This is a genomic window from Paracoccus litorisediminis, assembly GCF_009711205.1.
In the GTDB taxonomy this organism is placed as follows: Bacteria; Pseudomonadota; Alphaproteobacteria; order Rhodobacterales; family Rhodobacteraceae; genus Paracoccus; species Paracoccus litorisediminis.
Map to the genome: position 1 here is coordinate 115,344 of NZ_WMIG01000008.1, position 52,209 is coordinate 167,552.

Below are 52,209 nucleotides of genomic sequence, written 5' to 3' on the forward strand. Positions count from 1 at the left end.
GCAAGCCCGATCCCCAATGCGGCCAGCAGGAAGGTCGGATAGCTGTCAGCCCAGGTCAGGACCCAGGTCGCAAGCCCGGTCAGGATCATTTGCAGCGAAAAAACCAACCGACCGCCGAAGCGTTCTGTCCAGACGCCCAGGATCAACCGGGTCAGCGATCCACTAAGGATCGGGGTCGCGATCAGCAGACCATACTGGAATTCGGACAGGCCCAGCTGATCCTTGATCGCAAGGCCAATGATGGAAAAAATCGTCCATACGGCGAAACAAAGCGTGAAGGCGAAGGTGCTAAGCCACAGCGCCTTTTTCTGTTCAGTCGCGGACGCCACTATGTTTGGTGACACGTTGGCTGCTCCAATTGCCCTGCATTGGCAAGGCTTCGAGGGGATACCAACATGACGGGGAGTTGCCCGGTTTGATCTGCGTCAAGAAATCGACCGGTTTTACGGACCAACGCCAATCTCTGGGAAAGCCTTGTTTTTTCTGGGGTCAGCGTAGAATAGATGTGGTGCATCGACTTGACCTGATGATATGCGTGTCTTGACAAATATCAATTTTAGTCAGTGCTGGCGTGACACCATCAGACAGCATTTATTTAAAATGTCCAGATTCGGTGAATCACAATGCGCGACCAAGACTTGAACGATATCCAGCGCCTGCCGCTATTCAGTGGAATGGCCACCGAACATTTCAGTCAGATGTTGCGGGCGGCCTATGCGCAGGATTTTCCGGCCCAGTTGCAGCTGTTTCGGCAGGACGATCGCGCCGATTTTCTGCATGTCCTGATGGAAGGCACCGTCGCGCTTTTCGCGCAGTCCGGGGGGCGCGAGGCGACGATGGCGATCATTCGGCCGGTCAGCAGCTTCATTCTGGCCGCCTGCATGCTGGATCAGCCGTTGCTGATGTCGGCGCGCACGATGTCTCGCAGCCGAATCGTCCTGATTCCGGCGACAGATGTGCGCAAGGCCTTCCGCGCCGATCCGGAATTCGCGGTGGCCGCGAACCGCCAGCTCGCCATGGGTTTTCGCGATATGGTCGGACAGGCCAAAAGCCTCAAGCTGCGCAAATCGAATGAACGGTTGGTGGACTACCTGCTGACCGAACTTGAGGTGCAGGGGACGGCGGGTCGCGTTCTGATCAGCGCCGAGAAGCGCGTCCTTGCGTCCTTTCTGGGCATGACCCCCGAAAGCCTGTCGCGCGCCTTCAAGTCGCTGGAAGCGGCGGGGGTCCGGGTCTCCGGCTCTCAGGTTGCCATTCCAGATCCACAGCGGCTGCGTGCGCTGCTGGATGACGCCTAGCCTCTTGGCGGCCACATCCCGGGCCAGACCGAATCCTTGCGGATCAGCGCATGATGCAGGGTCGCCGCGACATGCAAGGTCAGCAGGGCGATCAGACACATTGCGCCCGCGTAATGCAGCCCCTGCGCCATCTTGGCCAGCGTTTCGGACTTGCCGATCCATGGGCCAAAGCCCAGCCAGTCCAGCAGCTCGATCGGGAAGCCTCCGGCGCGGACACGGGTAAAGCCGCTAAGCGGCATCAGGATCAGCAGGGTATAAAGCAGCACATGCGAAAGGCGCGCGATCCGCTTTTGCCAGTCGGGCATGCTGTCGGGCAAGGGTGGCGGCGGATGGGTCAGCCGGTAAGCCAGCCGGGCAAGGATGAACGGGAACAGCAGCACACCCAGATTCTTGTGAAAGATGAACAGCGTGTCCTGAAGCGGGCGGCTTAGCCCTTCGCGCGTCATGGTCAACCCGGCCGGGATCATCAGCAGCACCGCAAGCGCGATGCCCCAGTGAAACATCCGGGCGGGAACTCGGTAACCCTGTGGCCGGTCGGGCATGATGTCACCCTCCTGCCGGTCAGATTATGCCTGTTCAGGACTTCTGCCTAGCATCTGTCGCAGCGGGGCTTGACGTAGGGCCGGGGCGGCATAGCCTAAAGCCGATGCGCGACACCGAGTCCGCCCCTTTGCCCCCATCCCATGCCCGCTTCGGCGAGGGCATCCCGTTGCGATTTGCCTTGGCGGTCCTGTCGGGCTTGGTCCTGATCCATGCGTTAAGGCTTGGCCTGCTTGCGGGACCAGAGCGGGCATGGCTTGCGGTCTCGGGGCTGTTCCTGCTGACCAGTCTGGCGGTGGCGAGGCTGATGCGACGGGCCTATCCCCATGCCCGGCTGGGCGGCTGCAATGTGGTCACGCTGATGCGGGTCGCGATGACCTGCGCGCTGGTGGCGCCGCTGCTGATCGGCAAGGCCGGCGGAGCCTATGTCGCCCTGATTGCCGGGGTGGCGCTGGCGCTTGACGGGGTCGATGGTTGGCTGGCGCGGCGCAGCGGGCTGGTCTCAAACTTTGGCGCGCGCTTCGATATCGAGACCGACGCCGCCTTGGCGCTGGTCCTGTCGCTGCACGTCCTTGTCGCTGAGACAGTAGGGCCGATGGTCCTGCTGCTGGGGCTGATGCGTTATGCATTCGTCGTCGCCGGTCTGTTCTGGGGTTGGCTGACTGCCCCGCTGCCGCCCAGCCTGCGACGCAAGGCGGTCTGTGTCCTGCAGATCGCGGCGCTGATCCTGCTGCAATTGCCGTTCCTGCCCGGCACGATGCCCCAGTTGCTGGCATGGGGCGCGGTGCTGGCGCTGTTCTGGTCCTTTGCGACCGACATCCTGTGGCTGTCGAGGGCGCGAAAATGACCCGCTGGTATGGCCTGCCACTGGCCGCCCTGCTGATCCTGCTGGTGCTGATCCTGCCAGCGGACCTCAGCCAAACGCGACTTTTCCTGCTGGCCGCACCGCTTGAGCTTGCGTTGGTGTTGGCGTTGCTTTGCCTTGGCGGAAGGGTGGCAAGATGGGTGCTGGCGGCGGTCCTGTCGCTGCTGGGAATGCTGAAGCTGGCCGATCTGGCGATGATTTCGGCGCTAGGCAGGCCGTTCAACCCTTTGGCCGATCTGACGCTGATCGATGCGGCGTTCCGCCTGCTTTCGGGCAGTTTCGGAACTGGCACGGCCTTCGGTGCGGGGCTGGCAGCGGTGCTTCTGGCCGTGGGGATTGTAGTGGCGATGGTCTGGGCGACAGGGGTCTGGGCAAGGGGGCCGTGGCAGCACCGACCTGCCGCCGTCGCGGTCGTGCTGCTGGCGGTTCTGCCTGCGGCCTTTGCGGACGATACCACGGGCGGTAGCGGGCGCTATCTGATGGCGCGGTTTGAACTGGTCTGGCGCACCGGGGTCGAGTTGCGGGATTTGCGCGCGGCAGCGACCCGTGACCCGTTTCTGGGCCAAGCCGGGATGCTGGCGGCCATCGATCGCGACGTGCTGGTGATTTTTGTCGAAAGCTATGGCCGCAGCAGTTTCGTCAGCCCCTATTACGCCGAACGCCATCTGGCCACCTTGCGTCGTGCGCAGGTGGATCTGGCCGCCAAGGGTCTGGCGATGCGATCGGGCTTCCTGAACTCTCCGACACAGGGCGGGCAAAGCTGGCTTGCCCATGCCAGTGTCGCGAATGGGCTGCGGATCGGCGATCAGGCAGCCTATCAGGCCGTTCTGGCCAGCGGGCGTCAAAGCCTATTCCACCATGCGCGGCGCATGGGCTTTGCAACGGCGGCGGTCATGCCCGGCATCACCCGCCCCTGGCCCGAGGCCACGCATATGGGCTTTGACCGGGTGCTGGGGGCGGCGGATCTGGGTTATCACGGTCAGCCATTCGATTGGGTCACCATGCCCGACCAGTTCACCCTTGCTGCCATGGACCGGCTTTTGCTGGCGCGGTCGCCCCGGCCCCGGATGATGGTGCAGGTCGCGCTGCTGTCGTCCCATGCGCCATGGACCCCGCTGGCCCGGATGCTGCCATGGGACCAGATCGGCGACGGCACCGAGTTCGACGTTATGGCCCGATCCGGAGAGCGCCCCGAGGTCATCTGGCGCGACCCGGAACGCGTCCGCGCCAGCTACCGCGAGGCTCTGGATTATTCGCTGCAGGCCGTGACCTCCTATGCGGCCCGCCATTCCGGGGATGCGCCGCTGATCCTGATTCTGGGCGACCATCAGGCCGCACCCGGCATCGCCCTGGACGGCGGAACCGATGTGCCGCTGCATGTCATCGGTCCACCAGAACTGATCGAGCGCACGGCGGCCTGGGGGTTGCAGCCGGGCCTGATCCCGTCCTCCGATCTCAAAGCCCTGCCGATGGAGGGTTTGCGTGACCTGATCCTTGGCGGTTTCGATGCCGGGGCGGTGCCTTGCCGTGCCGCGGACCCGACTTCTCAGGAAAGATGTTGATTTCATGGCCTCGGTTGCCCGAGGCTGCGCGCAGGAGGATCGGTGATGACAGCAGGCATGACGCGACGCGGCTTAGTGGCGGGGGGCATGGCGGGTCTGGCGATGGGTGGGTTGGGCCTGCCGCGCCGTGCTGTGGCCAATACGCCAGTCGGTTTCCAACTGTCATGGCTGCATTCGGTGCAATTCGCCGGCAGCTATATTGCACTGGACAAGGGTTGGTGGCGCGAGGCGGGGCTGGACGTCACCCTGATGCAGGGCGGGCCGAATGCGCCGGTCGAACCGCCGGTGGTGGCGGGAACGGCGCTGGTCGGGATCTCGGCTGCCGATTACACCGCCAGCGCCGTGGCTCAGGGGGCGAAGTTCAAGATCATTGGCGTCGCGATGCAGAAGAACCCCTTCGTCATCGCCTCGCTGCCCGATAACCCGGTCAAGACGCCCGCCGATCTGCCCGGCAAGCGCATCGGCATGGCCATTGCCAATACGCCGGTGCTGCGGGCGCTGTGCAGCCTGAACAATGTCGATTTCGACGCGATCACCATCGTGCCGACGCAATATTCCGCCCAACCCCTGATCGCGCATGAGGTCGATTGCCTGCTGTGCTGGGAAACCGACCTGCCGGTGGCGATGGCGGTGAACGGGATCGAATCCGTGACCATGCTGATGGCAGATCACGGCTATTCGGTGCATTCCCAGACCTATATCGCGACCGAGGACAGTCTTGCCTCGCGTCGCAAGGAACTGGTTGGACTGATGTCGGGCGAGGTTCGCGGCTGGCAGGACTATCGCGCCGATACTGCCGCCGCGACCGATCTGACCCTGCGCATGTTCCCCGATGCAGGGCTGGACCGAAAGACCCAGCTTTTGCAGGCCGAACGGCAGGTGCCCTTGATGTTCTCGACCCTGACCGATGCGCATGGCTTCGGCTGGTGGGATGAGGAAAGCGTCTCTGCCAATATCGAAACGCTGGCGCTGTTGGGCTACAAGGTCACGCCCGACCTGTGGGACCGCTCGATCCTAGACGAGATCCATGCCGGATAGCATCGGGTCCGAGGCGATCATCTGCACCGGCCTTGCCAAGACCCATCCCGGCGGGATCGAGGCGGTCGCCCCGATTGACCTGCGACTGATGGCCGGGCAGACGACGGCGCTGATCGGCCCCTCGGGATGCGGAAAATCGACGCTGCTGCGGCTGATCGCGGGGTTGGATCAGCCGGATGCGGGGCAGGTCATCATCCTTGGAATGACGCCTGAAAAGGCACGGCGGCGGGCTGCAATCTCGGTCGCATTTCAGGACCCGTCGCTGCTGCCTTGGCTGACGGTGCGTGGCAATTTGGGATTGGCCCGCCGGTTGGCGCGGCAACGCCCCGACCCGGTCCGGACCCTGCGGTTGATCGAGCTGGTCGGGCTGGCAGGCTTTGCGGACACCCGTCCGGCTGCGCTGTCGGGCGGCATGCGCCAACGTGCCGCCATCGCGCGGGCCTTGGTGACCCAGCCACAGGTGCTGCTGCTGGACGAGCCGTTCGGCGCGGTGGACGAACTGACACGCAGGCAGCTTGCCCGCGACCTGCCGCCCTTGTGGCAGGAGGCGGGGACGACAACCCTGCTGGTCACCCATTCCATCGCCGAGGCGGTGACGCTGTCTGACCGCATTATCGTCCTGTCCTCGCGCCCGGCCCGGATTGTTGCGGATATCGACGTGCCCTTGCCCCGGCCCCGGCCCGCCGATCTGGCCGAGGATGCGGGTTTCCGCGCCATTGCCGCCAAGGCCCTTGCGGCGCTCAGCGCGCTGACATGAGGCAGGGTGCGCGGGTGGCCGGGGGGATGCTGGGCGTCGCCATCCTGCTGATCGGCTGGCAGATGCTGGCGCAGGCGCTGTATCAAGGGCGGCTGATCGCTGGCCCGGTCGGGATTGTCGAATGGCTGGGTCGCGATCCGGGGCTTGCCTTGCGGGCACTGGCGCGGACCTTGGGCAATGCGGCTGCGGGTTTTGCGCTAGGCAATCTGGCCGCAATCCTGCTGGCCGGGATCGCCTTTCTTTGGCCGCGTCTGCAGGATCTGGTTACGGGCCTTGCGCTGGTGGCCTTCTGTCTGCCGCTGATCGCCACAGGCCCGATCCTGCGCGTGCTGATGGGTCCGGGTGAGGGGCCGCAGATCGTCCTTGCCGCGTTGGCGGTCCAATATACCACGCTGATCCCGCTGCTGACCGGGCTGCGCGCCGTCCCGGCGGCGTGGTTGGACCTGATCCACAGCTATGGCCGTGGCCGCTGGGTCGAGTTGGCCCATATCCGGGCACGCGCCGCGCTGCCCTATCTGTTCGCGGGGCTGCAGATCGGGGCTCCGGCAGCGGTTCTGGGCGCGATGGTGGGTGAGTTCACCGGGGCCGAGCGTGGTCTGGGCGTACTGACCATCCGCTACATGCGCGATCTGGACGTGCCGGCGCTGTGGGGTGTGGCGCTTCTTGCGGCTGGCGCCTCGCTGGCGGCCTATTGGGCCATCGGAGGGCTGGCGCGGCTGGTTCTGGATACGCGTCCGCCGGTCCTGCTGGCCCCGCCAATGCGGCAGCTCAGGACGGGCAGGGTGGTCGGAGGCCTGACGCTGGCCCTTGCGGTATTGCTGCTCTGGTGGGGTGGTCTCTGGCTGACGGGGTTGAACCCGTTCCTTGCCAAGGGGCCGTGGGATGTGCTGGCCGCTCTGGTCTGGGCACCCGACGCCACGCAGATGCGTGCGGCGCTGTTCGGGGCACTGCGCGAAAGCGCCGGGCTGGCCGTGCCCGGCTATCTGGCCGGTCTTGCGGCAGGGGCGGGGCTGGCGATCCTGCTGACATTGCTGCCGGGGGCGGGGCCGCTGGTCATGCCTGTTGCGGTGGCTTTGCGCGCCATCCCGATCGTGACCACCGGGCCGCTGATCGTGCTGTTTCTGGGGCGAGGGGCGCTTGGGACGATCACTTTGGTTGCGGTGATGGTGTTTTTCCCGACGCTGGTCGCCTGCCTGCACGGGTTGCGTCAGGCGCCGGGCCATATCCTTGACCTGTTGCGGGTCCATGCAGCCGGGCCGCTGTCGCAGATGATCCATGTCCGCATCCCCGCGATGCTGCCCGCGCTGTTTGCCGCCGCAAGGATTAGCGTACCCACAGCGATCCTTGCCGTGACGGTGGTCGAGTGGCTGGCCACCGGGCGCGGTCTGGGCAGCCTGATGGCGTTGGCGGCCTCGACCTCGGACTTCAGGATGCTGTGGTCGGCAGTCGCGCTGATCACCCTGCTTGCGGTCCTTTGCCATGCGGTAGTGGCGGGGCTGGAACGGCGGGTGCTGGCCCGCTACGCACCCGAGCAGTTGCGCCAATGACCCCGCGCCCCGCCGCCTTCGCCATTCCCGGCGACATCGCCACGCTGACCGGCGGCTATATCTATGAGCGGCGTCTGCTGGAGGGTCTGCGAGGCCTTGGCCATAACATGCAGCACCTGATCCTGCCCGCCAGCTTTCCCGACCCCACGTCTGATGAAATGGGACAGGCGGTCGCGGCGCTTGAGGCCGTCGATCCTGCCCGGCCGCTGATCCTTGACGGGCTGGTCTTTGGCGCGATCCGGACCGAGGGGCTGGCCCGCGTTCGCGCCCCGATCATCGCGATGATCCATCACCCTCTGGCGCTGGAAAGCGGCCTGTCCGCGCCCCGACGTGCGTATCTGTTTCAGACCGAGTGGGACAATCTGCGCCTTGCCCGTCATGTGCTTGTTCCCAGCCCGCATACGAAGGCCATCCTGACCGGACGCTATGACGTGCCCGACGACCGGATCACCATCGCGACTCCGGGTGTTGATCCGCCCGGTCCTGCCCGCGAAAGGGCTGCACCGCCGCTGATCCTCTCGGTCGGTATCCTGCATCCGCGCAAGGGCCATGACATCCTGATTGATGCCCTTGCCCAGCTTGCGGATCTGGACTGGCAGGCGGTGATCGTCGGCAATCCTTGGGACGCGACGCATGCGGCGGCGCTGGCCGGGCAGATTGACCGATCACCGGTCGGGGCGCGGGTCCGGCTGGCCGGACGCGTCCCGACCTGCGAACTCGAACGGCTTTATGCGCAGGCCAGCATCTTTGCACTGGCCACCCGCTATGAGGGTTATGGCATCGTCTTCGGCGAGGCGCTGGTGCGGGGGCTGCCCATTGTCAGCTGCCGGGTCGGCGCCGTTCCCGACACCGTGCCACCGGGCGCGGGACTGCTGGTCCCACCCGAGGATGCCGGGGCCTTCGCCGACGGTTTGCGCAAGCTGCTGATCGATCCCACGATGCGCGAAGGCATGGCCTTGGCCGCGCTGGCCGCTGGCCGCCACCTGCCCGATTGGACCGGCACAGCGCTGATTGCCAGTCGTGTCATCGACGGGTTGCAAGGTTAAGCGGGTTTGGCCTCGGCCGCAGCAGGGGGCGGGGTTTGCGGCTGCAGCAGCACCGGGCGCAGCAACGCCGCCGCCAGACAGCCTGTCGCGGCAAAGATCACCGCGGCCAGATAAACCCAATCGAAGGCCCCGCGATAAGCGGCAGCCACCGATTCCTGCGCGGCGGCGGGTAGGGCGGCCATCCGGTCGGGCGTCATCTGGGCAATCGGCCCGGCCCCTTCGATCACCGCATGCATTAGCCGGTCGGTCAGAATCGCGCCATAGACCGAGATCGCCAGTGCCGCACCGCCCATGCGTGCCAGCGTCACCGCTCCGGTCGCCGCGCCGATATCGCGTGCAGGGGCGGCGATCTGCGCGCCAATCACCGGGCTTTGCTGGCCAAGGCCGATGGCGACGCCCATCGCCAACAGCAGCCCGCCGACCGCCCAGAAGGGCGCATGCAGCGGAAGCAGCGCCAGCCCCGAGAGGCACAGCACCGCCAGCGACTGGCCCATGACCAGCCATGGCTTGTAACGCCCCGTGCGAGAGATCAGCCGCCCTGCCGTTAGCGACCCCATGGTGATGCCGCCGGTGATCGCGATGAAGAACAGCCCGGCATGGGCTGGTGACAGCCCCGTGGTCATCTGCAGGAACAGCGCGTGGTAATTGACCATGCCGATACCGATGCCGCCGCTGACGACCGCCACGATCAGCAGCAGTGAAAAGTTGCGGTCCTTGAACAGGGTCAGGGGGATGATCGGCTCGGGCGCGCGGCGCTCGATCAGGGTCCACAGGGCCAACGCGGCGACTGCGATCACCGGCAAGGCCAGCGCCGGAGCAGACCAAGCCGAGCCGAACAGCGACTGGCTGTCCGCCCACAGCACCACACATGCCACCGCGATGGCCAGCGTAATCGCGCCCAGATAATCCACCTTGGGTTGCCGCTCGGGGCGGCGATAGGGCAGCAGAAGCATCAGGGCGACCAGTGCCACCAGCCCGATCGGCAGGTTAATCAGAAAGATCGAGCGCCAGCCCAGATATTGGCTCATCGTGCCGCCCAGCGTCGGTCCGATCGACCCCGAGGCCATCAGCACAAGGCTGGAAAAGCTTTGGTAGCGGGCGCGTTCGCGCGGCTCGAACAGATCGGCATTGATCGAGAATATCGTGACCATGATCCCACCCGCCCCTAGACCCTGAAAGGCCCGCGCCGCGATCAGGCTGTCCATCGACCATGCCAACCCACACAGGACCGAGCCCAGCGTGAACAGCGCCACCGCAAAGATCATCACGTATTTGCGCCCGAACAGGTCGCCCAGCTTGCCATAGACCGGCATGATCGCGCTTTGCGCCAGCAGATAGGCCGAGCCGATCCAGCCGAAACGCTCTATCGCGCCGAATTCACCGATGATGGTGGGCAGGGCGGTCGAGACGACCTGATTGTCCAGCGTCGCCATGAACATGGCCAGCATCAGGAAACAGAAGATCACCTTGCGGCGACGATGGGTCAGGCCGGACGGGCCGGCGAAAGGCGGCAATTCTTGGGACATCGGTGGGGGAACCCGTTATCAGCAGGGTGATTGCAGGACGGCATCTTTCGCCATATATGTGCTAATGGCATATATATGTCAATCGCACACATAAGGGGAATTACAGCAATGGCCGGTTCAGACAGGCAAGCCGGGATCGATCGGATCTCGTCGGCGATGGGGCGCTTTCGGGTGCTGATCGGGCGACGGGTGATCAGCCGGATGGCGCTGTCGAATGTCGCCCCAGCGCTGGATCTGTCGGACCTTGACGTGTTGGTTCTGGTTCCTGCGGCTGAGGCGGGCGAGGGCGTATCGGTTGGCGACATCGCCCGGCAATTGCGTATCGATCCCTCGCGCGCCAGCCGTCTGGTGGCGGGGCTGGTCGAACAGGGCTTCCTGATCCGGGCCGTCGCGCAAAGCGATGCCCGCCGCGCCGTCCTGCTGCGCAGCGCTACGGGCGACCGCATCTTTGCCGAGATCCGCCGCGTCAAGAACGAGTTGATCCGGGAAATCGTCGGCGACTGGCCTGAGGACAAACTGAGCGCTTTCGCCGAAAGTTTCGACAGTTTTACCACCGCGCTGGACGCCCGGCTGGGCGCCAACCCCGACACCGGGCCGACGGGTTAGGGGTTACTCATCATCTCCGTGGTGAATGCCCATCCCCATTCCCATGCCGCCGCCCATGCCACCCATCCCGCCGCCACCGCTGCTGCCGCCGCTCTCTTTCTGGCCGGATGCGCGGCTTGTGCTGCCGCCGGGCCGCGCCGGTCCCTGACGCGGGATCTGCACATCAGCGGGAACCGGGGCCAGACCCAGCGCCTCGCGGATGAAGTCACGCAATGAGACAACCAGTTCCGCGGTGTGGATCGGGCGTCCCTCGGCCATGTCGGCTGCGGCGCGGCTGGCCAGACGCACCTGATCCTCGGTCCCCAGCAGGATAATGTCCGACAGCGCTGCCTCGACCGCGTCGCGGATGCGCCGCATCCGGTCCGAGCCGGTGGCCGGCAGGTCGATGCCTTCGTCGGTCTGGCGCTGGCGCAGCTCGCGCAGATGGGACGGATCAACCTCAAGCTGTCCGGTGAACGACCCGCCAAGCGCCTTGTAGGCGGCGATCAGCGCCCGCAGTCTTTCGTTGATCTGGCGGTTCATCCGTTGCTGGCGCTGCTGGATGGTCAGCAGCATCAGCATCCGGATGCCGACACCGACAAGCGTGAAAACCGCAAGTCCCAGCAGGGTCGAAAACACCCCCTGCCATGAGCTGAAGTCGAAATAGCGCATCGCTCCTCCGATCCGAGCCGCCAGACTGTGCGGTCGCGCCCACGCCGTCAATGATGCAGCGCGCTAGCCCAGTTCCATCGAGGCAATGGCATGAAGCTGCGCAGAAGTTGCGGGGGCAGGGCCGCGATACATCCGCGCAGTGGCGAAGCCTGGCGACAGGCCTGCAGCCAGCAGCCGCGCGCGGAAATCACCCGCGCTTTCGGGCAGGTCGATGGCCACCACCGGGGCCGGGCATTGCACCAACGCCGCACGGGCAAGCCGCAGCGCGGTGTCAGCATCCGGCGCGATGATGGGGCCGATCTTGACCCCCTCACGGCACTGCCGGATCGTGGCAAAGCCAACGGGATGTTCGGCATCCTCGGCGATCACGGTCAGGCGACTGTCCGAGACGGCCAGCCATGCCGACAGGAAACCCGGTCGGGCATAGCCGTTCGCTGCTGTATCCAATGCGTAGATCGCGGGAACATCCTCGGCCCGGAGCGGCCGGATGCTGTCATCGGGCGCGGCTGCCAGCGCTCCGAGATACCGCGTCGTGCTGCCCGCCAGCGTGAAACCCGAACGCGCGTAATTCGCCTGTTGCGCCGCCACTCCGTCCAATCCGACGGTTCTGTCCCCTGCATGTTCCATCGCGTGCCGCCACAGGCCAAAGCCGATCCCCTGTCCGCGAAACTCGGGTCGGCACAGATACAGGCCCAGAAACGCGAAGCGAGGATCGTGATTGACCACCGAAATCGCGGCAACCGGGGTCTGGTCGATGCAGGCCATAAAGAAGCCCTTCGGATCGGCGGCAAGAAAAGCGGCGTCGTCGTCGCGGCCCGGATTCCAGCCCTCGGCTGCCGCCCAGTCCAGCACAAGGGCCAGATCGTCGCGGGTCATGTTGCGGTAGGTTGCGTTCATCCCCGCAGCGCCTCGCGCAGCGAGGTGGGGACGGCATTGCGTCCGCGCAGGTCAAGTGAGGTCATCAGCGTCACCAGATGCTCCTTCATCAGGTCCTCGGCCCGCGCGCCGTCCCGCGCGGCAAGGGCGCGCAGCAGGGCATGATGGGCATGGCTTTCGCAAAGCGCCGCGCGCCGCTGCCAGTATAACGCAATCACCAAGGATGAACGGGCAACCAGCTGTGTGATGAACTCGGCCACGGTTGCCTGATCCGCAATGCGCGCGATCTCGACGTGGAATTGGCCCGACAGATACAGCGCCCGCCCGGTCAGGCCCTTGTCCAAAGCCTCATGCTCATCGGCGATGTGGCGTTCGAGAATGGTAATATCGGCCTGAGTGATCCTCTCGGCGGCAGAGCGCGCGGTGCGAGGCTCCAACAGGGCGCGGGCCTCAAAGACCTCGCGCGCCTCGCGCAGACTGGGTTGGGCGACAAAGGCCCCGTGATTGCGCTTGAGTTCCACCAGTCGACTGTGACTCAACCGTTGCAATGCCGCCCGCACGACGGTGCGTGACACGCCGAAAATCTCACCGACCTCGTCCTCGGACAGTTTCGATCCCGGCGCCAGTCGGTGTTCATGGATCGCATGGGCCAGCGAGGCCGCAATCTCATCTGCGCTGTTTTCCATGCGGGGCCGGGTCATCGCGGTTCTCCTTCTCCCATTTAAGTGTTTCGGGTGGGTCTGACAGGCAAGGCCGGGCACTGGAACACATGATTGTATACAACTTTGGATGAAATTCCGGGCGGTATCCCAGGTGTGGCGATCAAAAGCCGCGCAGAGTCACAAATTCCGGCTAAAATCGCCGGAAAAAACCTCGCTCCTGCAAAAATCGTCGCAGCCTTGGACGCATCAGCCGGACTTGAAGGAATGCGAATGCGCACCCCCAACGATCTTGAGCTTGCCAAGCTGACCAAGCGCTATGGCGACACTGTGGCGGTCGACGGCATCAGTCATATCTTTGCCCCCGCCAGCTATGTCTGCTTGCTTGGCCCCTCGGGCTGCGGAAAGTCCACGACGCTGCGGATGATTGCTGGGCATGAAAGCGTCTCGGACGGCAATATCGTGCTGGAGGGCAAGGAAATCTCGCATCTCGCGCCAGCGCAGCGCGGCACGGCGATGATGTTCCAAAGCTATGCGCTGTTCCCGCATCTGTCGGTGCGCGACAATGTCGCCTTCAGCCTGAAGATGAAGGGCGTGGACAAGTCCACGCGCTACGCCAAGGCCAATGCCCTGCTGGAACTGGTGGCGATGACGCATCTGGCCGACCGGATGCCCGCGCAGCTTTCGGGCGGCCAGCAGCAGCGCGTCGCCTTGGCCCGCGCGCTCATCACCGAGCCACGCGTGCTGCTGCTGGATGAGCCGCTTTCGGCGCTGGACCCCTTCCTGCGCATTCGGATGCGGGCGGAACTCAAGCGCCTGCAACGCGAACTGGAGATCACCTTCATCCATGTCACCCATGGTCAGGACGAGGCGCTGGCCTTGGCCGATGAGGTGGTGGTGATGAACAACGCCGTCATCGAACAGGCAGGCTCCCCGCGCGATGTCTGGGGCAAACCGCGCACAGAATTCGTCGCCCGTTTCATGGGCGGACATAATGTCGTGACCGTCGATGGCGGGCGCTATGCAATCCGTTCTGACGTGATCCGCATCGGCGCGGACGGCCTGCCCGCGACCACAACCGGGGTCGAATATCAGGGCGACCGCGTCGCCGTGACCACCCGCACCGCCACTGACGAGGAAATCGTGGCCCTGCTGCCCGAGGAGACCTTCTTCGGTCAGCCGATCAATCCCGGCGATGCCGTCCGGCTGGGTTGGGATGTCCGCTGGCAGCACCCGCTGGAAGCCTGAATGAACCACCAACAAAAAACCGACAGAGAGGAAATGCCATGTCCCGAATGAGATTTTCCCGCCGTTCTCTGCTGAAGACCGGGGGCGCGGCGCTGGCCGCCTCGGCCCTGCCCGCGCCGATGATCTGGGCGCAGGAAATCAAGGACGTCACCCTGCGCCAGTTCGGCACGGGTGTGTCCAACCTGAACGAGGTCGCCCAGAAGGTGAAAGAGGATCTGGGCTTCACGCTGGAAATGACGGCGCTTGACAGCGACAGCGTCACCCAGCGCGCCGCGACCCAGCCCGACAGCTTCGACATTGCCGATATCGAATACTGGATCTGCAAGAAGGTCTGGCCGACCGGCAACCTTCAGGCGATGGATACCAGCAAGATCAAGAATTACGACAAGATCGTCGGCATCTTCAAGGATGGCAAACTGACCCCGGAAAGCGTCATCGCCCAAGGCACCGCGCCCCATTCCGTGGGCTTCGTCGAAGGCCCGGACAGCAAGACCTTTGCCAAGGAACAGACGCAGTGGATGACGCTGATCCCCACGATCTACAACGCCGACACGCTGGGTATTCGGCCTGACCTGATCGGGCGCCCGATCTCGACCTGGGCCGAGCTGCTGAACCCGGAATTCAAGGGCAAGGCCTCGCTTCTGGATATTTCCTCGATCGGGATCATGGACATGGCCATGGTCTGCGAGTCCATGGGCGAGATCAAATATGGCGACAAGGGGAACATGACCAAGGAAGAGATCGACAAGACCATCGCGATCTTTACCGAGGCCAAGAAGAACGGCCAGTTCCGCGCCTTCTGGAAGTCGTTTGATGAAAGCGTGAACCTGATGGCCTCGGGCGAGGTGGTGATCCAGTCGATGTGGTCGCCCGCCATCACCGCCGTCAAAACCCGCGGCATCCCCTGCGTCTATCAGCCGCTGAAGGAAGGCTACCGCAGCTGGGGCGGCGGCATCGGCCTGTCGAAGTCGCTGAACGGCATCGCGCTGGATGCGGCTTATGAATATATCAACTGGTATCTGTCGGGCTGGGTCGGCGGTTTCCTGATGCGGCAGGGCTATTATTCCGCCGTGCCGGAAACCTCGAAAGAATTCATGACCCCGAATGAATGGGGCTATTGGTTCGAAGGCAAGCCCGCCGCCGAGGACATCGCCAACCCCTTCGGCGATCTTCTGGCCAAGGCCGGAGAAAGCCGCGATGGCGGGTCCTTCTATGATCGCATGGGCGCGGTCGCCTGCTGGAACTCGGTCATGGATGAGAACCAGTACATGGTCCGCAAATGGAACGAGTTCATCGCCGCCTGACGGCCTGACCGGAAGGCGGGCGCGGCCTGCCTTCCCCGCAACTTCGGGACGATGCTGATGAAGAAATCCGACACGCTCAAGGGCTGGGCGCTGGCCTCGCCATTGTTGCTGGTGCTGCTGGCCTTCCTGCTCCTGCCGATCGCGATGATCGTCGTGGTCAGCTTCTGGCAGGCAACCGAATTCGCCATCGTCCCGGCCTTTTCCTTCGAGAATTACCAGTTCCTGTTCAGCTCGCCCGTGACCTACAAGGTGTTCTGGGCGACGCTGCGCTATGCCCTGATCACTTGGGCGCTGACGCTGCTGATCGGCTTTACCGTCGCTTATTATCTGGCGTTCCACATCCGCTCGAACGCGGCGCAGACGGCGCTGTTTCTGGTCTGCACCATCCCGTTCCTGACCTCGAACATCATCCGCATGATCTCGTGGATTCCGTTTCTGGGGCGGAACGGCATCGCCAATCAGACGCTGATCGGGATGGGGGTGATCGAGCAGCCGCTGGAATGGCTGCTTTATTCGGATTTCTCGGTGATCCTTGCCTTCGTGCATCTTTACACGTTGTTCATGATCGTGCCGATCTTCAACACGATGATGCGGATCGACCGCGCGCTGATCGAGGCGGCGCGCGACAATGGTGCCTCAGGCTGGCAGATCCTGACCAATGTGATCATCCCGCTGTCCAAGCCCGGCATCATGATTGGCACGATTTTCGTGCTGACGCTGGTGATGGGCGATTTCATCACCGTGCGGTTCATGTCGGGCTCGCAATCGGCGAATGTCGGGCGGCTGATTTCGAACGACATCGCGCTGCTGCAATACCCCTCGGCCTCGGCCACTTCGGTCGTGCTGCTGGTGACGGTGCTTCTGATCATCGGCGCGCTGATGCGCTTCGTGAACATCCGCAAGGAGCTTTGACATGGAACCGCGCCCGCGCAGCTTCTATGCGCTGACCGCCTTTTTCATCCTGTTCGTGGTCTTTCTTTACGGGCCGACGATCACCATCGGCATCCTGAGCTTTCAGGGACCGCAGGGCGGGCTGACCTTTCCGATGAACGGGGTCTCAACCTACTGGTTCCACAACCTGTTCCAACAGCAGGCCGTGGGCGATATCTGGGGCGCGTTCCGGCGATCATTCGCGCTGGGACTGATGGTCATGATCGCGACGGTGGTGATCTCGGTCATGGCGGGGCTGGCGTTTCGCAAACGCTTCACGGGTTCGGGGGCGCTGTTCTATCTGACCATCGCATCTCTGGTGATCCCCTCAATCCTTGTGTCGCTGGGGGTGGGGCTGATCTTCAACCAGATCGGGGCCAAGGTGCATTGGGCGACATCCGGTTTCGGCGCGCAGCTGACATGGACGCTGCCCTTTGGCTTGCTCATCATGTTCGCGGTCTTCAACCGCTTCGACAAACGCTTTGAGGAGGCCGCCCGTGATCAGGGCGCGACACCGTGGCAGACGATCCGCCATGTCGTGTTGCCGATCATCGCGCCCTCGGTTGTGGGGGTGGCGCTGTTCGGCTTCTCGCTATCTTACGACGAATTCGCGCGCACCCTGCTGACGGCGGGCAGCCATAACACCCTGCCGCTGGAGATCTTTGGCATGACGACCAATGTCACCAAGCCGGTGATCTTTGCGCTGGGAACGCTGACCACGGTGTTTTCCTTTGCCATTATTCTGGCTTTCCTTGCCACGCTCTGGGTTCTTGGCAAACGCCGCGCAAGACGGGCCGGCTGATGAAGCTGCTATATCTGAACCCAAATTCATCGGTGCATATGACCGACGGCATCGTCGCAGTGGCACGTCAGGCCCTGCCCGAGGCGGAAATCCTCGGCTGGACAAACCATGGCGCCCCGCCCGCTATTCAGGGCCCCGAGGATGGTGCGGCGGCCATCCCCGGTCTGCTTGCGCAGCTTCCCGCGGCGAGGGAGGCTGGGGCGGATGCCATCGTTATCGCCTGTTTCGACGATGTCGGTCTGGACCAGATGCGCGTGGCCTCGCATTGCCCGGTTCTGGGCATCGGACAGTCTGCCTTTGCCACCGCGACGCTTCTGGGGCTGCGCTATTCGGTGATCACTACGCTGGCCGTCTCGGTCCCGGTGATCGAGGGGAATATCCGCGCCTCCGGTTATGACACGCTGTGCCGGGGCGTGCGGCCATCGGGACTGCCGGTCCTGACCGTTGAGGCCGGTGGCGAGGAAGTTTGCCAAAGGCTCGCCGATGAGATGCGACAGGCACGCGACCATGACCAAGCGCAGGCCGCCATTCTGGGCTGCGCTGGGATGGCGGGACTAAAGGCCGAGCTTGCGCGCCGCACGACATTGCAGGTGATCGACGGGGTCGAAGCCTCGGCCCGGCTGGCGGCGGCATTGGCCCAGATGGCGGTCTAACCGGACAAGGCGTGCGCCAGATTGACGATGATCGGCCCGGTCAGCGGCAGCAGCACATTGGCCACGGCATAGGTGACGGTATAGCCGATGACCGGCGTCGCGTTACCTGCCAGATTGACCAGCGCGCTGATCGCGGGCGTGCTGCAATGCTGTCCGGCGATGGCCCCCAGCAGGATCGGCAGCGGCACCCGCATCAGCTTCAGACCGACGAACAGCGACACGAAGGCGGGCGCGGTCGATAGCAGGATGCCCAGCACCGGAAAGACCAGACCATATTCCTTGATCAGCTTGATCGCGTCGGGTCCGGCACCCAAACCGATGGCCGCGATAAAGACGGTCAGGCCGAAATCCTTGGCGAAATGCGCGGCAGCCTCGGGGAAGGCGCCGTGGCGCGGAAAGCGCATGTTGAGCCAGCCGAACAGCAGCCCCGAGAGCAGCGCGCCGCCGCCCAGACCCAGCGTCAGGTCCAGCGCGCCCATCCGGAAGCTGAGATGGCCGATCAGCAAACCCACAAGGATGCCAAGGCCAAGGAAAGTGAAGTCGGTGACCTCGTCGGGGGGAAGCGGCTCGCCCAGACCCTTGACCGCGCGCTTGACCGATTCCTCGGGACCGAACAGGGTCAGGACGTCGCCTTCCTGCAGGATGGTCTTGGGCAGGGCCGGGATATCATGCCCCATGCGGCGGATCTGGGTGACAAAGATCCCGCGCTGATCCTCGGGGCGGGCAAGGCGGCGCAATTCGCGCGACTCGCGGCCAAAGACCTCGCGCCGGGACAGGATGACCTCGGCGGTGGTGACGGGAAAGCCGGTGGCCTCGGCGTATTGAACTTCGCGGCCCAGAATCTTGCCGGCGGCAATCAGGGTGCTGCGCCGTCCGCGCAGCAGCACGATGTCGTCGGGCTGGATCACGAAATCCAGATCCACCGGCAGCAGCTTGCCGTCACGCTTGACGCCCTGGATCACCACGGTCCAGTGGCGTTTTTCCTCGAATTCGCGGGCCGTCTGACCGGCAAGGTCGCCCGCCTCAAAGGCGCGCTCGACGATGACGGGCAGGGAGGTGTCGACCCCTTCCTCGCCGCCGCCCAGCTTGTCCAGCAGGGCAGCAGCCTCGGCCCGCACGTTGCGGCGCAACATGGCTGGGGCGATCTGGGTCACGAAAACCACGATCGAGATCAGCCCGAACAGGTAGGTCAGGCTGTAGGCGGTGGCGATATTGGCCAGCATTTCCTCGGATTGGACGGGGTCCAGATCCAGCTTGGAAATCGCCTCGGAGGCGGTGCCCAGCACCGCCGATTCCGTGGCCGAACCTGCGAAAAGCCCCGCTGCCGTGCCTGCATCCAGCTGGAAGAAGGCCACCGCCGCCAAGGTCAGTGACAGGGCAACCGTCACCTCGATCAGCGGAAACACGGCATAGCGCGCCCCGCCCCGGATATTGGCAAAGAATTGCGGCCCGGCCGTGAAGCCAAGCGCATAGATGAACAGCGCGAAGGCCGTGTCCTTCAGCTCAACCGGCAGGCGGACGCCGAACTGGCCAAGGGCAAGTGCCACGAACAATGTGCCGCAGACGCCGCCGATGGCGACCGGACCGATCCGCAAGCGGCCGATCAGATGTCCGAGTCCTAGGCAGATGAAAAGCGCGGCGACTGGATCGGTTAGGTATGAAAATAGCGACATGATCACCGTCAGTTGCGATGGTTCAGCCTTCTGAGGCGAAGGGAACCACGGCTTGGGCGGTCAGCGCAAGGGCTTCCTTGGGGAAGCCTGACTTTGGCGGTGGGCGTGTTTGCCGTGCCGCGGGGGCGGGCGCCGCCGGAATGGCGACGCCCTTGAGTTCAAGGCGTGATCAGGCGGCGTATTTCAGGGCGCTCGGCTGTTTCGACCAATCGGCATACCAGCCGTCGAACAGTTTCAGCTGGGCTTCGGCATAGCCGCGCTGGCTGTCGCTGAGCGCGTCGGTCTCGATGAAGTGCAGGAGGTATTCCGGGTTCCCCTTCAGCACCATCATGTGCTTGAAATACAGGACCAGATCCGGGCCTTCGTCGAACGAGGACAGCACGGCCAGTGCGGCTTCCAGCTCCAGCGCGCGCTGACGGGCCTCGACATCGCCTTTCGCAGCCGCTTCGCACAGGGCGACCAGATGCAGCACTTCCTTGGGCAGGACGCAGCCGATGCCGGTGATCGCGCCCTTGGCGCCGCAATTGACGAAACCGTGGAAGACGCAGGTGTCGACGCCGATCATCAGGGTCACGCCGTCATCGCGGCTGGTGATGTTTTCGGCGGCATAGCGCATGTCGGCGGTGCCACCGAATTCCTTGAAGCCGATCAGGTTCGGATGTTCGGCGCGCAGGGAGAAGAACAGGTCGGCCTTGGTTGCGAAACCGTAATAGGGGCTGTTGTAGATGACCGCCGGAAGGTTCGGCGCGGCGGCGAGGATCGCCTTGAAGTGGTGGCGCTGCGCGGTGATCGAGGGGCCGCGCGACAGCACGCGGGGAATGACCATCAGGCCATGCGCGCCGACTTTCTGGGCATGGGCGGCCAGTGCCACGGCCTTGGCGGTGTTGATCGCGCCGGTGCCGACGATGACCGGAACCCCGGCCTTGACCAGACGCTCGACGCCTTCCATGCGCTCTTCGTCCGAGATCAGCGGCCAATCCCCCATCGAGCCGCAATAGACCACTGCCGACATGCCCGCAGCGATCAGTTCCTTGCCCTTGCGCACCAGCGCATCGAAGTCAGGGCGACGGTCCTCGGTGCAGGGGGTCATCAGGGCCGGGATGCAGCCGGAAAAGATCTGGGCGTTCATGGGTCGTTTCTCCTGTCGGGATTCGTGGCGAGAGGCCCCGAATCGGCTTTCGGTCGACTTTCACAATATCATTTGTATTTTTCGTGTCGACAAGTTTTCGACCGCCCATGCAAAAGCCCGCCGACGACAGGCGCACGGCGGGCTTGAGCGATTTGAGCCAGTTTAAAGCGCGATCTGCTGGCGGCGGTCGCGGGCCATCATCTGCCGGATCTGGTTGACGATCTGGTCGGCATGTTGCGCGGCCAGCCGGTCGGCAAGGGCAATGTCGCGGGCCTCGATCGCGGCGACAAGCCCGTCATGTTCATCGACATATTGCTGCGGCAAGCGGTCGTCGAAGGACGAATAATAAATCCGCAGCATCCGCCGCCCTTCGTCCAGCAGACGCAGGAACAGTCCGAGGTAATAGGGATTACGCCCGGCCTCGGCGATGGCGGCATGAAACTCGCGGTTGGTCGAGATCATCGCCAGCGCGTCCTGCGTTTCGACTGCATGGGCGAATTCGGCCTGACGGCTGCGGATCACCTCAAGATCGGCGGGGCTGCGATATTCGGCGGCCAGCCGGGTGGTGACGCGATACATCAGCGTCAGCGCGTCAAAGAAGGTGTGCAGGTTCAGGAAGTCGATATTCGACACCACGGTCGAGCGGTTGGGCAGCGTCGTAACCAACCCTTCGCCCGCCAGCCGGACCAGCGCCTCGCGGATGGGGGTGCGCGACATGGACAGGCGTTCGGCCAGCTGGATTTCGTCGATCGGGCTGCCCGGCGGCAGGACGAGGTCGATGATTTCGTCGCGCAGGATCTCGTAGACGAATTTCACCCCTTCGCCGCGCTTGCGCTCGGTGGCCGGAGATGAAGGTTGCTTGGTCATAGGCGCGGGTTTCCTGTCGTTGAAAGAACGGGCCTTCTGGTGGTTTGTTCGGGTGGGCGCAAGCGTCACCGCGCCCCCCAGCTATCGGCCAGCCGGTAACCCTGCGGCCAAGGGTCCGAGGGGTCCAGCATGTGCTGATGGATGCCAGTGACCCAGCCCCGGCCCGAAATTTCGGGCAGGATCGCCGGGGTGTCGCCGACCTGCGTTGTGCCCAGGATACGCCCCTGAAAGGTAGAGCCGATCAGCGAAACGGCGGTCAGGCTGTCGTCCATCGTCATCTGGCCACGGGCATGCAGCACCGCCATGCGGGCCGAAAGCGCGGTGCCAGTAGGCGAGCGGTCGACCTTGCCCGGCTGGATCGCAACTGCGGCACCTGCGCGCAGACCTTCGGGACCGCGTTCGAGCGGACCGGCGAACAGGCAGAAGGAAAAATGCTTCCAGTCAGGTAGTGTCGGGTGTTGGAAGCGCAAGGCGGCGTTCGCGGCATCGGTGATGCGCACGCCAAGGCGGGCGATGTCATGAGCCTCGGCCTCGACCAGCGAAAACCCCATGGCCTGCGCATCGACGATGACAAAGCTGTCGCCGCCAAAGGCGGTGTCGACGGTCAATGTGCCTAAGCCCTCGACCTCCAGCTTCTGGTCGAGGTCGCCGGCGAAGCTCGGCAGGTTCTGGACAAAGATGCGCTCGGCCTTGCCGTTCCGGCATTCGGCGCGGACGCGGACCAGCCCGCCGGGGGCCTCAAGGGTAAGGTGGGTTTCCGGTTCCTGCATCGGGATCAGCCCGCCATCCAGCAGCACCGTCGACACGCAGATCGAGTTCGAGCCGGACATGGGCGGCGTGTCCTCGGGCTCCATGATGATGAAGGCGGCGTCGGCCTCGGGGTGTTTCGGCGGGACCAGCAGGTTTACATGGCGAAAGACGCCGCCGCGCGGCTCGTTCAGGACGAAATTGCGCAGGGTCTGGTCGCGGGCGATCCAGCGGCTTTGTTCCCAGATGGTGTCGCCGGGTGGGGGCAGGACGCCCCCCACGATCACGTCGCCCACCTCGCCCTCGGCATGGGCGGAAATCACGTGGATGGTCTTGCTGCTGCGCATGCCTTTGGTCCTTTGGTCATTCTAGCCATGCCGGGCGCGGCGATGCGCTTGCGGTCATGGCGGCTGTCACGCAATCGGCGAGGCTGCCGAAGCGCATGTCCCGGCCGGAAAGTCCCGGCCCGTAATGGGCGTATTTGCCGGAATTGGTCATCACCACGCGGGCGGCGGGCGGAAAGACGGGCTCCGAGATCGAGCACCAGCACAGGTCGGGGATCACCTGCACCCCCGCCTGTTCCAACCGGGCCAACGTCCCATCGTCGCGCAGCGCGGATATGACCTGACGGCCCGCAGTGACGATGACAGGGATGCGGATGGTGCGCCCCGACAGCAGATCCGCCAGCGCCCGGCATTCGGGGGCCGAGGCATGGGGGCTGCCGATGGCGATCAGGTCGACCTTGGACGGGCCGTGGTTCAGCAGGTCCCAGCCCTTGGCCAGATCGGCGCGGGTGATCTGCTGGCTTGGCGCATCGGGCAGGGCGGCGCCGTCAGCCTCGGGCGTCACGCCGTCGATATGCAACATGGGCGCGGCCGAGGTCGTGCCAAAAGCCGCGCAAAGTGCCTTGAGGTCATCGGGGTTTGGCTGCGCCCCGGACAGTCCCCGCAGCAGCGGAATACGGTCGGGGCATAGCCGCCCGGCCAGGTAGCCGATCAGTGGCCAGATCGACTCGTCCGCGCCTTGGGGGAGGTCGACATCGAGAATGGCGGCGGCCTTGCGCCCCGCATCCAGATAGACGCCGGAAAGCGGCGCGCGTCCCGTGACCGCCATGCAGAATTCCAGAAAATCCGGATGCTTGGGGCTGCGCGCGCCCAACACGCTATTGGCGTAGATTACGGCGTTCGATTCCGCCCAGGCCAAGGCCTCGCCCTGTTCGGGGGCGTCTTCCAGCAGATAGGGCGCGCAGGTGAAGCTGGGCTGGCAGCCCATGCGGACATAGGCATCGGCCAGCCGCGCGGCGGGGTTGCCAAAGACCGGCGGCACGCCCTGCGCCTGCCAGTTCTGGCGGTCGACCGAGATGGCGTTCATCGTCGTCGGCACCCGGACACGTGCGCCAAGCGCCAGCATTTCCTCGGCGAAGGTCAGGTTGGCGGGGCTGGCATAAATGCAGCCATCGACATGGCCGCGGGTGATGTCGATCAGCGCATGCGCGCCTTGCTGGCGGGCCATGGCGCAGATGATCCGCATGGCAAGCGCCGTGGCCTTGCCGTCGCGCCCGTCCAGCATGGCGCGGTCAGCGTCTGTCAGGTCCAGCGCCTCGGGCGCGGGGGTGGTGACGGAGATGCTGATACCGTCGCCCGTGATCGCGTCGGGGCCGATCCGCAGGAAGGATGCTGCGGCCAGCCGGGCCATGACTGCGGGGGACACCCGCAACACGGGCAGGGGGCGCTGAAACATCTCGGCCGCGATCAGCGTGCCAAGGGTCAGCACGTCCTCGGCTTCGGAAAAGATCAGCGCGGCGGGCGCACGCCCCGACAGCGCCATGTCGAGGATCACGCCCGAGCCAGAGCACGAGCCCCGGCTGGTCGGCATCAGCAGCACCTTGCCCGCGATATCCGCTCCATGCGCCGGGTGATGCGTGTCGATCACCCGCGCCGTGGCCGGATCGACGCCGCCCCAGAAGCTGAGCCCCTCGGCCAAAGCCAGAACCGGCCCTTCAGCCGTGCCGGTGAGGATGGACAGGGCGGCGTTGTTTGTCATTTCACCACGAAGCCATGCGCAAAGGGATCGCGTTCGTCGATGAAGATGGTGTTATAGCCGGTCATCCGCGCCCAGCCCGCGATCGACGGGATGATCGCCGGGCGGTTTGCCACGGTGGTCTCGGCCTCGACCCGGCCCTTGAAGATCGAGCCGATGATGGATTCGTGCCAGAACTCGTCGCCCGTCTTCAGTTTCCCTTTGGCGGCAAGCTGCGCCATGCGGGCCGAGGTGCCGGTGCCGCAGGGGCTGCGGTCGATGGCCTTTTCGCCGTAGAAGACGGCGTTGCGGGCGTGGGCGCCCTCGACCGTCGGCGCGCCGGTCCATTGGATATGGGAAAGGCCGTTGATCTCGGGGTGTTCGGGATGGACGAATTCGTATTTCGCGTTCAGCGCGGCACGCAGTTTTGGCGACCAACCGACCAGCTCGGTCGCGGTATGGTCGGCCATGTCGCGGAAGTTCTTCTGCGGCTCGACGATGGCGTAGAAATTGCCGCCATAGGCCACGTCTACCACGATCTCGCCCAGACCCTCGACCTCGGCGGTCAGGCCCTCGGCGTAAAGGAAGCCTGGCACGTTGGTCAGGCGGACTTCCTCGACGAAGCGGCCCTCTTGGCGATAGGTGATGTCGACCTTGCCAGCGGGGGCGTCGATCGACAGCTTGCCCGGCTCGCGCGGCTGGATTAGGCCGTTTTCGATGGCCATAGTGATGGTGCCGATGGTGCCGTGGCCGCACATCGGCAGGCAGCCCGAGGTTTCGATGAACAGCACCGCCACATCGCAATCGGGGCGGGTCGGCGGGTAAAGGATGCTGCCCGACATCATGTCATGGCCGCGCGGTTCATACATCAGGCCGGTGCGGACCCAGTCGAATTCGCGCAGGAAGTGCGCGCGCCGTTCCAGCATGTTCGCGCCCTCAAGGCGCGGGCCACCGCCCGAAACGAGGCGCACGGGATTGCCGCAGGTATGCCCGTCGATGCAGGAAAAAGTATGGGTCGTCATGGGGATCAGAACCTTTGGGGCGAGAAGGGAGTAAGGTCGATGGCGGGACGGTGGCCCGTCACCAGTTCGGCGACAAGGCGCGCGGTGCCCGCCGATTGCGTCAGGCCCAGATGGCCGTGGCCAAAGGCGTAGGTCACGCGCCGCGTCGCGCGGGCATGGCCGATCACCGGCAGGCTGTCGGGCAGCGACGGACGGAAGCCCATCCATTGCGCGCCTCCGTCGGTGTCGAGGCCGGGCAGGAAGGCCTTGGCCTTGGCCAGCATCGCGTCCGAGCGTTTGAAGTTCGGCGGCAGTTCCAGCCCGCCCAGTTCGACCGCACCGCCGACGCGGATGCCGGTCGACAGGTTCGAGACGACAAAGCCGTGCCCGCCAAAGGTGATCTGCGTGCGCAGATCCAGCGCGCCGGGCGGCAGGGTGGTGTTGTAGCCGCGTTCGGTTTCCAGCGGGATGTTTTCGCCAAGACTGCGCGCGATGCGATGCGAGAAGGCCCCCGCCGCGACGACGACATGGCTGGCAAGGCGCGTGCCGTCGATCTCGACGCCGCCTTCGACGGGGCGCAACGAGGTCACGCCCGCCTGCTCGATCACGCCGCCCTGGGCGCGGAAATGCTGGGCCAGGGCAAGGGTGTAAAGCCGCGGATCGGCGATGGAATGCCAGCCCGGTGTGAAGGTACCCTTGATGAAGCGCGGCGCGATCCCCGGTTGCAGCGCGGCCATCTGGTCCGCGTCCATGTGCTGGAATTCGATCCCATGGCGGGCACGGGCCTGCCAACCGGGCAGTGCGGCCTGAAACTCGGCCTCGGTTTCATAGACCTGCAGGTTGCCATCCTTGCGCAGCATGGGCAGCGTGCCCGAGGCGGCGAGGAATGGCTCAAGCTCGGCCCGCGACAGGTCCATCAGCGCGGTCTGGGCAGCCGTCGAATGGGCGACACGGGCGGGTGAGCAGGCGCGCCAGAAGCGGTACATCCATGGCGCGATCTTCAGCGCGTAGGATGGCGGCACCGAAAGCGGCCCCAGCGGGTCCAGCAGCCATTTCGGGGCCTTCTTCAGGATGCCGGGTGAGGCCATGGGCAGAATGTCGGTGAAGGCGAAAGCGCCGGCATTGCCGGCCGAGGCACCCGCTGCCGGACCTTCGCGGTCAAGGACGGTGACGGTCAGGCCGCGCGATTGCAGGGCGATGGCGGTAGACAGCCCCACGACGCCAGCGCCGATGACGATGACATCGCTTTGCGGCGGGGTTTGGCCCCGCCCCCCGGGGTATTTCGGAAACGGTGAAGTCTGGTTCATGTTCAATGCGTCGCCGCGAGGAATTTCTGCAGCTCGGGGTCCTTGGGTGCGCCGAAAAGCTCGGCCGGGGGGGCGATTTCGGCCATGACGCCCTTATGGAAGAAGGCGACCCGGTCCGAGACTTCGCGGGCGAATTTCATCTCATGCGTGACGCAGATCATGGTCATCCCTTCGGAGGCGAGCATGCGCAGCGTGTCCAGAACCTCGCCCACAAGCTGCGGGTCAAGCGCCGACGTGACCTCGTCGAACAACATGTAATCGGGCGACATGGCCAAGGCACGCGCAATGGCCATGCGCTGCTGCTGGCCGCCCGACATCCGGGTCGGATAGACCCCCAGCTTGTCGGCAAGACCGACATGGGTCAGCTGCTTGACGGCGATTTCCTCGGCGCGGGCTTTGGGGATGCCCAGCACCTTGCGCGGGGCCAGCATGACGTTTTCCAGCACGGTCAGATGCGGGAAGGCGTTCCATTGCTGGAAGACGATCCCGATTTTCTGGCGCAGCTTGTTGAGGTCGGTGGCTTTGGCATGGACCTCGGTTCCATCGACCAGGATCTTGCCGGAATCGATTGGTTCCAGCCCGTTGATGCAGGTCAGAAGCGTCGATTTACCCGAGCCTGAGCCGCCGATGATGGTCAGCACCTCGCCCTTGGCGACAGTCAGGTCGATGCCCTTGAGGACCTCCAGCGAGCCGAAGGATTTGCGGACGTTCTGGATCTCAATCATGGGACCACCGTTTCTCCAGATAGCCGCCGAAACGGGCGATGGGGAAGGAAATGAGGAAGTAGAAGGCACCGCAAACCATCAGCAGGAACAGCGGCTCTTGCAGGCGGGTGATCAGGATCTGGGTCGATTTCAGCAGCTCGACCACCTGCACGATATAGACCAGCGCCGAGTCCTTCATCACGCCAAGCGCAAGCCCGATCCAAGAAGGCAGCGCCACGCGGGTCGCCAGCGGCATGACGATATTGGTCATGTCCTGACGCCAGCTAAGGCCCAGCGAGCGCGCCGCGCGGCGCAGGGTCAGCGGCACGGATTCGATGCCGCCGCGCACGATTTCCGCGCAATAGGCAGCAGTGTAAAGCGACAGCACCCCGCAGGCGACGGTGAAGCCAGAAATGCGGATGCCCAGCACCGTCGTGACAAAAGCGTTGGCCAGCACCAGCTGAATCAGCAAGGGGATCGAGCGAAACACATCCAGCACGAAAGTCAGGGGCGCGGCCCACCAGGGCCCGACCTGATAACGGAAGACCCCGAAGACGATGCCAAGCACCGTCCCGAAAAAGACCGAGATGGCGGTGACGACCAGCGTCATCCCCGCACCCTTGGCGAGGAAGATCAGATCGTTGGCGTTCAAAGCAGTATCGAACATCGCGGCCCCCTTCAGTAACGGAACAGCCGGGCCGCAAGGACGCGGGCCGAAAGGGTGATCGCCTTGGTGATCACATAGAAGATCACGGCGGCGATGGCGAAAAGCTCGAAGGTGCGGAAGGTGCGCGCATTCAGTTCACTGGTGACGCCGTAAAGGTCGGTATTCATCGCGACGACTGCACCCAGCGAGGTCATCAGGATCGCCCAGACCATCTGGTTGGTCATCGGCAGGAACGAGATTCGCAGCATCTGCGGCATCACCACATGGCGGAAGGCCTTGCCCGCGCTCATCCCCAGCGAGCGCGCCGCGCGTGCTTGGGTGTCGGGAATGGCTTTCAGCGCGCCGCGGAAGTTCTCGGCCAGATAGCCCGCATTGTTGAAGGCGATACCGATCAGCAGGGACAGGAACGGGCTGAGATGGATGCCGAAGCCGCCAAGCCCGAAATGCACCATATAGATCTGGAACAGCGCGGGCGTGTTGCGGGCGATCTCGACCCAAGTCGTGGCGATGGCGGAAAGGATGCGGTTTCCCGACAGTCGGAAGACGGTCAGAAGGATCGCGACCGCAATGCCGATGAGCATCGACAGCAGCGCGATCTCGATGGTCACAAGCGCACCTTCCAGCATCTGCGGAAGGGAATTCAGCGCCTGATTCCAGCGGAAATTGTAATTGAACATGACCGCCTCATGGCTTTGAGCGGTGATGCGGTGCGGGGCGCGCAGGCCCCGCACCGCGAACAGGCGGAAGGATCAGCGATAGACGCCCTGAATCGTCAGGTTCGCGGGCTCACCCTCGCCGACCCATTTCTTGTAAAGCTCGGCATAGCGGCCGGTGCGGACCTGCTGGTTGATGAACAGGTTCATGTAGTTGATCAGGCCGTATTCCTCGCGCAGCGTGATCAGTGCGACATAGTCGGGCACCATCGGGGCCTTGTCGACGATCTTGATGCCCTTGAAATTGCCCGATTTCACATTGGCCTCGGCGACTTCGACGGTCGAGACGGTGGCGTCCAGCTGACCCTGCGACAGTGCCAGGAACACATCGGCCTGATTTTGGTAGGGACGGAATTCGCCCGCGCCCCATTCCTTGACCTTGCCCTCAAGCCAGATCGCCTCATAGGTGCCGGCGGTGGCGCCGACGGTCTTGCCCTTCATGCCTTCCCAATTCGCCATGTCCAGCCCCTCGCGCGAGACGACGGCGTTTTCAAAGGCGTAATAGGGGATCGAGAAGCCGACGGTCTTGGCGCGTTCCAGCGTGTCCGAGGTCGAGGCGACGGCGACATCGACCGAACCCGACATCAGCGCGGGGATACGCTCGGGGAAGGTGGTCTCGACCACTTCGGCGGTGACGCCCAGCGATTTCGCCAGATCGTTGCAGTAATCCACGTCGAAGCCCTGCGGATTGTTGTTCGCATCGCGCGAACCCATTGGCGGGAAATCCAGCACGACGGCGCAGCGCAGCGTGCCTGCGGCGATGATGTCATCAAGCTTGTCAGCAAGCGCCGGACCGGCCAGCGTGGTTGCCACGGCGGCAAGGGCAAGAAGCGAGGTCTTCATTATTGTCTCCCGTGTTGGTGTTCGGGTCTTTGAGTGACCGTTGACTCAATTTGTATCCTCGCAGTCGACACAAAAATCAAATGAAAAAATACATAAAGTATATAACATGCGCATGCAGTGGGTTGCGGGGAGTTCGGCAGGCGCTCGAGACAGAAAGTTTCGTTAGGGACCGGGCTCACGATGTTTTTGTTGCAGAATCGGGCGGAATTTGACGTCCGGCTCTGGCAACTTGCCTGCGATAAGTGGTAACCCTGCCGCAGACGGGCCGCCAGCGGCCCAGATCCACACGGGAATTTCGAACATGCCAGCCTATCGCTCTCGCACGACTACCCATGGACGCAATATGGCAGGGGCCCGTGGCCTCTGGCGCGCCACGGGGATGAAGGACGGGGACTTCGGCAAGCCGATCATCGCGGTCGTCAACTCGTTCACGCAATTCGTGCCGGGCCATGTCCACCTGAAGGACCTTGGCCAGCTGGTCGCGCGCGAGATCGAGGCCGCGGGCGGCGTCGCGAAGGAGTTCAACACCATCGCGGTCGATGACGGCATCGCCATGGGCCATGACGGCATGCTGTATTCGCTGCCCTCGCGCGAGATCATTGCCGACAGCGTCGAATATATGGTGAACGCGCATTGCGCCGATGCGATGGTCTGCATCTCGAACTGCGACAAGATCACCCCCGGCATGCTGAACGCGGCGATGCGGCTGAATATCCCCGCCGTATTCGTTTCCGGCGGGCCGATGGAGGCCGGCAAGGTCGTCATGCATGGCAAGACCCATGCGCTGGATCTGGTCGATGCCATGGTCGCCGCCGCAGACGACTCGGTTTCGGACGAGGATGTGCAGGTCATCGAGCGTTCGGCCTGTCCGACCTGCGGTTCCTGCTCGGGCATGTTTACCGCGAACTCGATGAACTGCCTGACCGAGGCGCTGGGTCTGTCGCTGCCGGGCAATGGCTCGACGCTGGCGACCCATTCCGATCGCAAGCGTCTGTTTGTCGAGGCTGGCCATCTGATCGTCGATCTGGCCCGCCGCCATTATGAGCAGAACGATTACAGCGTCCTGCCGCGCAATGTCGCCAACAAGAAGGCGTTTGAAAACGCCATGTCGCTGGACATCGCGATGGGCGGTTCGACCAACACGGTGCTGCATATCCTTGCCGCCGCGCATGAGGGTGGGATCGATTTCGACCTGAAGGATATCGACCAGCTCAGCCGCAAGGTGCCCTGCCTATCCAAGGTCGCCCCGGCCAAGCAGGACGTGCATATGGAGGATGTCCACCGGGCAGGCGGGATTATGGCGATCCTTGGCCAGCTGGAGCGGGGAGGCCTGATCCATCGCGACACGCCGACCGTCCACACCCCCACGCTGGGTGAGGCAATCGACCGCTGGGACATCAGCCGGACCGACAGCGAGACCGTGCACAACTTCTTCCGCGCAGCTCCGGGCGGTGTGCCGACGCAGGTTGCCTTCTCGCAGAGCGCCCGTTGGGATGAGCTGGACCTTGACCGGCAGAATGGCGTGATCCGCTCGGTCAACTCGCCCTTCACGGCGGATGGCGGGCTTGCGGTCCTGAAAGGCAATATCGCGCTGGACGGCTGCATCGTGAAGACGGCGGGGGTCGATGAATCGATCCTGAAATTCACCGGCCCGGCCGTGGTCTTTGAAAGCCAGGACGCGGCGGTCAGCGGCATTCTGGGCAACAAGGTCAAGGCGGGCGATGTGGTCGTCATCCGCTACGAAGGCCCCAAGGGCGGGCCCGGCATGCAGGAAATGCTGTATCCGACCAGCTACCTGAAATCGAAGGGTCTGGGCAAAGCCTGCGCGCTGATCACCGATGGCCGATTCTCGGGCGGGACTTCGGGTCTGTCGATCGGCCATGCCTCGCCCGAGGCGGCGCAGGGTGGCTTGATCGGGCTGGTCAAGAATGGCGACACGATCGCCATCGACATCCCGAACCGCACCATCGACCTGCTGGTGGATGAGGCCGAATTGGCAACGCGGCGCGCCGCGCAGGATGAACTGGGCTGGAAACCGGCCGAACCGCGCAAGCGCAATGTCACCACCGCGCTGAAAGCCTATGCGGCCTTCGCGTCGTCGGCCGACAGGGGTGCGGTTCGTATCCTGCCAGAGTAAAACAATCGTCCCCGCCCGCATCACGCAAGATGCGGGCGGGGGCTGACCAACTCAGGCGCTGTAACCTTTCAGGAACAGCCCGACCCGGCGCGTGATGTATTCCTCAAGCGCGTCGTCCGGCAGCGGCGGCATCATCAGCAGGCCGCGGCGCTGCTGGCCCGACAGGACCAGATCGATGAATTCGCTGCTGGCAGCCTCGCAATTGTCGATCTGCAAATCGCCACGCTCGACACGCTTGGTCAGGTATTCGGCCAATGTCCGGGCCGAGCGCATCGGGCCGGCCTGATAGACGGTGCGGGCCAGTTCGGGGAATTTCTCGCCCGTGCCAATGACCATGCGCATGGCGCGCATGACTTCAGTCTGCAGAAGCGTTTGCAGCATCTGGCGGGCGATTGCGTGCAATTCGTCGCTGACCGCTCCGGTGCCCGAGGCCATCTGGCGGATGACGGCTTGCAGGCGGCTGCATTCGCCCATCACCAGCGCCTGAAACATCGCTTCCTTGCTGTCGAAATAAACGTAGAGCGTGCCCTTGGACACGCCTGCGGCGCGGGCGACATCCTGCATGGACGCCGCGTCGAAGCCTTTCGTCATGAACATCTTTCTCGCGCCATCAAGGATTTGCTGGCGCTTGGGACTGTCCTCGACGGCAAGGGCTTTTTCCGCGATCTCGGTCATACTGGTCCGTTTCCGAATTCTGGTGACATTACCCCATTGAAATGGGGCTGCGCAGACCCAATTTCTAGATTGACCGAACGGTTCGGTCAATATTATTCTACCGCCTTCCCGGCCCGCGGAATCAGGGCCGCGCCCTCCCCATGCATGCCGATTTGCGGCACATCACGAAAAAGGCCGGATCATGGCAGTCTCCGATGACCAAATCACGCCCGCGCAAACCCCTGCGCCCAAGGCAAAGACGGGCAAGGCCAAGCGCATCCTGTCGGTCCTCGCGATCGCGGTGCTGGCCTTGGCCGGATATGAGGGCTGGCACTGGTTCAGCTATGGCCGTTTCCACGAGGAAACGGATGACGCCTATCTGCAGGCTGACCTGATCCAGCTGCAGGCCCGTGCAACCGGCTATGTCGCAGATATCATGGTCGAGCCCAACGCGCAGGTGGTCAAAGGGCAGGTGATCGCCCGCATCGACCCCGAGGATTACCAGCTGGCGCTGGAGCGGGCCCAGAACAGTCTGGCCACCGCGAAAAGCGCCGAAAGCCAGTTGCAGGCGCAGATCACCGCGGGCAAGGCCAGTATCGCGCAGGCCGAAGCCGCGATCCTTGCCGCCGGGGCCACGAATGACGGCGCGCAGAAATCCTATCACCGCGCCAAGGATCTCAAGAGCAGTTCGGCCGGGACACAGGCTGCGCTGGACGCCGCCGAGGCGACCGCCAAATCCGCCGCCGCTCAGGTGAAAAGCGCCGAGGCCGCCCTGTCGCAAGCGCAGGCAGAATTGACCGTGCTGCATGCCAAGGTGGACACCGCCCGTCTGGACGTGCGTTCGGCGGAAACCGCCGTACGTCAGGCGCAGCGCGATCTGGGCTTTACCGAAATCCGCGCGCCCTTTGATGGCGTGATGACCGAACGGCAGGTGGAAGTCGGTTCCTTCGTGACCACCGGCAGCCGCATCGGAACGCTGGTTCCTGTCAGCAAGGTCTATGTCGAGGCGAATTTCAAGGAAACGCAGATCGCGGATATCCATCCCGGTGCGCAGGTCTCGATCAGCGTCGATGCATGGCCGGATAAGCCGCTGAAAGGCAGCGTGGTCAGCATGACGGCGGGGACGGGTCAGGTCTTCAGCCTGCTGCCCGCGTCGAACGCGACCGGGAACTTCACCAAGGTCGTGCAGCGTGTGCCCGTCCGCATCGAGATCGATCCCGCCGACCGCGAGCACCTGCCGCTGCGTCCCGGCATGTCGGTCATCGCCCAGATCGATATCCGCACGGGTGAGCCGATGGCGGTGCTGCCTGCAACCCCGGCGCATCAGGATCAGCCCCACCTGCCGCAGGGCGATGCGATCAGTCAGAACCCGGCCCGACCCACCGACCAGCAGGTCGCCCGGACCGGAGGCTGACCGATGGCCGCCCCGGCCACCGCGGGCGGCGCGCCCGCTCAGGACCAGATTGATCCCCGCCGCCTGATCACCTTCCTGCTGATGGTGCTGGGGATGTTCATGGCGATTCTGGACATCCAGATCGTCTCGGCCTCGCTGCCAGAAATTCAGGCCGGGCTGGCCGCTTCGGGCGACGAGATCCAGTGGATCCAGACATCCTACCTGATTGCGGAGGTCATCATGATCCCGCTGTCGGGCTATCTGTCGCGGATGCTGTCGACGCGCTGGGTCTTTACCATCTCGGCGGGCGGGTTCACGTTGATGAGCCTGCTTTGCGGGCTGTCGACCTCGATCGGGGAAATGATCCTGTGGCGCTCGTTGCAGGGTTTTCTGGGCGGCGCGATGATCCCCACGGTCTTTGCCTGCGCCTATACGATCTTTCCGCGCTCCAAGATGCATATCGTCTCGCCGATGATCGGGCTGGTGGCGACGCTGGCGCCGACCATCGGGCCGACGCTGGGCGGCTATCTGACCGAGTTCCTCAGCTGGCACTGGCTGTTCTTCATCAACATCATCCCCGGCATCATCGTCACCGTCGCGGCCTTCACGCTGATCGACTTCGACAAGCCCGACCTGAGCCTGCTGAACAAGTTCGACTGGTGGGGCTTCCTGGGCCTCGCGCTGTTTCTGGGCGCGATGGAATATGTGCTGGAGGAAGGCGCGGGCGACGACTGGTTCGCCGATCATGTGATCGTCATCATGACCGCAGTGATGGTGGTGGGCGGGTTCCTGTTTTTCTGGCGGGCCTTTACCGCGGATGAGCCGATCGTCCGGCTGGACGCATTTGCCGACCGCAACTTTGCCATGGGGTCGCTGTTCTCATTCGGTCTGGGGATCGGGCTTTACGGGCTGATCTATATCTTCCCGGTCTATCTCTCGGCGGTGCGCGGCTATAACTCGCTGCAGATCGGTGAGACGATGATGGTTTCGGGGATCGCCATGTTCCTGACGGCACCGATTGCCGGGCGCTTCTCGCAGACATCTGACCCGCGGATCATGATGGGCATCGGCTTTGTCATGTTCTCGCTCAGCTGCTGGATGATGACCGGGCTGACCGAGGATTGGGATTATTGGGAGATCTTCGTGCCGCAGATCCTGCGCGGCGTGTCCCTGATGCTGTGCATGGTCCCGGTGTCGAACATCGCGCTGGGGATGCTGCCGCCCGATAAGGTCAAGAACGCCTCGGGTCTATTCAACCTGACGCGGAACCTTGGCGGTGCGGTCGGTCTGGCGCTGATCAACACCATCCTGACCAATCGTCAGGACTTCCACTTTGCCCGTCTGGCCGAAGGGGTCAGCGTGACCAGCGACGCGGCCCAAAAGGCGATCGGGATGCTGGAGCAGGCCTATTCCACGCTGGGCGATGCGGCCCATACCGCCGCCCTGTCGACGATTACCAGCATGGCCAAGCTGCAGGCCGTGGTCATGTCGCTGTCGGACATCTTCCTGATTCTGGCAGTATTGTTCCTGTCGCTGGGCGGGCTGCTGTTCTTTGTCGACAAGCCTGCCGCTGGCGGAGGAGGCGGCGACGCCCACTAAAGGGCGCCGCCGTTCAGGCTTAGCGGGCCATGCCGCCCAGGCTTTGCATCAGTTGCACCATGCTCAGGACGTTCATGATCTTCTGGGTCTTGTTGTCGACCTGATAGATGCTGTTGTTGTCCTGATAGTACTGGTACCCGGACTGCTGCTGCAGGTTGTACAGGCCCGGATTGCTGACGCGGCGATACTGGCGCGGGTCGAAGCGGTCGCCGGCACGCAGGGCGCGGTCGCGCTTGACATGGCCGGGGCGCAGGCATTCGCCCTTATGCGCGACCAGACCGGGCGGGCAGCCACGTTCCCATTCGCGGCGGGCCTGACGCCGCTTCCATTCGCGGTATTCCTCCTCGCTGCGATATTCGCGGCGGTCGTCGCGACGACGGTCATAACGATCATCGTCATAGCGGCGATCATAGCGGTGCTTGTGGTCGTGCTTGTCGTGACCGCGGCCATGACCGTCGGCGGAAGCGGTTCCGGCGATGGTTGCGATCAAAAGGGCAGAACCGAGAATGCGGCGAAGATTCATGATGGTTGTACAGACATAGAGTTGATGTGTGACCTTCGTGACGCAAGCGCCTGCCACTGGCAATGTGTCTTGATATTGCCCGGACATGCCTCGGCAATTCCCCGCCTGTCGTCATGGATCAGCCGTCGACCCGAACGCGATGAAGGGATTGATGCGGCAGCGTTTCTTTGAAACACATCGACCCGCTGGCCTGTCTGGGGGACAAGAATGCTGCAGGGAATTGCCGACTGGGACGCGGTTTACAAGAACGCCGAGAATATCGCTGACGGCGCATCGTGGCCGGGCCGCTGGGTCGAGCCCGCCCGGCTGCTTCGCGAGCGGCTTGAAGCCGAAGGGCGGGCCCGTCTGGGTCTGTCCTATGGACCGAAACTCCGCAATCGGTTTGATCTTTTCCTGCCATTGGGCGCGCCAAGGGGGTTGGTGGTCTTTGTCCATGGCGGCTTCTGGCTGGCGTTGGACCGCAGCTACTGGTCGCATATGGCGCAGGGACCGCTGGCGCATGGCTTTGCAGTGGCCATTCCCGAATATACCCTATGCCCCGAGGCCCGGATCAGCCAGATCACGCATGAGATCGGTGCAGCCATCACGGCGGCTGCGGCCAAGGTCGAGGGGCCGCTGCTGCTGGCCGGGCATTCCGCCGGGGGGCATCTGGTCAGCCGCATGGGCTGCGCGGATTCGCCGTTGGCGGACGATATCCGGTCGCGGCTTGCGCATGTGATGTCGGTCTCGGGGCTACATGATCTGCGGCCGCTGCAGCGCACCAGATATCGCGATCCGCTGCGCCTTGATGATGCCGAGGCCCTGCGCGAAAGCCCGGTTCTGCTGGACCCTTTGGAAGGGCTGCGCATCACCTGCTGGGTCGGAGGCATGGAGACATCCGAATTCCGCCGCCAATCTGCGCTTCTGGCGAATATCTGGCGGGGAATGGGCGCGGCGACCGATATGGTCGAGGAACCCGACCGGCATCATTTCAACATTCTCGACGGGTTGGCCCACGCGGACCACCCGATCACGCGCAGCCTGCTGACGCCGGCCTGATTGCGGTTGTGGTTCGTTCTGCGGACCCATTCGCGCGGGGCCCGAACTATTCTGCAGAGGATCGGGCTGAAGGCCACCCCGGCCAACCCCCGCATGATCGTGCCGCGAGCGACCGCAACTCCCAGCGGCACCCGGTTCGCCGCCCTTGCGCCCGGCGAAAACGACACGGCATTGCCGGATTGCGGGTGTTGTGGCGTTAGGGAGCGCCCAGCCCCTTCTAAGCGTGATCGTACGTAGTGGTGCCAACCTTTCAGCATGGTTGTGCACAAAGTGCTGACGGCACGAGTGATGTCGAAGCGAGTTTGCAGCGCTTATGCCAGCCTGTCCGAAGTGCGGCCTTGGGTATTCTTAAGAGTGGGTTTCATAGCAGTTAACGAGGACTCGGGAGCAGATAACGGCGCATGTCAGAATGGCGACGGCGGAGTTAATATCGGCCCGTCGCCGATGTCTGACGGCGAGCTAACGAAAGCGGGACAGCCAGACAAAGCTGCGCTCGAAAACCCAGGGATGCTGCGTGTGATACGGCGCTTGATCTCCCGTTCCGTGCAAGCCCGGTAGGAGCAGGGATAGTCGCAACTTTCGTCGGCATTTAGCTTTCCGGGCCGATGACGCGATCTGCCGCGCAGCGGTTCAAGCTTCGGGTTGCCGTGGATATATGTCCCACTCAGGCGCACCGTCAGCGTAGTGCCGCGACGTTCGTGACGAGATAACGCTTCCTTTCGGGGGCCCCGCGATCCTTCGGGTTAGTTGCGCTTGCGCACGTTGACGCTGCAGCGGCGGGTCTCCCCGGGCAGTTGTGTTGAGGCCATTTTGCACATCGATTTGCGCCAGGGGGGTACAGGTGCTGATTTCTGAGATGATCAGGTATAGCTGCCGCTGCTGTCCGACTTCGTGGGTATGTAGGTACTGCTGTCTCCCCCCCTTTACCTGCGATGCGATGAATAGGGTGATGGAACCGCGTACGGTATCTGCGCTGGAACTGGAAATGTTCACGCTTACCGACACCTTGCGGGCGGCGACGTCGGAATATTACTCGATCGGCATGACCTCCAGCGTTAACCGTCAATCCAACTGATGGCCCGCGAATTGTGGCCGCTGGATGAAAAGTTGCGGTCCGTATCGCCTCATCTTCTTGAGCCGAGGACATTTCTGGAACGTGTCGGTCTTGACGTTGGTGCCTTCCTAAAGCCCGTCGATCACGGTCCTTGCTAAGAGCGACCTCGCTATTCGCATTCTTAGCCTCGATGTCATTTCAATGAGCAGATTGCCTCTTTCATGATAGCGCCGTGGGGCACATAGCAGCGGCGATCCGTGCCGAGGTGACCGGTTGGAGCGTCGCCTTTTGTTTGGTCTCGATTGCAGTGGAGTGGGCGGACTTGGGCTGAGCAGCGCGGACGGTCTGCACTGGGACGTGTCGCAGATGCCTGGCAGCAATACGGATTGAATAAGGGGGTACAATAACGCGACGCGGCATATCCCCGGCGGCTTCCATCCGCGCGCCAAAGCTGTGGGTGGCTTAATGCGAACGCCGATTAAACATCTGTCGCAAGGAAAGCGATCGAAGCTCTCATGCCCCCGACGAAATTGTACTGGCCAGACTGCGTAGCGCTGCCAATGCCTGGATGCGCTGATCGCCGCTGGCCTCGTCGGGATGCTCGATATAGGCGCAGGTCAGCACACCGTAAGCATCCTGTCCCGGCCCCAGCAGGGGCACGCTGATATCCGTCACGCCCATCATCTGGCCCGAAGGTTCCATGCGGAAACCCTGCGTGCGGACATGGTCCAGATGCGGCAAAATCGAGGCCAGCCGCGAATCGGCCTGTTGCACGCCCCAGTGGCCCAGCGTCTGGGCCAGCCGCTCGGGGTGCTGGAAGGCCAGCAGGGTCAGGCCTGAACTGGTGGTGAACAGATTGACCTGACCGCCAAGGCGGGCGCGGAACTCCCAATGTCCGGTCGGGCTGGCCTGCGCCACGACGATTCCGCTGCCCTGTTCAGGCACGACAAGGTGGCAGGACTGGCGTTGCGCGCGCGCGAATTCGTCCATCAATGGCTGGGCCTCGGCCACCAGACGGCGCAGCGGCGGATGGCGGGTCGCCAGCAGGAACAGCCGCATGGTCAGGGCATAGCGGTCGCCGCCCTCGATCCTTGTGACATAGCCCCGCGCGACCAAACGCTCCAGCATTCGATAGATTTGAGAAGGGCTTAGCCCAAGTTCCTTGACAATTTCGGCCCGTGTCAGCCCGCGCGCCTGATCGGCCAGCACCTCAAGGATATCCAACCCCTTGTCCAGCGCGGGGGCGCGATAGCGGTCAACCGCAATGTCTTCGCTGTCCTCGGTCATTCCCGGCCCTCCCCTGCCAGTTGGCCCTCAGAAAAGGCTTGCCACAAATATTCATATGTGGATAGCATGTTCATATAAGAACCAAGCAAAAGACAAGGGGAGGTGTCTGATGCGGCTGAAGGACAAGGTCATTCTGGTGACCGCCGCTGGGCAGGGGATTGGTCGTGCCACGGCGCAGGCTATGGCTGCCGAAGGTGCAAGGGTCATCGCCACCGACATCAACGCCGACCTTCTGAAGGGCCTCGACGGGATCGAAACCGCCGTTCTGGACGTGACCGATGCCGAGGCGATCAAGGCCCTCGCGGCCAAGGTCGGGCCGCTGGACGGGCTGTTCAACTGCGCCGGCGTCGTCCATAACGGCGCGCTGCTGGATATCGACGACAAGGACTGGGATTTCGCCTTTTCCCTGAACGTTACCGCGATGATGCGTCTGTGCCGCGCGGTGCTGCCGGGCATGCTGGAGCGCGCCGGGCAGACCGGTACGGCGTCCATCGTCAACATGGCCTCAATGGCCAGCTCGATCAAAGGTTTTGCCAACCGCACCGCCTATGGCGCGTCGAAGGCCGCCGTGATCGGCCTGACCAAGGCGATTGCCGCCGATTACGTCAAGCAGGGCATCCGCTGCAACGCGCTTTGCCCTGGCACTGTCGACACGCCCAGCTTGCGTGGACGGATCGCGGCCTCGGCCGATCCGGTGCAGGCGGAAAAGGACTTCATCGCCCGTCAGCCGATGGGACGACTGGCCACGGTCGAGGACATCGCGCCGATGGTCGTCTATCTTCTGTCGGATGAAAGCCGCTTCGTCTCGGGGCAGGCCATGCTGGTCGACGGAGGCGTGACGATCTGATCCACCCGTTTCGCAGCCAGGGGAGGGGCGGCGATGCAGAGACTGGACGCACATTGCCACTTCTGGCGGCTGGACCGGGGCGATTACGGCTGGCTTGACGGACAGGGTGGGCCGCTACAGCCCATCCGCCGCGATTTCGCGCCCAAGGATCATCCGGGGGGCGGGTCGGTCATCGCTGTTCAGGCCGCGCCGACGCTGGCCGAGACCGACTATCTGCTGTCGCTGCCCAGTCCGCGGATCATCGGGGTGGTGGGCTGGGTCGATTTGACCTCTGCTGCCGCTGTGGACGACCTGACCGCGCGGGCGACGAATCCTCGGTTCCGGGGCATCCGTCCGATGCTGCAGGACATCGCCGATACCGAATGGCTGCTGTCCGCGCCGCGTGCGGATGCGCTGGCGGCGCTGCCCCGGCTGGGCCTGACCTTTGATGCCTTGGTGACAGAGCGCCACCTGCCCATATTGGCGCGTTTTGCCGATGCCAATCCGGATCTGGCCATTGTCATCGACCATGCCGCAAAACCTCAGCCCGGCGACCGTCCGGACTGGGAGGCTGGGATGAAGAAGCTGGCCGGACAGGGGCATCATTGCAAACTGTCGGGCCTGATGACCGAGCTTTCGCCCGAAGGCTTGCGCGATCCGCTGGCGGCGCTGCGCCCGATCGTCGGGCAATTGCTGGACTGGTTCGGTCCTGATCGCCTGATCTGGGGCAGCGACTGGCCGGTGCTGACTCTGGCCGCGCCCTATCCCGACTGGCTGGCACTGACCGATGAACTTCTGGACCAACTGACGCCCGCGGAACGGGTGGCGATCATGGGCGGAAACGCCATGCGCTTTTACGGGGTGGAACCATGACCGAACTGGTGCGGATGGAGGGGATCGACAAGCGCTTTCCCGGCGTCCATGCCCTGAAATCCGTCGGCTTCGACCTGCGCGCGGGCGAGGTCCACGCGCTGATGGGCGAAAACGGCGCGGGTAAATCGACGCTGATGAAGATCCTGTCGGGCGTCTATCACCCGGATGAGGGCCGCATTCTGGTCGACCGGACCGAGGTCGCTGTGCCCACGCCCCGGGCCGCGCAGGATCTGGGCATCGGCATCATCCATCAGGAACTGGCGCTGATGCGCGACCTGACGGTGGCGCAAAACATCTGGATCGGGCGCGAGCCGCGCCTGTCCTTTGGCCGCCTGGATGAGGCCAAGCTGAACGCAGATGCCGCCGCGATCTTTGACGCCATGCATATCCGCATGGACCCGCGCGCCATCGTCGGTGGGCTGACCATTGCACGCCAACAGATGGTCGAGATCGCCAAGGCGCTCAGCTACCGCTCTCGTGTGCTGATCATGGATGAGCCGACTGCCGCCCTGAACGATGCCGAGATCGCCGAGCTGTTCGCCATCATCCGCAAGCTCAAGGCCGAGGGCGTTGGCGTCATCTATATCAGCCACAAGATGGATGAGATCAAACGCATCTCGGACCGGGTGACGGTGATGCGGGACGGGGCCTATGTCGGCACGGTCGAGGCTGCCGATACGCCGATTTCCACGATCATCTCGATGATGGTAGGCCGCGAGCTCAGCGATGAGACGGCCATCATTCCCGACCTGTCCGGCGCGGAAACCGCGCTGGAGGTCAGCCACCTGTCCCGAGGGCATGAGCTGAAGGACATCAGCTTTTCCCTGAAAAAGGGCGAGATTCTGGGCTTTGCCGGGCTGATGGGGGCAGGGCGGACGGAATTGGCCCGCGCAATTTTCGGCGCGGAACCGGCCGATCACGGCGAAATCCGCGTCCACGGCAAGGCTCAGCAGATCCGCACCCCGGCCGATGCGGTCAGTGCGGGCATTGGCTACTTGTCCGAAGATCGCAAGCATTACGGTCTGGCACTGGGGATGGATGTGCGGGCCAATATCGCCATGGCCAGCCTGCCGCGATACGCTGATCGCTTCGGCCGTATAGATGAGCCCGAACTGGGTCGCATTGCCCGCCGCTACATCCAGACGCTCAGCATCCGGACCCCCGGCGACCGGCAGGAATTGCGGCTGCTGTCAGGCGGCAACCAGCAAAAGGTGGTCATCGCGAAATGGCTGCTGCGCGATTGCGACATCCTGATCTTTGACGAACCCACACGCGGCATCGACGTGGGCGCCAAGGCCGAAATCTATCGCCTGCTGAATGAACTGGCCGCATCGGGCAAGGCGATCATCGTCATCTCCAGCGAATTGCCCGAGGTCCTGCGGCTGTCGCACCGGATCGCGGTGATGTGCGAAGGGCGGCTGACCGGCATCCTGCCCGGCGGCGCCTCGCAAGAGGAAATCATGGCTCTGGCCACCAAACGAGAGGGGCTTGCCGCAGAATGACGCTCGAGGACACCACAAACATGAGCGAGAAGCAGGTCCGCCGTGGCGCGGCCCAACAAAAGCTGCTGGCCTTCGCCAGCCTGATCGTGCTGGTCATCGGCTTCTCGCTGGCCAGCCCGCGCTTCTTTCAGATCGACAATATCATGTCGATCCTGCAGGCCACCTCGGTCAACGGGGTGCTGGCGGTGGGGGTGACGATGATCATCATCACCGGCGGCATCGACCTGTCCATCGGGACGCTGATGACCTTCTGCGCGGTGATGACGGGGGTGGTGCTGACATGGATGGGCGCGCCGCTGCTGGTCGGCGTCGCGACCGGCATGGCCACCGGCGCGCTTTGCGGGCTGATTTCCGGCACGCTGGTCGCCAAGGCCAAGATCCCGCCCTTCATTGCCACATTGGGGATGATGCTGGTCCTCAAGGGCATGTCGCTGATCGTTACCGGCACCAAGCCGATCTATTTCAACGATACCGAGGGCTATACCGACATCTCGACCGGCTCGCTGGTCGGCATGGTCATCCCGCAATTTCCGCTGCCGAATGGGGTGCTGATCCTGTTCGTGGTCGCAGGCATCATCGCATGGGTGCTGGGCCGCACCGTGCTGGGCCGCTACACCTTTGCGCTGGGTTCCAACGAGGAGGCCGTCCGCCTGTCCGGCGTCAACACGGACCGCTGGAAGATGGCGATCTATGCGCTGGCCGGGGCGATCTGCGGCATCGCGGGCATTCTGATCTCTAGCCGGTTGAACTCGGCCCAGCCCGCGCTGGGTCTGGGATACGAACTTGAGGCCATCGCGGCGGTGGTTATCGGCGGCACCTCGCTTTCCGGCGGGCGCGGCACGATCACCGGCACGCTGATCGGCGCGCTGATCATGTCGGTGCTGACCAATGGATTGCGTGTGCTGTCGGTTGCGCCCGAATGGCAGACCGTCGTCACCGGCATCATCATCATTGTGGCCGTCTATGCCGACCAGCTTCGCCGCCGCTCGGCCAACTGATTTCACCGTGAACATCAGGGAGGAAAACATGTTCACAAGACGCAGACTGATCGGCGCGGCTACCGCGCTGGCATTGATGGCCGGGGCGGGTCAAGGCGCGCTTGCCCAGGATAAGCTGTATATCCCGCTGATTTCCAAGGGGTTCCAGCACCAGTTCTGGCAGGCGGTCAAGCTGGGGGCCGACAAAGCCGGGGCGGAACTTGGGGTCGATGTGACCTTCGAGGGGCCGGATAACGAAACCCAGGTCGACAAGCAGATCGACATGCTGGCTGCGGCTTTGGCCAAGCAGCCCGCCGCCGTCGGCATCGCCGCACTGGACAGCCAGGCCGTGATCCCGCTGCTGAAGAAGGCGCAAGAGGCCAAGATCCCGGTGATCGCCTTCGACTCGGGTGTGGACAGCGATATTCCGGTTGCCACCGCCTCGACCGACAACATGGCCGCCGCCGCGATGGCCGCCGACAAGATGGGCGAACTGATCGGTGGCGAAGGCAAGATCGCCGTCGTGGCCCACAGCCAGACCTCGTTGACCGGCGTGCATCGCCGGGACGGGTTCGTGAACGAGATCAAGGAGAAATTCCCCAAGATCGAGATCGTGACCGTCGAATATGGCGATGGCGACCACCTGAAATCGACCGAGATCACCAAGGCGATCCTGGCCGCCAATCCCGATATCAAGGGCATCTTCGGCTCGAACGAGGGCTCGGCCATCGGCGTGCTGAACGGCGTGCGCGAGATGGGGGCCAAGGTCGTGGTGATCGGCTTCGACTCGGGCAAGGCGCAGAAGGATGCGATCCGCTCGGGCGAGATGGCCGGTGCCATTACCCAGAACCCGGTTGGAATCGGCTATGAAACCGTCAAGGCCGCCGTCGCTGTCTCGAAAGGCGAAACCGTGCCGAAAAACGTCGATACCGGCTTCTACTGGTACGACAAGTCGAACATCGACGCGCCGGAAATCGCGGCGGTCCTTTACGACTGATACCCCTCGCCGGGGGCGTCCTGCCCCCGGCCCATTCCATGAGGACAAGATGAAGCTTCCGAGCAACGGCCGGCTTGGCCGAGAGGTGAAGGCATGACCAAGATCACCGGCCTGCGCACCGTCGATGTGCGTTTCCCGACCAGCCAGCATCTGGACGGCTCGGACGCGATGAACCCGGACCCGGATTATTCCGCCGCCTATGTCGTGCTGGAAACCGATGGCCCGCATGAGGGCCACGGCCTGACCTTCACCATCGGTCGCGGGAACGAAATCTGCGTGGCCTCGATCGAGGCGCTGCGCCCCATCGTCAGCGGCCTCGATCTGGGCTGGATCGCGCAGGATATGGGGCGGTTCTGGCGGCACATCACGTCGGACAGCCAGTTGCGCTGGATCGGCCCCGACAAGGGCGCGATCCATCTGGCGACCGGTGCGGTGGTCAATGCCGTCTGGGATCTATGGGCGAAATCCGAGGGCAAGCCGGTCTGGCAATTGGTGGCCGAGATGTCGCCTACTGAACTGGTCCGCTGCATCGACTTCCGCTACCTGACCGATTGCATCACCCCCGAATGGGCGCTGGAATTCCTGACCGCTCAGGCTGCGGGCAAGTCGGATCGCATCGCGACCCTCAAGGTCGAGGGCTATCCCTGCTACACCACCAGCGCCGGCTGGCTTGGCTATGACGACGATAAGCTGCGCCGCCTGTGCCGCGAGGCCGTCGATGCCGGTTTCCGCCATATCAAGATGAAGGTCGGTCGCGATCTGGATGACGACATCCGCCGCCTGACCATCGCCCGCGATGAGGTCGGCCCGGACGTCAACCTGATGATCGACGCGAACCAAGTCTGGGAGGTCGATCAGGCCATCGACTGGGTCGGCAAGCTGTCCTTCGCCAAGCCGTGGTTCATCGAGGAACCGACCAGCCCCGATGATGTCGAGGGTCATCGCAAGATCCGTGAGGGCGTGGCCCCGGTTCAGGTCGCCACTGGCGAGATGTGCCAGAACCGGATCATGTTCAAGCAGTTCATCATGCGCGGCGCGATCGACGTGGTGCAGATCGACTCATGCCGCATGGGTGGCTTGAACGAGGTGCTGGCCGTCATGCTGATGGCCGCGAAATACGGCCTCATGGTCTGCCCCCATGCCGGAGGCGTGGGCCTGTGCGAATATGTCCAGCACATGTCGATGATCGACTACCTGTGCATCGCCGGCACGCGCGAGGGGCGGGTCATCGAATATGTCGACCACCTGCATGAGCATTTCCTTGATCCCTGCACGATTGTCGACGCGGCCTATATGCCGCCGTCCATGCCCGGCTTTTCCATCGAGATGAAGCCGGAAAGCCTTGAAACATACCGATTCAAGGGGGCGTGATGGATCTGCATCTGCAAGGCAAGGTAATCGTCGTTACCGGCGGCGGCTCGGGCATCGGCGCGGGCATCACCGAGGTTCTGTCCGAGGAAGGGGCGCGGGTGGTGATCGTCGCCCGCCGCGCGCCTGATGCCGAATGGCTGGCGCAGCGAGGGGCGGATTTCGTGCAGGCTGAACTGTCGGATGACGCCGCCTGCCGCGCTGCGGTGGACACCATCCATCAGCGGCATGGCAAGGTTTACGGCTTGGTGAACAATGCCGGTGCGAATGACGGGGTGGGGCTGGACAAGGGGCCGGACGCCTTCCGCGCCAGCCTCGACCAGAACCTGATCCATTACTACATGATGGTGCATCTGCTGCGGGACGACCTGCGCGCCACGACCGGCGCGGTGGTCAATATCAGCTCCAAGACCGCGCTGACCGGGCAGGGGGGAACCTCGGCCTATGTGGCGGCCAAGGCGGCGCAGCTGGGCATGACCCGCGAATGGGCAGTGGAATTCCTGCCCGATGGCGTGCGCGTCAATGCCATCGTCGTGGCCGAGGTGATGACGCCGCTATATCGTCGGTGGCTGGACACAATGCCTGACCCGGATACGCGGCTGGCCGAGATCACCCGCAATATCCCGCTGGGCGGTCGCATGACCACCGCGCGCGAGATTGCGGATTGTTGCGCCTTTTTGCTGTCGGACCGCGCCAGCCATATGACAGGGCAATGGCTGCACCCGGATGGCGGCTATGTGCATCTGGACCGGGCGGTGCAACCCTTGGCTTAACTGGCCTTGCCGGGCAGTTCTGCCGTGACCAGTTCATTGCTGACGCTCAGCGTGTCGCCGTTGCGCGAGAAGCAATAGCTTTCGCCCTTGTGGCCGGGCAGCGAGAAGCTGACCGCGTCGCCGTCATGCAACTCCATCTCCACCCGCTTGGGCTGGCCTTCGGCGTCCTTGCCAATATAGGCGGCATGGACGCGATAGCCGGCATCCCGCGATTTGGTGAAATAAACCGCCATGTCTGTTTCGGTGCCGGGCAGGGTCGCGCCCTGCAGGGGCTTGTTTAAGGTGATTTCCCCGGCATTGGCGGCAAAGGGGGCAAGGGCGATGGCCAAGGCAAGGATAGCGGGCTTCACGTCATTCTCCTGATTTGTAGGTCTTGCTGGACAGGTGGCGCGATGTGCCGCAAAACTCAAATCGATCCAAGCTATGACGGACATAAGCGGAATGGATTTTCAGCCCCGGGACCTTGGTTTACTGGTGTCGCTGGATGTGCTGCTGGCGGAACGTAGCGTCACTTTGGCGGCGCGAAGGCTGGGGATCAGCCAACCCGCGATGTCGGCGCAGCTGTCGCGACTGCGGCAGGTCTTTGGCGATGACCTGCTGGTCGGCAATGCGCATGGCATGTCGCTGACCCTGCGGGCCGAAAATATGCGCCAACCTCTGGGCGAGGCGATCGACAAGCTGCGGACGCTGGTCTCGCGCGAGTCAAGCTTCGATCCCGAAACCGACAGCCGGCATTTCCGCATCTCGGGGACGGATCTGTCGCTCAGCGTGCTTCTGCCGCGCCTGATGTCGGAACTGGCCGCTCGCGCGCCCGGTGTCACCATCGAGGCCGTGCCGATGGCGCTTGACCTGTTGGCCGGCCGCATGGAGCGGGGCGAACTGGATTTTGCCGTCACCAGCGCCGAGAATGCGCCGCAGCACTTCCCGGCACGCCTTCTGGCCGAGGAGCATTTCCGCGTGATCTGGAGCGCCGATCATCCCGAGTTGCGTGGCCCACCTGATCTGGAACAGTTCTGCCGGTTGCAGCATGTCGTGGCGCTGGCTCCGGGCGGCGGCATTCGCGATGAGGTGGATGATGCCCTGTTCCGCATCGGCAAGACGCGCGAGGTCGGCGCGCGCGTGCCAAGCTTCCTGCTGGTGCTGCCGATCATCCGCGCGACCCGGATGATCGCGGTGGTGCCTGGACGGTTGGTCGAATCCCAGCCCGAAGGACTGAACATCGCCGCTCCGCCCCTTGATCTGCCGAATTTTCAGGTTTTCCTCAGCTGGCATCGTCGATTGCATCAGGATGCCGCCTGCCAGTGGTTTCGCCGCCTGATTGCCGAAACGGTGGCGGGTGGCCCGGTCGAGGACTGACCGGGCCAGTGGCGGTCAACTAAGCAGGTGCACCAACCACAGGGTAATGACCGGGAAGGCGACAAGGATCACGATCCGCACCATGTCGCTGATCAGGAAAGGCAGCACCCCACGGAAGCTTTCCAGCATTGGGACATCCTTGGCCATTCCGTTGATGACAAAGACGTTCATTCCGACGGGCGGGGTGATGAGCCCGACCTCGACCACGACCACGGCCAGAATGCCGAACCAGATCAGGGTGTCCTCGCGGCTCATGCCGAAATCGAGACCCGCGATGATCGGGTAAAAGATCGGGATGGTCAGCAGCAGCATGGACATGGAATCCATCACGCAGCCAAGCGCCAGATACAGCAGCAGGATCGCGCCCAGCACCAGCATCGGCGACAGGCCCATGTTCTGGATCGCCTGCGCCGCCAGCATCGGGGTCTGGGTCTGCGCAAGGAAGGCGTTGAACATCTCGGCCCCCAGCATGATCAGAAAGATCATCCCCGAGGTCTGGGCAGTGCCGCGCAGGCAGGCCATCAGCCCGGTTAGCCGCATCCCGCCATGCAGGATCGCCAGCACGCCCGCGCCGAATGCACCGACCGCCGCACCCTCGGTGGGGGTGAACCAGCCGCGATACATGCCGACGATGACCAGTGCAAAGATCAGGATGATCGACCATGTCTCGCGCAGCGCGGCAATGCGTTCGGGCCACGCGACGCGGGGACCGGCAGGGCCTTCCTCGGGGCGATAGCGGACATAGATCGCGACGGCGATCATGTAGCCGATGGCCGCCAGCACGCCGGGGATCATTGCGGCCACGAACATCTTGGCGATGCTCTGTTCGGCCATCAGCGCGTAAAGCACCAGAATGACCGAGGGCGGGATCAGGATGCCCAAGGTGCCGCCCGCCGCCAGCGAACCGGTCGACAGCGCGCCCGAGTAATTGTAGCGCCGCATCTCGGGCAGGGCGACCTGACCCATGGTGGCTGCGGTTGCCAGCGAACTGCCGCAGATCGCGCCAAAGGCCGCGCAGCCGCCGATCGAAGCCATGGCCAGCCCGCCCTTGCGATGGCCCAGAAAGGCTGCGGCGGTGCGAAACAGCGCGCGGCTCATCCCGGCCTTGGTCGCGAATTCGCCCATCAGCACGAACAGCGGAATGACCGACAGCGAATAGGTCGAGAACTGATAATAGGTCGAGGTTTTCAGGAAGGCGAGCAGCGGCATCGCACCGGTGAACAACGCATAGCCCCCGATCCCCACCGACAGCATCGCGACTCCGATGGGGATGCGGATGGCCATCAACGCAAGCAGCGCGGCAAAACCCATCAGCCCGGCGGCGATCCCGGTCATGCCCGCGCCCCCCGGATATGGCCGAGGAATGTCGCGGCGCAGGTTGCCACCAGCAGCGTCATGGCGGGCAGGATCACGGTGAAGCTGATCCAGATCGGCAGGCGCAGGACCATGGTCTGTTCGCCATATTGGCGCATCTCGGCCGCGCCGTGACACAGCCGCCACAGCAGCAGCGCGGCGATCAGCAGGTAAAGCAGGTCGCCAATGGCCTCAAGGATGTGGTTCACGCGCGGCCCGGTCTTCTGGGTGAAGAAATCGACCAGCACATTGCCGCCATTCACCTGACACCATGGCAAAAAGCAGAAAATCGCAATGGCGCTGCCCACCTCGACCAACTCAAAATCGCCGGGGATGGGTTTGCCGGTGGCCGCGCGCAGGATGACACTGGTGACGGTCATCAGCATCATCGCCAGCAGCGTTGCTCCGCCCAGCCCGGCGAAGAACCGGCAAAGGGCGGCCAGCCAGCCGGGCACCGCGACGGATTGCGCGTGTTCGGTCAGTGTTTCGGCTGTCATGTCGCCCTCCGTCACGTCACTTGCCCTTGGCCGCAGCCAGCATCGCGCGGGCGTCGTCCAGCATTGCCTGACCGTCATGACCGGCATCGGTCATCGATTTCACCCAGGCATCGACGACAGGCTGGGTTGCACCCTGCCATTCGGCCAGATCGACCTCGGGGATGACGGTGATCTTGCCACCCGCATCGATCGCCTTTTGGCGCTCGGCTGCTTCGGCGGCGTCAAAGGCCTTGCCTGCCATGTCGGCCAGCGCCGCGCCCGTATTTTCGTCGATGACCTTCTTCAGATCGTCGGGCAGGGCGTCATACTTGGCCTGGTTCATCACCAGCGCCATGACCGAGGTCGACAGCCCGCCATTCTCGGCCCCGAATTCGGCATGATCCTTGGTCACGCTTTCGATCCGAAGCGAGCCAAAGACCTCCCACGGGATCACCGCGCCATCGATGACGCCGGTGGTCAGGGCCTGCGCGATTTCCGGCACCGGCATACCGATGGGGTTCGCGCCAAGCGCGGCCAGCCCGTCCGTCATCATCCGCGAAGGGGTGCGGATCTTCAGCCCGCCCAGATCGGCTTGGGCCGCGACCGGCTTGTCCTTGGTATGGACCTTATAAGCGGCGGGGGCGTGGATCAGCAGCGGATGCACGTCCTTCAACTCATCGCCCATATACTTCGCCTGATACTGCTGCAGTGCCGCAGTGGTCTGGGTGGCGCTGCCGGACAGGAAGGGCAGTTCGAACACTTCCGAGATCGGGAATCGGCCCGGCGTATAGCCCAGCAGCGTCCACGAAATATCAACCACGCCGTCGCGGGCCTGATCGAAAAGCTGTGGTGGCTTGCCCCCCAACTGCATCGAGGGGAACAGCTGGACATCGATCCGGCCACCCGATTTTTCCTCGATCAGCTTTTCCCACGGCGCCAGCACGTCTTTGTGCATCGGTGCCTCGGCCGACAGGAAGTGATGTACGCGCAGCGTGACCTCCTGCGCGGTGGCAGATCCGGCAACCGCAATCGCGGCAATCCCGGCAAGCAGGATCGTTTTCATCCTCAGTTCCTCCCTCTTGTCCTGATTATTCTGGGGTTCCCGCGCGGTCCCGCGTCATGGCGGTGATGGGACCCGGAAGGCTACCGGGCATGGCTATGGCCGCCACGCTTCGGTGCGCGTTCAGCGCCACAAGCTGCCTGCATCCGACAATGCAAGATTGCGCAGATTGCACCTTTTTCTTCCTCCCTATCAAAGGATTGCATGTAGCGAATGAAATGTAAAATGCGGTAATCGACAGTTTGATTATCAAAATTGACAAGCAACGGACCCAACCCATGGACCGCCGCATCAAGCTTCGACACTTGCAGGCCTTCGTCGAAATCGTGCGCTGTCGCAGCCTCAAGCGCGCGGCCGAAGGGCTGCATCTGACCCAGCCCGCAATCTCTCGCGCATTGTCAGAACTTGAGGAGATCGTCGGTGCGGCGCTGCTGGTTCGGGGGCGGGCAGGGGTGACACTGACCCCGCAGGGCGAGTTGCTGCATAACTTCGCCCAGGCCAGCCTGACCTCGCTGGAACAGGGTTTGGCGGGGTTGCGCGGTTTTGCCCCCGAAACGGATACGTCGCTGCGCATTGGCGCGCTGCCCTCGGTGGCGGCGCGCTTGCTGCCGCAGGTGGTGTTGGAGATCGCCTCGGTTGCGCCGGGACTGCGACTGAACATCATCGATGGCTCGCACCTGCACCTGACGCGCCTGCTCAATGACAAGGAGTTGGACATGGTCATCGGCCGCATGGGCGAGCCCGAGGCGATGCGCGGCCTGAGTTTCACCCAGCTTTACATGGAGGAAGTTGCGATCGTCGTCCGGCCCGGCCATCCGATCCTGAACGCGCCGGACCTGCGCCGGATCGGCGATTGGCCGGTGATCTATCCGCCGCATTCGGCGGCGATCCGTCCGATCGTGCGGCGTCTGTTGATCTCGCAGGGGGTGGCGTTGCCGCATAACCGGATCGAAAGCGTGTCGGTCGGCTTCGGGCGGGCGCATGTACTGGGCAGCGACGCGATCTGGTTCATCTCGGCCGGAGTGGTCGCACGCGAGATCGCCGAGGGGCAATTGGTGCGTCTGCCGGTCGATACCAGCGCGACACGGGGCGCGGTCGGGCTGATGATGCGGGCAGGCGATCCCGATACCACGGAACGGCGACTGTTTGCGCAGGCCATCGACCGGGTGATCCGCCGGTTGGGGCTGGCGCGAAATGTCTAGAGCTCCGGCGGAATTTCGCGCCCGCAAGCGGGGCAACCGGCGATGCTCCGCCCAGTTCCTGTTCGTGATGGACGCGGGTTTTTTGTCGGTCTAGGGTTGTCATCAAAATCCGGACTGCGGGCTGTTCGCGTTCGGGATAACAGGCAGAGACAGGCGTGCAGTCACAGCGAAGCGAGGCGACCG

The 52,209-nt window shown here is 63.9% G+C and carries 51 protein-coding genes (1 of these 51 cut by a window edge); 27 read left to right on the forward strand and 24 right to left on the reverse strand.

What is annotated here, in order from left to right; genetic code table 11:
• Window positions 1–344, reverse strand: the 5' end (the start) of a protein-coding gene (locus GL300_RS15000; RefSeq protein ID WP_343043059.1) for a nitrate/nitrite transporter. 2,374 nt of this gene lie to the left of the window's left edge; only the first 344 of its 2,718 coding nucleotides appear in the window; it begins with the start codon at window positions 342–344; the stop codon falls past the left edge of the window.
• A 279-nt stretch (window positions 345–623) separates the two neighbouring features.
• Between GL300_RS15000 and GL300_RS15005 the strand changes: the two genes are divergently transcribed.
• Window positions 624–1,298, forward strand: a complete 675-nt coding sequence (locus GL300_RS15005) for a helix-turn-helix domain-containing protein (RefSeq protein WP_155040467.1) — start codon at window positions 624–626, stop codon at window positions 1,296–1,298.
• Here GL300_RS15005 and GL300_RS15010 read toward each other — a convergent pair.
• The gene (locus GL300_RS15010; RefSeq protein ID WP_155040468.1) at window positions 1,295–1,840 is read right to left on the reverse strand and encodes a cytochrome b; all 546 of its coding nucleotides are present in this window, start codon (window positions 1,838–1,840) and stop codon (window positions 1,295–1,297) included. The genes GL300_RS15005 and GL300_RS15010 overlap by 4 nt on opposite strands.
• A gap of 104 nt (window positions 1,841–1,944) precedes the next feature.
• Here GL300_RS15010 and GL300_RS15015 point away from each other — a divergent pair, with 104 nt between their 5' ends.
• From GL300_RS15015 to GL300_RS15040, 6 genes are read left to right on the forward strand one after another with little or no spacing between them, the layout of a single operon-like run.
• On the forward strand, window positions 1,945–2,685 hold the full coding sequence (locus GL300_RS15015; protein ID WP_246195198.1) for a CDP-alcohol phosphatidyltransferase family protein: 741 nt from the start codon (window positions 1,945–1,947) through the stop codon (window positions 2,683–2,685).
• Window positions 2,682–4,265, forward strand: coding sequence for an alkaline phosphatase family protein (locus GL300_RS15020; protein WP_155040469.1), 1,584 nt, complete (start codon window positions 2,682–2,684; stop codon window positions 4,263–4,265). The genes GL300_RS15015 and GL300_RS15020 overlap by 4 nt, the downstream gene beginning before the upstream one ends.
• Window positions 4,266–4,310: 45 nt before the next feature.
• Entirely contained in the window at window positions 4,311–5,303 is a 993-nt protein-coding gene (locus GL300_RS15025) for an ABC transporter substrate-binding protein (protein WP_246195199.1), read from the forward strand.
• Window positions 5,293–6,060 carry an ABC transporter ATP-binding protein gene (locus tag GL300_RS15030; RefSeq protein WP_155040470.1) on the forward strand — a complete coding sequence of 256 codons (768 nt, stop codon included), beginning with the start codon at window positions 5,293–5,295 and terminating at the stop codon, window positions 6,058–6,060. Before GL300_RS15025 ends, GL300_RS15030 begins: the two co-directional genes overlap by 11 nt.
• A complete protein-coding gene (locus tag GL300_RS15035) occupies window positions 6,057–7,607 on the forward strand; it encodes an ABC transporter permease (RefSeq protein WP_155040471.1) in 1,551 nt (516 codons plus the stop codon). Before GL300_RS15030 ends, GL300_RS15035 begins: the two co-directional genes overlap by 4 nt.
• The gene (locus GL300_RS15040) at window positions 7,604–8,653 is read left to right on the forward strand and encodes a glycosyltransferase family 4 protein (RefSeq protein ID WP_155040472.1); all 1,050 of its coding nucleotides are present in this window, start codon (window positions 7,604–7,606) and stop codon (window positions 8,651–8,653) included. Before GL300_RS15035 ends, GL300_RS15040 begins: the two co-directional genes overlap by 4 nt.
• On the opposite strand, the gene GL300_RS15045 is transcribed toward GL300_RS15040, so the two are convergent.
• Entirely contained in the window at window positions 8,650–10,179 is a 1,530-nt protein-coding gene (locus GL300_RS15045; protein ID WP_155040473.1) for an MDR family MFS transporter, read from the reverse strand. The genes GL300_RS15040 and GL300_RS15045 overlap by 4 nt on opposite strands.
• Window positions 10,180–10,287: 108 nt before the next feature.
• On the opposite strand from GL300_RS15045, the gene GL300_RS15050 reads away from it, so the two are divergent.
• On the forward strand, window positions 10,288–10,785 hold the full coding sequence (locus GL300_RS15050) for a MarR family winged helix-turn-helix transcriptional regulator (protein ID WP_170297682.1): 498 nt from the start codon (window positions 10,288–10,290) through the stop codon (window positions 10,783–10,785).
• Between the two features lie 3 nt (window positions 10,786–10,788).
• Here GL300_RS15050 and GL300_RS15055 read toward each other — a convergent pair whose 3' ends face one another.
• The 3 genes from GL300_RS15055 to GL300_RS15065 all read right to left on the reverse strand — a co-directional run bounded on the left by GL300_RS15055 (window position 10,789) and on the right by GL300_RS15065 (window position 13,013).
• On the reverse strand, window positions 10,789–11,436 hold the full coding sequence (locus GL300_RS15055; RefSeq protein ID WP_155040475.1) for a hypothetical protein: 648 nt from the start codon (window positions 11,434–11,436) through the stop codon (window positions 10,789–10,791).
• Between the two features lie 63 nt (window positions 11,437–11,499).
• Window positions 11,500–12,333 carry a GNAT family N-acetyltransferase gene (locus GL300_RS15060; protein ID WP_155040476.1) on the reverse strand — a complete coding sequence of 278 codons (834 nt, stop codon included), beginning with the start codon at window positions 12,331–12,333 and terminating at the stop codon, window positions 11,500–11,502.
• Window positions 12,330–13,013, reverse strand: coding sequence for a GntR family transcriptional regulator (locus GL300_RS15065; protein WP_155040477.1), 684 nt, complete (start codon window positions 13,011–13,013; stop codon window positions 12,330–12,332). Before GL300_RS15065 ends, GL300_RS15060 begins: the two co-directional genes overlap by 4 nt.
• A gap of 231 nt (window positions 13,014–13,244) precedes the next feature.
• Between GL300_RS15065 and GL300_RS15070 the strand changes: the two genes are divergently transcribed.
• The 5 genes from GL300_RS15070 to GL300_RS15090 are packed head-to-tail and all read left to right on the forward strand — an operon-like array spanning window position 13,245 to window position 17,908.
• Entirely contained in the window at window positions 13,245–14,219 is a 975-nt protein-coding gene (locus GL300_RS15070; protein ID WP_155040478.1) for an ABC transporter ATP-binding protein, read from the forward strand.
• 38 nt (window positions 14,220–14,257) lie between these two features.
• Entirely contained in the window at window positions 14,258–15,523 is a 1,266-nt protein-coding gene (locus tag GL300_RS15075; protein ID WP_155040479.1) for an ABC transporter substrate-binding protein, read from the forward strand.
• Window positions 15,524–15,580: 57 nt separating this feature from the next.
• Window positions 15,581–16,435, forward strand: coding sequence for an ABC transporter permease (locus tag GL300_RS15080; protein WP_155040480.1), 855 nt, complete (start codon window positions 15,581–15,583; stop codon window positions 16,433–16,435).
• Between the two features lies 1 nt (window position 16,436).
• On the forward strand, window positions 16,437–17,255 hold the full coding sequence (locus GL300_RS15085; protein ID WP_155040481.1) for an ABC transporter permease: 819 nt from the start codon (window positions 16,437–16,439) through the stop codon (window positions 17,253–17,255).
• Complete coding sequence (locus GL300_RS15090) at window positions 17,255–17,908, forward strand: aspartate/glutamate racemase family protein (protein WP_155040482.1); 654 nt, start codon at window positions 17,255–17,257, stop codon at window positions 17,906–17,908. The genes GL300_RS15085 and GL300_RS15090 overlap by 1 nt, the downstream gene beginning before the upstream one ends.
• Here GL300_RS15090 and aspT read toward each other — a convergent pair.
• From aspT to GL300_RS15145, 11 genes are all read right to left on the reverse strand, one after another.
• Window positions 17,905–19,581 carry an aspartate-alanine antiporter gene (gene aspT, locus GL300_RS15095; RefSeq protein ID WP_155040483.1) on the reverse strand — a complete coding sequence of 559 codons (1,677 nt, stop codon included), beginning with the start codon at window positions 19,579–19,581 and terminating at the stop codon, window positions 17,905–17,907. The two genes, GL300_RS15090 and aspT, sit on opposite strands and share 4 nt — an antisense overlap.
• 169 nt (window positions 19,582–19,750) lie before the next feature.
• On the reverse strand, window positions 19,751–20,710 hold the full coding sequence (locus GL300_RS15100; protein ID WP_155040484.1) for a dihydrodipicolinate synthase family protein: 960 nt from the start codon (window positions 20,708–20,710) through the stop codon (window positions 19,751–19,753).
• Window positions 20,711–20,872: 162 nt separating this feature from the next.
• Complete coding sequence (locus tag GL300_RS15105; RefSeq protein ID WP_155040485.1) at window positions 20,873–21,577, reverse strand: GntR family transcriptional regulator; 705 nt, start codon at window positions 21,575–21,577, stop codon at window positions 20,873–20,875.
• Window positions 21,578–21,642: 65 nt separating this feature from the next.
• Window positions 21,643–22,671 carry a trans-3-hydroxy-L-proline dehydratase gene (locus tag GL300_RS15110; RefSeq protein ID WP_155040486.1) on the reverse strand — a complete coding sequence of 343 codons (1,029 nt, stop codon included), beginning with the start codon at window positions 22,669–22,671 and terminating at the stop codon, window positions 21,643–21,645.
• Between the two features lie 16 nt (window positions 22,672–22,687).
• Window positions 22,688–24,367 (reverse strand): cis-3-hydroxy-L-proline dehydratase, encoded by a 1,680-nt coding sequence (gene lhpI, locus GL300_RS15115; protein WP_155040487.1) that lies wholly within the window; start codon window positions 24,365–24,367, stop codon window positions 22,688–22,690.
• On the reverse strand, window positions 24,364–25,365 hold the full coding sequence (locus tag GL300_RS15120) for a 4-hydroxyproline epimerase (RefSeq protein WP_155040488.1): 1,002 nt from the start codon (window positions 25,363–25,365) through the stop codon (window positions 24,364–24,366). The genes lhpI and GL300_RS15120 overlap by 4 nt, the downstream gene beginning before the upstream one ends.
• A 5-nt stretch (window positions 25,366–25,370) precedes the next feature.
• Complete coding sequence (locus GL300_RS15125; protein ID WP_155040489.1) at window positions 25,371–26,651, reverse strand: NAD(P)/FAD-dependent oxidoreductase; 1,281 nt, start codon at window positions 26,649–26,651, stop codon at window positions 25,371–25,373.
• Window positions 26,652–26,653: 2 nt separating this feature from the next.
• Window positions 26,654–27,376, reverse strand: a complete 723-nt coding sequence (locus GL300_RS15130) for an amino acid ABC transporter ATP-binding protein (RefSeq protein WP_155040490.1) — start codon at window positions 27,374–27,376, stop codon at window positions 26,654–26,656.
• The gene (locus GL300_RS15135) at window positions 27,369–28,022 is read right to left on the reverse strand and encodes an amino acid ABC transporter permease (protein ID WP_155040491.1); all 654 of its coding nucleotides are present in this window, start codon (window positions 28,020–28,022) and stop codon (window positions 27,369–27,371) included. The genes GL300_RS15130 and GL300_RS15135 overlap by 8 nt, the downstream gene beginning before the upstream one ends.
• Window positions 28,023–28,033: 11 nt before the next feature.
• Window positions 28,034–28,699, reverse strand: coding sequence for an amino acid ABC transporter permease (locus tag GL300_RS15140; protein ID WP_155040492.1), 666 nt, complete (start codon window positions 28,697–28,699; stop codon window positions 28,034–28,036).
• A 72-nt stretch (window positions 28,700–28,771) separates the two neighbouring features.
• Window positions 28,772–29,578 carry a transporter substrate-binding domain-containing protein gene (locus GL300_RS15145; RefSeq protein ID WP_155040493.1) on the reverse strand — a complete coding sequence of 269 codons (807 nt, stop codon included), beginning with the start codon at window positions 29,576–29,578 and terminating at the stop codon, window positions 28,772–28,774.
• A 301-nt stretch (window positions 29,579–29,879) separates the two neighbouring features.
• Here GL300_RS15145 and ilvD point away from each other — a divergent pair, with 301 nt between their 5' ends.
• A complete protein-coding gene (ilvD, locus tag GL300_RS15150) occupies window positions 29,880–31,715 on the forward strand; it encodes a dihydroxy-acid dehydratase (RefSeq protein ID WP_155040494.1) in 1,836 nt (611 codons plus the stop codon).
• Between the two features lie 51 nt (window positions 31,716–31,766).
• Here ilvD and GL300_RS15155 read toward each other — a convergent pair whose 3' ends face one another.
• A complete protein-coding gene (locus tag GL300_RS15155; protein WP_155040495.1) occupies window positions 31,767–32,390 on the reverse strand; it encodes a TetR/AcrR family transcriptional regulator in 624 nt (207 codons plus the stop codon).
• A 181-nt stretch (window positions 32,391–32,571) separates the two neighbouring features.
• On the opposite strand from GL300_RS15155, the gene GL300_RS15160 reads away from it, so the two are divergent.
• Both GL300_RS15160 and GL300_RS15165 read left to right on the forward strand, forming a co-directional pair.
• Entirely contained in the window at window positions 32,572–33,783 is a 1,212-nt protein-coding gene (locus tag GL300_RS15160; RefSeq protein ID WP_155040496.1) for an HlyD family secretion protein, read from the forward strand.
• A gap of 3 nt (window positions 33,784–33,786) precedes the next feature.
• Complete coding sequence (locus GL300_RS15165; protein WP_155040497.1) at window positions 33,787–35,361, forward strand: DHA2 family efflux MFS transporter permease subunit; 1,575 nt, start codon at window positions 33,787–33,789, stop codon at window positions 35,359–35,361.
• Between the two features lie 19 nt (window positions 35,362–35,380).
• On the opposite strand, the gene GL300_RS15170 is transcribed toward GL300_RS15165, so the two are convergent.
• The gene (locus GL300_RS15170; RefSeq protein ID WP_155040498.1) at window positions 35,381–35,851 is read right to left on the reverse strand and encodes a hypothetical protein; all 471 of its coding nucleotides are present in this window, start codon (window positions 35,849–35,851) and stop codon (window positions 35,381–35,383) included.
• Between the two features lie 240 nt (window positions 35,852–36,091).
• On the opposite strand from GL300_RS15170, the gene GL300_RS15175 reads away from it, so the two are divergent.
• Entirely contained in the window at window positions 36,092–36,922 is an 831-nt protein-coding gene (locus tag GL300_RS15175) for an alpha/beta hydrolase (protein WP_155040499.1), read from the forward strand.
• A 949-nt stretch (window positions 36,923–37,871) separates the two neighbouring features.
• Window positions 37,872–37,997 carry a hypothetical protein gene (locus tag GL300_RS27100; protein ID WP_281353142.1) on the forward strand — a complete coding sequence of 42 codons (126 nt, stop codon included), beginning with the start codon at window positions 37,872–37,874 and terminating at the stop codon, window positions 37,995–37,997.
• Window positions 37,998–38,489: 492 nt separating this feature from the next.
• Here GL300_RS27100 and GL300_RS15180 read toward each other — a convergent pair whose 3' ends face one another.
• On the reverse strand, window positions 38,490–39,263 hold the full coding sequence (locus GL300_RS15180; RefSeq protein WP_155040500.1) for an IclR family transcriptional regulator: 774 nt from the start codon (window positions 39,261–39,263) through the stop codon (window positions 38,490–38,492).
• A gap of 109 nt (window positions 39,264–39,372) precedes the next feature.
• Between GL300_RS15180 and GL300_RS15185 the strand changes: the two genes are divergently transcribed.
• The 7 genes from GL300_RS15185 (at window position 39,373) to GL300_RS15215 (ending at window position 46,579) form a co-directional block, all read left to right on the forward strand.
• Window positions 39,373–40,110 (forward strand): SDR family oxidoreductase, encoded by a 738-nt coding sequence (locus tag GL300_RS15185; protein ID WP_155040501.1) that lies wholly within the window; start codon window positions 39,373–39,375, stop codon window positions 40,108–40,110.
• 33 nt (window positions 40,111–40,143) lie between these two features.
• Window positions 40,144–40,962, forward strand: coding sequence for an amidohydrolase family protein (locus tag GL300_RS15190; protein WP_155040502.1), 819 nt, complete (start codon window positions 40,144–40,146; stop codon window positions 40,960–40,962).
• Complete coding sequence (locus tag GL300_RS15195) at window positions 40,959–42,464, forward strand: sugar ABC transporter ATP-binding protein (protein WP_155040503.1); 1,506 nt, start codon at window positions 40,959–40,961, stop codon at window positions 42,462–42,464. The genes GL300_RS15190 and GL300_RS15195 overlap by 4 nt, the downstream gene beginning before the upstream one ends.
• 20 nt (window positions 42,465–42,484) lie before the next feature.
• Complete coding sequence (locus GL300_RS15200) at window positions 42,485–43,462, forward strand: ABC transporter permease (protein ID WP_192336660.1); 978 nt, start codon at window positions 42,485–42,487, stop codon at window positions 43,460–43,462.
• 28 nt (window positions 43,463–43,490) lie between these two features.
• A complete protein-coding gene (locus tag GL300_RS15205) occupies window positions 43,491–44,438 on the forward strand; it encodes an ABC transporter substrate-binding protein (RefSeq protein ID WP_155040505.1) in 948 nt (315 codons plus the stop codon).
• Between the two features lie 93 nt (window positions 44,439–44,531).
• Window positions 44,532–45,809 (forward strand): L-fuconate dehydratase, encoded by a 1,278-nt coding sequence (locus GL300_RS15210; protein WP_155040506.1) that lies wholly within the window; start codon window positions 44,532–44,534, stop codon window positions 45,807–45,809.
• Window positions 45,809–46,579, forward strand: coding sequence for an L-fucose dehydrogenase (locus tag GL300_RS15215; RefSeq protein WP_155040507.1), 771 nt, complete (start codon window positions 45,809–45,811; stop codon window positions 46,577–46,579). The genes GL300_RS15210 and GL300_RS15215 overlap by 1 nt, the downstream gene beginning before the upstream one ends.
• Here GL300_RS15215 and GL300_RS15220 read toward each other — a convergent pair.
• A complete protein-coding gene (locus tag GL300_RS15220; RefSeq protein ID WP_155040508.1) occupies window positions 46,576–46,929 on the reverse strand; it encodes a hypothetical protein in 354 nt (117 codons plus the stop codon). The two genes, GL300_RS15215 and GL300_RS15220, sit on opposite strands and share 4 nt — an antisense overlap.
• Window positions 46,930–47,020: 91 nt before the next feature.
• On the opposite strand from GL300_RS15220, the gene GL300_RS15225 reads away from it, so the two are divergent.
• Entirely contained in the window at window positions 47,021–47,935 is a 915-nt protein-coding gene (locus GL300_RS15225; protein WP_170297683.1) for a LysR family transcriptional regulator, read from the forward strand.
• Between the two features lie 15 nt (window positions 47,936–47,950).
• Here the strand turns inward: GL300_RS15225 and GL300_RS15230 are convergent, their stop codons facing one another.
• From GL300_RS15230 to GL300_RS15240, 3 genes are read right to left on the reverse strand one after another with little or no spacing between them, the layout of a single operon-like run.
• Window positions 47,951–49,270, reverse strand: a complete 1,320-nt coding sequence (locus tag GL300_RS15230; protein WP_155040510.1) for a TRAP transporter large permease — start codon at window positions 49,268–49,270, stop codon at window positions 47,951–47,953.
• On the reverse strand, window positions 49,267–49,785 hold the full coding sequence (locus GL300_RS15235; protein WP_155040511.1) for a TRAP transporter small permease: 519 nt from the start codon (window positions 49,783–49,785) through the stop codon (window positions 49,267–49,269). The genes GL300_RS15230 and GL300_RS15235 overlap by 4 nt, the downstream gene beginning before the upstream one ends.
• A gap of 16 nt (window positions 49,786–49,801) precedes the next feature.
• Window positions 49,802–50,827, reverse strand: coding sequence for a TRAP transporter substrate-binding protein (locus GL300_RS15240; RefSeq protein ID WP_155040512.1), 1,026 nt, complete (start codon window positions 50,825–50,827; stop codon window positions 49,802–49,804).
• Between the two features lie 275 nt (window positions 50,828–51,102).
• Here GL300_RS15240 and pcaQ point away from each other — a divergent pair, with 275 nt between their 5' ends.
• The gene (gene pcaQ, locus GL300_RS15245) at window positions 51,103–52,026 is read left to right on the forward strand and encodes a pca operon transcription factor PcaQ (RefSeq protein ID WP_155040513.1); all 924 of its coding nucleotides are present in this window, start codon (window positions 51,103–51,105) and stop codon (window positions 52,024–52,026) included.
• Window positions 52,027–52,209 lie beyond the last annotated feature (183 nt).

Bases quoted from the DNA above. Each gene is read 5' to 3' on its own strand.
- GL300_RS15005 (WP_155040467.1), top strand. From the start codon at position 624: ATGCGCGACCAAGACTTGAACGATATCCAGCGCCTGCCGCTATTCAGT.
- GL300_RS15010 (WP_155040468.1), bottom strand. From the start codon at position 1,840: ATGCCCGACCGGCCACAGGGTTACCGAGTTCCCGCCCGGATGTTTCAC.
- GL300_RS15015 (WP_246195198.1), top strand. From the start codon at position 1,945: ATGCGCGACACCGAGTCCGCCCCTTTGCCCCCATCCCATGCCCGCTTC.
- GL300_RS15020 (WP_155040469.1), top strand. From the start codon at position 2,682: ATGACCCGCTGGTATGGCCTGCCACTGGCCGCCCTGCTGATCCTGCTG.
- GL300_RS15025 (WP_246195199.1), top strand. From the start codon at position 4,311: ATGACAGCAGGCATGACGCGACGCGGCTTAGTGGCGGGGGGCATGGCG.
- GL300_RS15030 (WP_155040470.1), top strand. From the start codon at position 5,293: ATGCCGGATAGCATCGGGTCCGAGGCGATCATCTGCACCGGCCTTGCC.
- GL300_RS15035 (WP_155040471.1), top strand. From the start codon at position 6,057: ATGAGGCAGGGTGCGCGGGTGGCCGGGGGGATGCTGGGCGTCGCCATC.
- GL300_RS15040 (WP_155040472.1), top strand. From the start codon at position 7,604: ATGACCCCGCGCCCCGCCGCCTTCGCCATTCCCGGCGACATCGCCACG.
- GL300_RS15045 (WP_155040473.1), bottom strand. From the start codon at position 10,179: ATGTCCCAAGAATTGCCGCCTTTCGCCGGCCCGTCCGGCCTGACCCAT.
- GL300_RS15050 (WP_170297682.1), top strand. From the start codon at position 10,288: ATGGCCGGTTCAGACAGGCAAGCCGGGATCGATCGGATCTCGTCGGCG.
- GL300_RS15055 (WP_155040475.1), bottom strand. From the start codon at position 11,436: ATGCGCTATTTCGACTTCAGCTCATGGCAGGGGGTGTTTTCGACCCTG.
- GL300_RS15060 (WP_155040476.1), bottom strand. From the start codon at position 12,333: ATGAACGCAACCTACCGCAACATGACCCGCGACGATCTGGCCCTTGTG.
- GL300_RS15065 (WP_155040477.1), bottom strand. From the start codon at position 13,013: ATGACCCGGCCCCGCATGGAAAACAGCGCAGATGAGATTGCGGCCTCG.
- GL300_RS15070 (WP_155040478.1), top strand. From the start codon at position 13,245: ATGCGCACCCCCAACGATCTTGAGCTTGCCAAGCTGACCAAGCGCTAT.
- GL300_RS15075 (WP_155040479.1), top strand. From the start codon at position 14,258: ATGTCCCGAATGAGATTTTCCCGCCGTTCTCTGCTGAAGACCGGGGGC.
- GL300_RS15080 (WP_155040480.1), top strand. From the start codon at position 15,581: ATGAAGAAATCCGACACGCTCAAGGGCTGGGCGCTGGCCTCGCCATTG.
- GL300_RS15085 (WP_155040481.1), top strand. From the start codon at position 16,437: ATGGAACCGCGCCCGCGCAGCTTCTATGCGCTGACCGCCTTTTTCATC.
- GL300_RS15090 (WP_155040482.1), top strand. From the start codon at position 17,255: ATGAAGCTGCTATATCTGAACCCAAATTCATCGGTGCATATGACCGAC.
- aspT (WP_155040483.1), bottom strand. From the start codon at position 19,581: ATGTCGCTATTTTCATACCTAACCGATCCAGTCGCCGCGCTTTTCATC.
- GL300_RS15100 (WP_155040484.1), bottom strand. From the start codon at position 20,710: ATGAACGCCCAGATCTTTTCCGGCTGCATCCCGGCCCTGATGACCCCC.
- GL300_RS15105 (WP_155040485.1), bottom strand. From the start codon at position 21,577: ATGACCAAGCAACCTTCATCTCCGGCCACCGAGCGCAAGCGCGGCGAA.
- GL300_RS15110 (WP_155040486.1), bottom strand. From the start codon at position 22,671: ATGCGCAGCAGCAAGACCATCCACGTGATTTCCGCCCATGCCGAGGGC.
- lhpI (WP_155040487.1), bottom strand. From the start codon at position 24,367: ATGACAAACAACGCCGCCCTGTCCATCCTCACCGGCACGGCTGAAGGG.
- GL300_RS15120 (WP_155040488.1), bottom strand. From the start codon at position 25,365: ATGACGACCCATACTTTTTCCTGCATCGACGGGCATACCTGCGGCAAT.
- GL300_RS15125 (WP_155040489.1), bottom strand. From the start codon at position 26,651: ATGAACCAGACTTCACCGTTTCCGAAATACCCCGGGGGGCGGGGCCAA.
- GL300_RS15130 (WP_155040490.1), bottom strand. From the start codon at position 27,376: ATGATTGAGATCCAGAACGTCCGCAAATCCTTCGGCTCGCTGGAGGTC.
- GL300_RS15135 (WP_155040491.1), bottom strand. From the start codon at position 28,022: ATGTTCGATACTGCTTTGAACGCCAACGATCTGATCTTCCTCGCCAAG.
- GL300_RS15140 (WP_155040492.1), bottom strand. From the start codon at position 28,699: ATGTTCAATTACAATTTCCGCTGGAATCAGGCGCTGAATTCCCTTCCG.
- GL300_RS15145 (WP_155040493.1), bottom strand. From the start codon at position 29,578: ATGAAGACCTCGCTTCTTGCCCTTGCCGCCGTGGCAACCACGCTGGCC.
- ilvD (WP_155040494.1), top strand. From the start codon at position 29,880: ATGCCAGCCTATCGCTCTCGCACGACTACCCATGGACGCAATATGGCA.
- GL300_RS15155 (WP_155040495.1), bottom strand. From the start codon at position 32,390: ATGACCGAGATCGCGGAAAAAGCCCTTGCCGTCGAGGACAGTCCCAAG.
- GL300_RS15160 (WP_155040496.1), top strand. From the start codon at position 32,572: ATGGCAGTCTCCGATGACCAAATCACGCCCGCGCAAACCCCTGCGCCC.
- GL300_RS15165 (WP_155040497.1), top strand. From the start codon at position 33,787: ATGGCCGCCCCGGCCACCGCGGGCGGCGCGCCCGCTCAGGACCAGATT.
- GL300_RS15175 (WP_155040499.1), top strand. From the start codon at position 36,092: ATGCTGCAGGGAATTGCCGACTGGGACGCGGTTTACAAGAACGCCGAG.
- GL300_RS27100 (WP_281353142.1), top strand. From the start codon at position 37,872: ATGGAACCGCGTACGGTATCTGCGCTGGAACTGGAAATGTTCACGCTT.
- GL300_RS15180 (WP_155040500.1), bottom strand. From the start codon at position 39,263: ATGACCGAGGACAGCGAAGACATTGCGGTTGACCGCTATCGCGCCCCC.
- GL300_RS15185 (WP_155040501.1), top strand. From the start codon at position 39,373: ATGCGGCTGAAGGACAAGGTCATTCTGGTGACCGCCGCTGGGCAGGGG.
- GL300_RS15190 (WP_155040502.1), top strand. From the start codon at position 40,144: ATGCAGAGACTGGACGCACATTGCCACTTCTGGCGGCTGGACCGGGGC.
- GL300_RS15195 (WP_155040503.1), top strand. From the start codon at position 40,959: ATGACCGAACTGGTGCGGATGGAGGGGATCGACAAGCGCTTTCCCGGC.
- GL300_RS15200 (WP_192336660.1), top strand. From the start codon at position 42,485: ATGAGCGAGAAGCAGGTCCGCCGTGGCGCGGCCCAACAAAAGCTGCTG.
- GL300_RS15205 (WP_155040505.1), top strand. From the start codon at position 43,491: ATGTTCACAAGACGCAGACTGATCGGCGCGGCTACCGCGCTGGCATTG.
- GL300_RS15210 (WP_155040506.1), top strand. From the start codon at position 44,532: ATGACCAAGATCACCGGCCTGCGCACCGTCGATGTGCGTTTCCCGACC.
- GL300_RS15215 (WP_155040507.1), top strand. From the start codon at position 45,809: ATGGATCTGCATCTGCAAGGCAAGGTAATCGTCGTTACCGGCGGCGGC.
- GL300_RS15225 (WP_170297683.1), top strand. From the start codon at position 47,021: ATGGATTTTCAGCCCCGGGACCTTGGTTTACTGGTGTCGCTGGATGTG.
- GL300_RS15230 (WP_155040510.1), bottom strand. From the start codon at position 49,270: ATGACCGGGATCGCCGCCGGGCTGATGGGTTTTGCCGCGCTGCTTGCG.
- GL300_RS15235 (WP_155040511.1), bottom strand. From the start codon at position 49,785: ATGACAGCCGAAACACTGACCGAACACGCGCAATCCGTCGCGGTGCCC.
- GL300_RS15240 (WP_155040512.1), bottom strand. From the start codon at position 50,827: ATGAAAACGATCCTGCTTGCCGGGATTGCCGCGATTGCGGTTGCCGGA.
- pcaQ (WP_155040513.1), top strand. From the start codon at position 51,103: ATGGACCGCCGCATCAAGCTTCGACACTTGCAGGCCTTCGTCGAAATC.